Annotated in this window: 48 protein-coding genes, 1 tRNA gene and 1 pseudogene (1 of these 50 running past the window's edge); 25 read left to right on the top strand and 25 right to left on the bottom strand. The window is 70.2% G+C overall.

Going from position 1 to position 57,671, the window contains the following annotated elements; genetic code table 11:
* Positions 1 to 142: 142 nt before the first annotated feature.
* On the top strand, positions 143 to 793 hold the full coding sequence (locus ABZ845_RS26865) for a hypothetical protein (RefSeq protein WP_360984226.1): 651 nt from the start codon (positions 143 to 145) through the stop codon (positions 791 to 793).
* A 93-nt stretch (positions 794 to 886) separates the two neighbouring features.
* Positions 887 to 1,447 (top strand): GNAT family N-acetyltransferase, encoded by a 561-nt coding sequence (locus ABZ845_RS26870; protein WP_360984229.1) that lies wholly within the window; start codon positions 887 to 889, stop codon positions 1,445 to 1,447.
* Between the two features lie 37 nt (positions 1,448 to 1,484).
* On the opposite strand, the gene ABZ845_RS26875 is transcribed toward ABZ845_RS26870, so the two are convergent.
* The 3 genes from ABZ845_RS26875 to ABZ845_RS26885 form a co-directional block, all read right to left on the bottom strand.
* Entirely contained in the window at positions 1,485 to 1,964 is a 480-nt protein-coding gene (locus tag ABZ845_RS26875; protein WP_360984232.1) for an NUDIX hydrolase, read from the bottom strand.
* Between the two features lie 19 nt (positions 1,965 to 1,983).
* Positions 1,984 to 3,198, bottom strand: a complete 1,215-nt coding sequence (locus ABZ845_RS26880) for a helix-turn-helix transcriptional regulator (RefSeq protein WP_360984235.1) — start codon at positions 3,196 to 3,198, stop codon at positions 1,984 to 1,986.
* Positions 3,199 to 3,441: 243 nt separating this feature from the next.
* Positions 3,442 to 3,807, bottom strand: a complete 366-nt coding sequence (locus ABZ845_RS26885) for a winged helix-turn-helix domain-containing protein (protein WP_360984238.1) — start codon at positions 3,805 to 3,807, stop codon at positions 3,442 to 3,444.
* A gap of 1,158 nt (positions 3,808 to 4,965) precedes the next feature.
* Between ABZ845_RS26885 and ABZ845_RS26890 the strand changes: the two genes are divergently transcribed.
* The 14 genes from ABZ845_RS26890 (at position 4,966) to ABZ845_RS26955 (ending at position 16,780) form a co-directional block, all read left to right on the top strand.
* Positions 4,966 to 5,226 (top strand): DUF6284 family protein, encoded by a 261-nt coding sequence (locus ABZ845_RS26890; RefSeq protein WP_360984241.1) that lies wholly within the window; start codon positions 4,966 to 4,968, stop codon positions 5,224 to 5,226.
* Positions 5,223 to 5,513: a hypothetical protein gene (locus ABZ845_RS26895; RefSeq protein WP_360984244.1), complete on the top strand. Its 291-nt coding sequence runs from the start codon at positions 5,223 to 5,225 to the stop codon at positions 5,511 to 5,513. The genes ABZ845_RS26890 and ABZ845_RS26895 overlap by 4 nt, the downstream gene beginning before the upstream one ends.
* The gene (locus tag ABZ845_RS26900; RefSeq protein WP_360984247.1) at positions 5,510 to 6,397 is read left to right on the top strand and encodes a DUF2637 domain-containing protein; all 888 of its coding nucleotides are present in this window, start codon (positions 5,510 to 5,512) and stop codon (positions 6,395 to 6,397) included. Before ABZ845_RS26895 ends, ABZ845_RS26900 begins: the two co-directional genes overlap by 4 nt.
* Positions 6,397 to 6,732, top strand: a complete 336-nt coding sequence (locus tag ABZ845_RS26905) for an RRQRL motif-containing zinc-binding protein (RefSeq protein ID WP_360984250.1) — start codon at positions 6,397 to 6,399, stop codon at positions 6,730 to 6,732. The genes ABZ845_RS26900 and ABZ845_RS26905 overlap by 1 nt, the downstream gene beginning before the upstream one ends.
* Before the next feature lie 76 nt (positions 6,733 to 6,808).
* On the top strand, positions 6,809 to 8,428 hold the full coding sequence (locus tag ABZ845_RS26910; RefSeq protein WP_360984253.1) for a hypothetical protein: 1,620 nt from the start codon (positions 6,809 to 6,811) through the stop codon (positions 8,426 to 8,428).
* A gap of 2 nt (positions 8,429 to 8,430) precedes the next feature.
* A complete protein-coding gene (locus ABZ845_RS26915) occupies positions 8,431 to 10,524 on the top strand; it encodes a hypothetical protein (protein WP_360984256.1) in 2,094 nt (697 codons plus the stop codon).
* Between the two features lie 223 nt (positions 10,525 to 10,747).
* Positions 10,748 to 10,939 carry a hypothetical protein gene (locus ABZ845_RS26920; RefSeq protein ID WP_360984259.1) on the top strand — a complete coding sequence of 64 codons (192 nt, stop codon included), beginning with the start codon at positions 10,748 to 10,750 and terminating at the stop codon, positions 10,937 to 10,939.
* 23 nt (positions 10,940 to 10,962) lie between these two features.
* Positions 10,963 to 11,466: a hypothetical protein gene (locus tag ABZ845_RS26925; protein ID WP_360984262.1), complete on the top strand. Its 504-nt coding sequence runs from the start codon at positions 10,963 to 10,965 to the stop codon at positions 11,464 to 11,466.
* A gap of 12 nt (positions 11,467 to 11,478) precedes the next feature.
* Positions 11,479 to 11,934 (top strand): hypothetical protein, encoded by a 456-nt coding sequence (locus tag ABZ845_RS26930; protein ID WP_360984265.1) that lies wholly within the window; start codon positions 11,479 to 11,481, stop codon positions 11,932 to 11,934.
* Positions 11,935 to 11,952: 18 nt separating this feature from the next.
* Complete coding sequence (locus ABZ845_RS26935) at positions 11,953 to 12,183, top strand: hypothetical protein (protein ID WP_360984268.1); 231 nt, start codon at positions 11,953 to 11,955, stop codon at positions 12,181 to 12,183.
* Between the two features lie 90 nt (positions 12,184 to 12,273).
* Positions 12,274 to 13,152 (top strand): bifunctional DNA primase/polymerase, encoded by an 879-nt coding sequence (locus tag ABZ845_RS26940; protein WP_360984271.1) that lies wholly within the window; start codon positions 12,274 to 12,276, stop codon positions 13,150 to 13,152.
* A 3-nt stretch (positions 13,153 to 13,155) separates the two neighbouring features.
* Positions 13,156 to 14,631, top strand: coding sequence for an ATP-binding protein (locus tag ABZ845_RS26945; protein ID WP_360984274.1), 1,476 nt, complete (start codon positions 13,156 to 13,158; stop codon positions 14,629 to 14,631).
* Positions 14,632 to 15,115: 484 nt separating this feature from the next.
* Positions 15,116 to 15,319 (top strand): helix-turn-helix domain-containing protein, encoded by a 204-nt coding sequence (locus tag ABZ845_RS26950; RefSeq protein WP_360984277.1) that lies wholly within the window; start codon positions 15,116 to 15,118, stop codon positions 15,317 to 15,319.
* A gap of 63 nt (positions 15,320 to 15,382) precedes the next feature.
* Complete coding sequence (locus ABZ845_RS26955) at positions 15,383 to 16,780, top strand: tyrosine-type recombinase/integrase (RefSeq protein WP_360984280.1); 1,398 nt, start codon at positions 15,383 to 15,385, stop codon at positions 16,778 to 16,780.
* Positions 16,781 to 16,828: 48 nt separating this feature from the next.
* Here the strand turns inward: ABZ845_RS26955 and ABZ845_RS26960 are convergent.
* The 10 genes from ABZ845_RS26960 to bldG all read right to left on the bottom strand — a co-directional run bounded on the left by ABZ845_RS26960 (position 16,829) and on the right by bldG (position 33,240).
* Positions 16,829 to 16,902, bottom strand: a tRNA-Thr gene (locus tag ABZ845_RS26960).
* A 97-nt stretch (positions 16,903 to 16,999) separates the two neighbouring features.
* Positions 17,000 to 18,598, bottom strand: a complete 1,599-nt coding sequence (locus tag ABZ845_RS26965) for an alpha/beta hydrolase (protein WP_360984283.1) — start codon at positions 18,596 to 18,598, stop codon at positions 17,000 to 17,002.
* A gap of 138 nt (positions 18,599 to 18,736) precedes the next feature.
* Positions 18,737 to 19,942: a DNA polymerase III subunit delta' gene (locus ABZ845_RS26970; RefSeq protein ID WP_360984286.1), complete on the bottom strand. Its 1,206-nt coding sequence runs from the start codon at positions 19,940 to 19,942 to the stop codon at positions 18,737 to 18,739.
* Positions 19,943 to 20,091: 149 nt separating this feature from the next.
* Positions 20,092 to 23,376 carry a dTMP kinase gene (gene tmk, locus ABZ845_RS26975; protein WP_360984289.1) on the bottom strand — a complete coding sequence of 1,095 codons (3,285 nt, stop codon included), beginning with the start codon at positions 23,374 to 23,376 and terminating at the stop codon, positions 20,092 to 20,094.
* 246 nt (positions 23,377 to 23,622) lie between these two features.
* The gene (topA, locus tag ABZ845_RS26980; RefSeq protein WP_360984292.1) at positions 23,623 to 26,484 is read right to left on the bottom strand and encodes a type I DNA topoisomerase; all 2,862 of its coding nucleotides are present in this window, start codon (positions 26,482 to 26,484) and stop codon (positions 23,623 to 23,625) included.
* 611 nt (positions 26,485 to 27,095) lie between these two features.
* Positions 27,096 to 28,640 (bottom strand): class I SAM-dependent methyltransferase, encoded by a 1,545-nt coding sequence (locus ABZ845_RS26985; RefSeq protein WP_360984295.1) that lies wholly within the window; start codon positions 28,638 to 28,640, stop codon positions 27,096 to 27,098.
* Between the two features lie 38 nt (positions 28,641 to 28,678).
* A complete protein-coding gene (locus ABZ845_RS26990) occupies positions 28,679 to 29,308 on the bottom strand; it encodes a small secreted protein (protein WP_360984297.1) in 630 nt (209 codons plus the stop codon).
* A 219-nt stretch (positions 29,309 to 29,527) separates the two neighbouring features.
* Positions 29,528 to 31,930 carry a sodium-translocating pyrophosphatase gene (locus ABZ845_RS26995; protein ID WP_360984300.1) on the bottom strand — a complete coding sequence of 801 codons (2,403 nt, stop codon included), beginning with the start codon at positions 31,928 to 31,930 and terminating at the stop codon, positions 29,528 to 29,530.
* A 423-nt stretch (positions 31,931 to 32,353) separates the two neighbouring features.
* Positions 32,354 to 32,794, bottom strand: a complete 441-nt coding sequence (locus ABZ845_RS27000; RefSeq protein WP_360984303.1) for an ATP-binding protein — start codon at positions 32,792 to 32,794, stop codon at positions 32,354 to 32,356.
* 104 nt (positions 32,795 to 32,898) lie between these two features.
* A complete protein-coding gene (bldG, locus tag ABZ845_RS27005) occupies positions 32,899 to 33,240 on the bottom strand; it encodes an anti-sigma factor antagonist BldG (protein ID WP_010986038.1) in 342 nt (113 codons plus the stop codon).
* Positions 33,241 to 33,319: 79 nt separating this feature from the next.
* Between bldG and ABZ845_RS27010 the strand changes: the two genes are divergently transcribed.
* Complete coding sequence (locus ABZ845_RS27010; RefSeq protein ID WP_360984306.1) at positions 33,320 to 35,941, top strand: DEAD/DEAH box helicase; 2,622 nt, start codon at positions 33,320 to 33,322, stop codon at positions 35,939 to 35,941.
* Positions 35,942 to 35,968: 27 nt separating this feature from the next.
* Here ABZ845_RS27010 and ABZ845_RS27015 read toward each other — a convergent pair.
* The 7 genes and pseudogenes from ABZ845_RS27015 to ssd all read right to left on the bottom strand — a co-directional run.
* A pseudogene (locus ABZ845_RS27015) lies at positions 35,969 to 36,316 on the bottom strand (Rv3654c family TadE-like protein); the annotation flags it as partial.
* Positions 36,313 to 36,642 (bottom strand): TadE family type IV pilus minor pilin, encoded by a 330-nt coding sequence (locus ABZ845_RS27020; protein WP_360984309.1) that lies wholly within the window; start codon positions 36,640 to 36,642, stop codon positions 36,313 to 36,315. The pseudogene ABZ845_RS27015 and the gene ABZ845_RS27020, both read right to left, overlap by 4 nt.
* 151 nt (positions 36,643 to 36,793) lie before the next feature.
* Positions 36,794 to 37,018 carry a DUF4244 domain-containing protein gene (locus tag ABZ845_RS27025; RefSeq protein ID WP_360984312.1) on the bottom strand — a complete coding sequence of 75 codons (225 nt, stop codon included), beginning with the start codon at positions 37,016 to 37,018 and terminating at the stop codon, positions 36,794 to 36,796.
* A 156-nt stretch (positions 37,019 to 37,174) separates the two neighbouring features.
* Positions 37,175 to 38,083 (bottom strand): type II secretion system F family protein, encoded by a 909-nt coding sequence (locus ABZ845_RS27030; RefSeq protein ID WP_360984315.1) that lies wholly within the window; start codon positions 38,081 to 38,083, stop codon positions 37,175 to 37,177.
* On the bottom strand, positions 38,080 to 38,949 hold the full coding sequence (locus ABZ845_RS27035; RefSeq protein ID WP_360984318.1) for a type II secretion system F family protein: 870 nt from the start codon (positions 38,947 to 38,949) through the stop codon (positions 38,080 to 38,082). The genes ABZ845_RS27030 and ABZ845_RS27035 overlap by 4 nt, the downstream gene beginning before the upstream one ends.
* A complete protein-coding gene (locus tag ABZ845_RS27040; RefSeq protein WP_360984321.1) occupies positions 38,949 to 40,112 on the bottom strand; it encodes a TadA family conjugal transfer-associated ATPase in 1,164 nt (387 codons plus the stop codon). The genes ABZ845_RS27035 and ABZ845_RS27040 overlap by 1 nt, the downstream gene beginning before the upstream one ends.
* 111 nt (positions 40,113 to 40,223) lie before the next feature.
* The gene (ssd, locus tag ABZ845_RS27045) at positions 40,224 to 41,315 is read right to left on the bottom strand and encodes a septum site-determining protein Ssd (RefSeq protein WP_360984324.1); all 1,092 of its coding nucleotides are present in this window, start codon (positions 41,313 to 41,315) and stop codon (positions 40,224 to 40,226) included.
* Positions 41,316 to 41,895: 580 nt separating this feature from the next.
* Between ssd and ABZ845_RS27050 the strand changes: the two genes are divergently transcribed.
* Positions 41,896 to 42,720, top strand: coding sequence for an HAD family hydrolase (locus ABZ845_RS27050; RefSeq protein ID WP_360984327.1), 825 nt, complete (start codon positions 41,896 to 41,898; stop codon positions 42,718 to 42,720).
* 400 nt (positions 42,721 to 43,120) lie between these two features.
* Here the strand turns inward: ABZ845_RS27050 and ABZ845_RS27055 are convergent, their stop codons facing one another.
* Positions 43,121 to 43,945 (bottom strand): oxidoreductase, encoded by an 825-nt coding sequence (locus ABZ845_RS27055; protein WP_360984330.1) that lies wholly within the window; start codon positions 43,943 to 43,945, stop codon positions 43,121 to 43,123.
* Between the two features lie 101 nt (positions 43,946 to 44,046).
* On the opposite strand from ABZ845_RS27055, the gene ABZ845_RS27060 reads away from it, so the two are divergent.
* On the top strand, positions 44,047 to 45,027 hold the full coding sequence (locus ABZ845_RS27060; protein ID WP_360984333.1) for an ATP-binding protein: 981 nt from the start codon (positions 44,047 to 44,049) through the stop codon (positions 45,025 to 45,027).
* Between the two features lie 29 nt (positions 45,028 to 45,056).
* Here the strand turns inward: ABZ845_RS27060 and ABZ845_RS27065 are convergent, their stop codons facing one another.
* Positions 45,057 to 46,346 carry a hypothetical protein gene (locus ABZ845_RS27065; RefSeq protein ID WP_360984337.1) on the bottom strand — a complete coding sequence of 430 codons (1,290 nt, stop codon included), beginning with the start codon at positions 46,344 to 46,346 and terminating at the stop codon, positions 45,057 to 45,059.
* 338 nt (positions 46,347 to 46,684) lie between these two features.
* Between ABZ845_RS27065 and ABZ845_RS27070 the strand changes: the two genes are divergently transcribed.
* The 6 genes from ABZ845_RS27070 (at position 46,685) to ABZ845_RS27095 (ending at position 54,898) form a co-directional block, all read left to right on the top strand.
* Entirely contained in the window at positions 46,685 to 49,066 is a 2,382-nt protein-coding gene (locus ABZ845_RS27070; RefSeq protein ID WP_360984340.1) for a SulP family inorganic anion transporter, read from the top strand.
* Between the two features lie 156 nt (positions 49,067 to 49,222).
* Positions 49,223 to 51,220 (top strand): acetate--CoA ligase, encoded by a 1,998-nt coding sequence (gene acs, locus ABZ845_RS27075; protein ID WP_360984343.1) that lies wholly within the window; start codon positions 49,223 to 49,225, stop codon positions 51,218 to 51,220.
* Positions 51,221 to 51,447: 227 nt separating this feature from the next.
* Complete coding sequence (gene nhaA, locus ABZ845_RS27080; protein ID WP_360984346.1) at positions 51,448 to 52,923, top strand: Na+/H+ antiporter NhaA; 1,476 nt, start codon at positions 51,448 to 51,450, stop codon at positions 52,921 to 52,923.
* Positions 52,924 to 53,016: 93 nt separating this feature from the next.
* Positions 53,017 to 53,496 (top strand): phage holin family protein, encoded by a 480-nt coding sequence (locus tag ABZ845_RS27085; protein ID WP_360984349.1) that lies wholly within the window; start codon positions 53,017 to 53,019, stop codon positions 53,494 to 53,496.
* Positions 53,493 to 54,431, top strand: coding sequence for an alpha/beta hydrolase (locus ABZ845_RS27090; protein ID WP_360984352.1), 939 nt, complete (start codon positions 53,493 to 53,495; stop codon positions 54,429 to 54,431). The genes ABZ845_RS27085 and ABZ845_RS27090 overlap by 4 nt, the downstream gene beginning before the upstream one ends.
* Before the next feature lie 287 nt (positions 54,432 to 54,718).
* A complete protein-coding gene (locus ABZ845_RS27095) occupies positions 54,719 to 54,898 on the top strand; it encodes a hypothetical protein (RefSeq protein ID WP_360984355.1) in 180 nt (59 codons plus the stop codon).
* Between the two features lie 63 nt (positions 54,899 to 54,961).
* Here ABZ845_RS27095 and ABZ845_RS27100 read toward each other — a convergent pair whose 3' ends face one another.
* The 3 genes from ABZ845_RS27100 to nth form a co-directional block, all read right to left on the bottom strand.
* Positions 54,962 to 56,161 carry a MarP family serine protease gene (locus tag ABZ845_RS27100; RefSeq protein ID WP_360984358.1) on the bottom strand — a complete coding sequence of 400 codons (1,200 nt, stop codon included), beginning with the start codon at positions 56,159 to 56,161 and terminating at the stop codon, positions 54,962 to 54,964.
* Between the two features lie 120 nt (positions 56,162 to 56,281).
* The gene (locus ABZ845_RS27105; protein ID WP_360984361.1) at positions 56,282 to 56,968 is read right to left on the bottom strand and encodes a CoA pyrophosphatase; all 687 of its coding nucleotides are present in this window, start codon (positions 56,966 to 56,968) and stop codon (positions 56,282 to 56,284) included.
* Positions 56,969 to 57,131: 163 nt separating this feature from the next.
* A protein-coding gene (gene nth / locus ABZ845_RS27110) for an endonuclease III (protein ID WP_360984364.1) crosses the window boundary here: on the bottom strand, positions 57,132 to 57,671 show its 3' end. The gene runs 597 nt beyond the window's last position; the window shows 540 of its 1,137 coding nt (coding positions 598-1,137); its start codon lies off the right edge, out of view — the gene reads right to left on this strand; its stop codon occupies positions 57,132 to 57,134.

A 57,671-nucleotide genomic window follows, 5' to 3' on the forward strand; every position in this document is an offset into this window, starting at 1 on the left:
GCAACCGGATACTTCTTCTGCGAGGACACGGCACCCCTGCCCGGCCGAACGGAAACGACAAAGGGAGCTTGCCCGACCCCAACTCCACCAACCAGAACAATCCTTAGCCGCGACAATCTACTAGTGCTATGGAGTGGAGCGTATGACTGAGCGAACGATCTACCTCGATCCTGATCGACGCGACCCGCGCTCCCGGAGGGTCAGTATCCGGGCTCTACGTTGGTATGCCACGGTCACTCTCGACCGGGACGGATACGTCGATGCTCAGACTTCGCTAGGACACGACGTTGAGCTACCCGCCGCCTACTGCGTGGCCGTTGACGAAGTACGCGAAGCGGCGGTCGACCGCATCTGGTACGACGGCTACCCGGGCGAGTTTTGGTGGGGGAACGGCCCGCGCTGGGTCACCGTGCACGTCTCTTTCCCACACGTCGAGGAAACGGTCGAGGCATTGCGCGCAGCCGAGCTGGACCACGACTACAGCGGTCTCAAGGGACTCGCCGAACGACTGACGCTTCCCGTCGATGACTGGCTTGCTCCTGGAGAGCGAGAGTTGATTCGCGGCATCGACTTCGACTCGGCGCCCGGCGCGTTCCTAAGGTTTCTGCGAGGCAAGGCGAAGAAGTGCGGACTGCGTCTCAACGGGCGCGCGACCGCAGGGAGCGTATGGGTTCGCCCGACGTTGCCGCCCGTCGGAAAGTTGATGCGAGAGAAGTATCCCGAACGGTATCCCGGATGGGTGGATCGCTGGACCGGGTACGTAGAGCCGGACGATGCGCCGGACCGCCCCTAGGTGGGCGGGAGAGAGCAGAACCTCAGCTACGGTGCGACACCGGTCCAGTTCCGTTCTGCGGAGATGCCTGAAGGCGGCGACTGCCCATGCGGCATGAGGTTGCAGGAGCTTTCAGACGGCGGTAAGGAGCACACCGCGCATCACGCGGCGTGGGCATTCGGCATCCAGTCGCCCAAGAACCTGGACTGGTGGGCCGACGTGGCCGTCGTGACGACGCAGTTGCCCATCGCGTGGCGGCGACTCGCTTACCGGGTGGCACGAATGCCGCAGAAGGAGGGCCACTACGACTTCCGCTCGTGGTCCCACCTTGATGAGCCTGAGGTGACCCCGGACAACATGCGGGCGTACCTCTTGCAGGCGAACGGGTACGTGGTTGGCTACTTGGCTGCCCACGACGCTGGACAGCACCGGCGCTGGGATCTCATCGACGGGTCACAGTACGGCGACGAGGAGGACGACATCCTGCGCCCGCGCATCATCTTGATTTGGGTGGCGGATGTCTATCGGCGCCAGGGCCTTGGCGCCACGCTCGTGAGGGCACTCGCCGATGACTTCGGTTGCCAGGTTGCCGATGTGTCGTGGTCGACGCCAGTCAGTGACGCAGGTCGCCGTCTCGCACGCCGGGTCTCCCCCGGGGGCATCTGGGTCAGCTGATTCCCGGCGTGGGCTGTGCCGCAATTAGGAGTCTTGACTACTGCGGGACGACCTCTTGGCCATGCTCCAGATAGCTGACGCGTCGCTCGCTACGGGCAGCAGCCGCAGCCTTGATGCGCCGTGCCAATCGAGGGATGGTGAGCTCGTCCACAGCAGCGAGCGAGTGGTAGGCGTACGCACGGATCTCGGCAGCCTCCAACTGGATCGCCCCTTCAAGTTCGGGGCTCAAGGTGCCGCCATCGAAGATGTAGAGGACCTTGTCCCCCTCTGTCGGGTTGGGTGCCCAGTCCACCGCAAGCAGGCGACCGATGGCCGGCGTAATGCCCAGCTCCTCTCGGACCTCGCGCGCGCACGCCTGGAGCGGGGATTCACCGGTCTCGACGTAGCCACCCGGGATGTCTCGGTAGTCCTTATACGTCGGCTCAAGCAGTAGGACCTGGCCGTGGTCATCGAAGAACAGCGCACCCGAGGCCATCCTCGGGTGCGCCATCTTTGCCTCATGCTCGTTCTCGCTCACGGGGCCGAGCCTACCCAGGTCAGACCACGCGGAGCCTGTCGGCCAAGTCGGCAACCGGCCGCGTTGGTCGTCCCCGGGTTCCGCGGACCCAGCCAAGCACGAGTTCTCGGCTCATGTAGTGGTGCCGGACCTGCTCGGGAGCGATCTGTTCAGCCTCCAACACCATGGCAAGCGCGTCATCTGTACGGTTCCAAGCACTGAGAGCGCGAGCGACTTCTAGGTTGTGCCGGACCCTGCGCTCTACGGGGAGCCCTCTCGTGTCCACGGTCGGGCCAAGTTCCGCGGCAACCTGCATGTCGCCGAGTTCGCCGGCCGTTGCCACACGGTGGATGGCGACGTTAGTCGGGCCGAAGGCGGTCCACATGTGGTTCGCGTCGGAGCCGAGCCGAGCAGCCATCGTCTCGGCCTCACGCAGGAACGCTTGAGTGGTGGCTCGGTCCTCAGCCCGCGCCGCCGCCATAGAGCCGGTAAGGAACAGGGTGCCGTACACGGACAGGTATGCCGGGGTTGCGTGGTTCAGGCCGGATTCCAGGAACCCGGCTGCGTCATTCACGAGCTGGACGGCAGTCTCGAAGCGCCCGGTGGATAGCAGGCAGTGCGTGACGGACCGGAACAGCGATGCTGTGATCACGTGGTCGCCGCTCTGCTGCGCGGCGGCAAGTCCTCGGTCCGCTGCGATCCACGCGAGTTCGTTCTCTCCGATCTTGCCTAGCACCATCGCGGCGCCCTGGTAGGTCAGAGCCAACAGCCCGTTTGCTTCCTCTCGTTCAGTTCCTGAGTAGGCCCGCACAGCAAGCAGCGCGTCCGCGAGCAGCAGCGGGATCTGCCGCGCGGAGAACCCGTAGCGCGACTCCTGGTAGGCATCCCATACTTCGCCCACGTCGGCTCGCAGGGTTGCGAGCGTGGGCGGCTGGCCATCGGCCAGCGTGCCGATGAGGGGGGTGAGGAGCCGGTAGTCCATCAGCGCTTCACGCAGAGCGGGGACCGTGTCGCGGCCGCTCTCCTTCGACCACTCCATGAGGGTCGGCTCTCCGATGAGGTCTCCGATGGAGACGTCCAGGGCGTGGGCGAGCGCCCGGATTACCGAGAGACGATCGAGCTCGATGCGGTTGTTCTCGGCTTTGCCCAGCCAGTCGGCGGTACGGCCGACCAGCCCGGCAAGGACTTCTTGAGACAGGCCGCGGCGGTGGCGGTACCAAGCAACGCGTTCGCCGGTCGTCAGGTGCTGCGTCATTCCTCGCATGACTTCAGCCTCGCCTCCGTTCGCGAAGAGACCCCGGAAGGATTTTCCGGGGCCGAGCTGCGGGTGCGCCATAGCTTCGTGAACGTCCGATGCGAGACGTCCTGTGGTGCCGACGGGGAGGTACGACCGTGGCTTTGAGTATCCGTGAGCGACGCCAGGTGGTGGCAGCTCTTGAACAGATCACTGCCGAGATGGGTGAACTCGAACGACGGGTTAAGCGAGTTGCGGAGCCGATCAATCCGACCCCCTTGTTTGCTCAACCTGTTGGAGGCGCTCATCGAGGCAGGCCAAGTGGGCTTGGATCATCTCGATCTGTCGCATGATCGCGGTGAACTCCGCGCTGGGTTCGTCCGGCGCTTGCCCCTCCGGCTGAGCGCGCACGAAGTAGCCGCGAGTCGAATCCGGGCGGACCATGCCTCGCTGGACGAGTAGCTGTAGCGCCTTGGTCGCAGTGCCGGGGGCTACACCGAAGCGCTCCGCGATCGAGCGTACGGCCGGCAGTTTCGTCCCGGGCGCGTAGTCACCCGCTTCGATGTCTCGTTGGAGATCATCCGCGATCTTCTCGTTCACGCGCCGTGAGGCGTCTGAAGTGGGCGTCATGGCATCGATGCTAACCGGATTCCTCCCAATTCAATCGGCACGACCAACACAACCCATTGTACTGCTTGTGTCAGTCGTGCTAGAACAATCTCAGCGGTACCCGCACCAGCCGGAAGACCTGGGGAGGCGACGTTGTCGCATGCCGACGGGCTGGGAGCGGATCTTCCTTGAGAACTGAAGAGTGATCGTGCGGGGCTGACGCGGGAGCGGCGGTCGCGGTAGGTGCCTAGGGCGAGGGTCCAGGGGCAAACCGCTGTGATGGACGTGGCTCTCCCCCTACGCGCCTGGCAGGCGCCACCCGGTTCCGGGTGTGGGGAGGTACAGCAGGGCCCCAACGCACGTGGCGGCAACAGTGAGACCGCCCCCGTGACGACCGGGTGATGTCGTGGGCGGCACGCCAACCTGTACCGATTCGTACAGGCCGCCTGCTGGCGTCAGAGCAGTGACGATGACGCACCCGACTTTCCCGGCTCGGGACCGGCTCCGTGGCAACGGTGCGCCGGTGAAGCCGTGTCCCTGCGATCAGCGGGAGGTCGGCATGGGCCGACGACATACCTGGGTGCTGCCGAGACGGACCGGCCGGCGGCGCCATGACTTCCCGGTCCACTCACTGGCTTCGCAGTGCCTCGCACTGCGACCGGCTGCCTCTTCCGCCCGTACGGACCGCCTTGCGCGGCCGGACGGGCGGAAGCGCGGGGAGTCGGAGTCGCCGACTTCAACGGCGAGCGGTCCTCCGGGTTGCCCCCCGGAGGACCGCGTACAGGCACCTGCTGAGGAGGCACCTGTGGTCATCAGTCTGACAGAGGCGGAGTGGGCGGAGCTGGCCCGGAAGGCGGCTGAGGCGAACAAGCGCAGCGAGAACAACGCCCGTGCCCGGGGCGGCCGGTGATGGCCTGCGCCGAGCACGACAAGGCGAAACCGCCGCTTCCCGTACGCCCGCCCCGACCCCATCCGCACGCGGCCTTGACGGGCCGCTGAGTTCAACCGCCCCGATGGTCGTAGGCCGGGTTCGACTCCCAGTCGGGGCGCTCCGGTCGCCGCTGCGCGGCCGTGCCGCACATGACTGGCGGCTGATCACCCCGCAACGGCAAGCGCCCCCGGTGTTGGAGCACCGGGGGCGCGGTTGGGGCCGTTCCAGAGCGAAGGAGAACACGACCCATGAGGCACATCGTTGCACTTCAGGCGGTTGTTACCGCCGCCAGTTCCGACCGTGAGCCCACGGCCGCGGAGCTGGACGCCATCGAGCGGGAGCTCCCGCTCATTTCCGCTGAGGTGGAGTTGCTAGACGCGGAGATCACCGTGCTGGACCGCGCGCCGTCGGAGATGGACACGCGGCGTATCCGCCGGGCGCGGCGCAAGGTGCTGGCTGCCCGGCGCGCGCTGACCAACCAGGCCACGGCAATGGGGGCCAGCGCATGACTGGGCGAACCGATCTCCAGCGCGCCGACTCCTGGCCTGAGCCGGTCGTGGCGTTGCTGCGCGCGGTCCATGACGCGCTGGACATCCCTCTGCCGAGCCTGGCTGACGAGGACGAACGCGCCTACGCGAAACTCCTCGCCCGCAGGGCCACGGACGCGAGGGTCATCCTCGCCTGCGTCCTACGCAAGGGGCATGAAGCGGACGGGGCGACAGCGTCGCTGCGGTCCTGGACGACTGATCAGCCGGTCACCTACACCCCGTGGCCTGATGACGGGGGTGCCCCGTGAACCGCAAGGGAAGGATCCTGCTTGTCCTCGCGCTGGTCGCGGTCGTCGCGATGGCTTTCCGGGTCTCCTGGAACGCCCTGAGGGACGTGGCCAAAGCGATCGGGGCGGATGCCACCGCCGCTTTGCTGTACCCGTTCGTGGTGGACGGCCTGATGGCACTCGCCCTGGTGGCGACACTCGTCCTGACCAATAGGGACGACAAGCGGTTCGCGCTGAGGGTGCTGGCCGCCTACACCCTCGCCTCGCTGGTCCTGAACTACGTGCACGGGCTCGTTCCTGCTCTCCACAACGCCCCCGCCGGCCCTGTGCGGCTGGCGGAGTGGAACGTGGGGAACTGGGCGCTGGTCCTGCTGGCTTCCTCCCTGCCGGTCGGTTCCATCTACTTCGGCTCCGACCTGGTAGCCAAGGTGCTCCACCAACCCGTACCCGCCGCCGAGGTGCCGGTGTGCGGAACGGACGTACAGGAATCCGCACCCGCCCCGCACACCTCCGCACGCCGCGAACAGACCCTCGCCGATGCGGTCGCCGGTCCTCCCGCCACCGCACCCGCGCTTGAGTCGTCGGTGCTGGTCACATCCCATACGGATACTGTGCGGGAGGCTGAGCCGCACACCCCGCACACCGCCCGCACACCGGACGCTGAGAGTGCCGCTGAGGCACTGCGGCAGGCCCAGTTCGAGGAGGCGGAGCTCGAGCGGATGCGGCAGACCGCACGGCGTGCGTACGCCGAGTCCGCACAGGCGGGCCGTCCGCTCAGTGCGCGTGCGCTGGGCGAGGCATTCGGCATGAGCGAGTCCTGGGGCCGCAAGCAGATCCTCGCCGTCCGCGACGAGGAGGAGCCGCCCCGGCCCGTCCTGCGGGCCGTCGACACCACCGCCGTGTGATGGCGACTATCCCCGTCTACCGATGGCGGCTCGCCCCGGACGGTCTGGCCACCCGCCGACAACTCCGTGCCCGCGGGCTGCGGCCCGGCGGTCAGGACGTCGTGGCTCAGATCGAGCGACCCCGGCGCCGCGGCCCGCTGGTCACTTACCTCTACTCGATCGACCGGGCCAAGCCTGTACGGCCGATGACGCCTGCGAAGTGGGCGGCTTTGGCCAAGGCGAATGCTGCCCGGCGCAGGTGCGCTGAGTGCGGTCGGGATGCCGGATACGTCATCCCGACCTTGCTCGGTATGTGCGCGTCCTGCGCCTACGCCGAGGAACAGCGCGCTGCATAAGCCCTGTTGGCAGGCCCGGCCAGCACCTTCCACAGCATCCGGCCGGGCCCTACTCCCCTGAAGGAGTGCTCTCAGCATGACGGAACTCAGCACTGAGCCGGTAGCCGTCCAGGCTGCCGTGACCGAACCGCCCCCGCCGCCCGAGCCGCAGACCAGTGCGGCCACGGACGTGAAGGGGGTGGAGCATACGCCCGGCGGCTGGCCGATCGTCCCGCTTGCCATGACCGGGGCGAACACCACGGTGAGCACGATCGCTGCGGCGGGGCTGGCTGGCGGGCCGATCGCCGCTGCGGTGGCTGCGACTGGCATGGCCGTGCTCGGCACGGTCGCCTCTTACCGGAACCGCAACCCCCGACCGAAGCAGGTGGCTCGCCGTGCTGCTGCCCGCACCGCGGCGCGCAATCATGCCGCCCGCCACCGCTCCGGGGGCCTGACCGCGAGCGGCCGGAAGTCCGGCACGGGTGTCGTTCGTACGACTGGCGGATCGGGTCGGGTACCGGGTCAGAAGCGGCGTGGCTCCGGCAGTGGGCTGGACCGTGGCGGTGTTGGTCAGGACCGTTCTGGAGCGGGCAAGAACCGCGCTCCGGTCTCCCTGAACAAGCCCGCCCTCCCCAAGGGCGGCGGGGCTGCGGGCGCGCTGCGCAAGGCGGGGCAGGTCAAGGCCCTGCGCAGCGCGCAGAAGCAGGCCGGGACATCCCGCGCGCAGAAGCGGGAGCAGACCACCGCCGCACGCAGGGCGGTGGCCGACGCCCGCCGCAACACCCCGAAGCCGAACAAGCCGCAGACCGGCACCAACAAGCCCACCGCAGGCAAGACGCGCTCACGCTCGGGTGGCCTGGCCGGTCGCCTCCTCGGGGGCGCCGGCCGGAAGGCTCGCGCGGTGAAGCAGGCCGCGATCGCCAAGCAGCGCGCCAAGCGTGACGCCAAGACTGGCGGCACCGTGGCGACGCAGCGGGCCGCGGTCCGCAAAGCCCCGGCCCGTAAGGCAGCCCGCAAGGCCCTGCGCCGCTCCGCGGCCCGCTTCCTCCGCCGTCGAGCACTGGCCGCGCTCCTGGCCCTGCCCATCGGCGTGCTCGGGTTCCTGTCGAGTCCGCTGGCACGGAGGTTGGGCCTTCCCGGGCTCGTGCATCCCGGCCGGCGCCTGTACCGGCGCCTGTCCGGCATAGCCCGTGACCAGCGTGCCGAGCGCGACGCCGCCATCCGTGAAGAGCAGGCGGCAGCGGAAGCCGCGGCGGACGAGGAGGCCCGGAAGGACGCAAGCGAGGGGCTCGGGGGCCGGGTGGACCGCCCGGCCGAGCGAGTCCCGGAGAACACCAACACCTCAAGCAGTGAAGGAGAGCACGTGTCCGGGTTCCAGTTCGAAGAGCACGCCGCCGAGATGGAGCAGGCCGCACAGTCCTACGACCCCGAGGACTGCATGGAGATCCTCGCCATGGTCGAGGGACTGCCCGAGGCGCTGACGTCGGTAGCCAACACCCTGCGCATCCTTGCCGAACGCTCGGACCAGGGCGGCGGCGACTTCGCGTTGGAGAAAGAAGTCGCGACCGGGTTCAACGAGATCTTCCAGGCCCTGATGTCTGCCGTGGAGACGGCCGAAGACCTCGGGCCCACCTTCCGCCAGGTCCATGAGAAGGACATCGCCCGTCACGAGGACCCGCGCAACGGTCCGGAAGCCGAGAAGGGATGGAACGTCTGAGCATGACTGCGACCACTGCCGTGAAGAAGAAGAGGCAGGCGGACAGTGGCCCGGTGCTGGACTGGAGTGCCGGTCACGGACCCGTGACCGGCGCCCTGTCCGCGACCACCGGAGCCCTCGCCGTCGCCACCACCGGCGCCGCCCTGTCCATGCCGCCCGTCTGGGCCATGGCCGTCGGCACAGCTGGCGCCCTGGGCCACACCGTGGCCGGGCTGAAGGTCCGCAACGCGGGCCGCACCCTCGCCTTCAAGGCCGCATCCTGGCTCGTCGCAGCAGGGTGGACCACCTGGGCCATCACCACCGGCCCCCTGTCCTGGGCCGCCTTCGGCTCCCTGGCTACCATCGGCGTCGGTATGGGTGCCGGCGCCCGCTCCGTCGCCCTGTACGAGGAAGCCCGCGAAGAGGAAGCCATCGCGGCCGAGCAACGGGCCATCGCCCGGGAGCTCTCCGCGGAGCGGCGGGCGATCGCCGCGGAGTGGGTGGAGCGCGTCCAGCGAATCTGCTCCATCAGCGTGAAGGTGCTGGCGGTCGAGATGTGGGAGACAGGTACCGGCTACTCCCTCGACTTGGAGCCGCAGGGCGGGATCACCTACGAGCGGATCGCCCAGTACTCCGTGCAACTGTCCGCGGACGCCAAGCTGCCGCACGGCTGCACCGCCACCGCCACCCCCGGCATCCACCAAGGGCGCGCCATCCTCGACGTCACCACCGTCAACGTCCTCCACGAGACGCTGGACTACCCCGAGGACTACAGCCCCCTGTCCCTGCACACGGGCATCCCGTGGGGCTACCGCACGAACGCCGAACAGATCCGCGTCTACCTGCGGGAACAGTGCGCGCTCGTGGTCGGACCGACCGGATCGGGCAAGACCAACATGGTCCACATGATCCTGGCCGGGTTCGCTCGCGCCGAGGACATGCTCACCTGGGTCATCGACCTCAACGCCGGGTCCGCCGGGCTGCCCTGGGTCCTCCCGGCTCTCAAGGGGGAACTCCAGCGGGAGGACGGCAAGCCCGTCCGGCCCGGTATCGACTGGCTCGCCGCCTCCTACGAGGAGGCTGTGCTCATGCTGGACGCCGCCTTGGCCATCGGCCTGCACCGCAAGAAGGCGTATCAGGACCTGCTCGCCAAGGCGAACACTGACCTGCTCCCGATCAGCGCCAAGATTCCCCAGATCATGCTGGTCATCGATGAAGGCGCGGAAATCCTCGTCAGCAGCGACCGGCAGATGAAGCAGCTCGCGAAGAAGATCCTGGAAGTCATCCGGATGTTGCGCGCCATGGGCATCCGCACCGTGCTCACGGCGCTCGGTGCCACCGGCAGCGTGCTGGGCAACCTCATGATCCGCCGCGAAGCCAAAGTCCGCGTCGCCCTCACCGGAGGTGAGACCGAGGGCATGGACCTGGGCAAGATGTTTCCCGGCCGTCGCGGCCTGCGCGTCGACCAAGCCCCCTACAAAGGCTCCGGATTCATGGGCACCCCCGAGTCCCCGGCGGGGCTGTTCAAGGGGTGGCGGATCAAGCCCAAGCAGATCCGGGAGATCACCGCCGCCACCAGCGACCGACACCCCCGCCTGGACGACATCTCCGCCAAAGCCGCAGGCCCTGCCTACGCCCGACGCTGGGACGCCGACCGTACCGCATGGATGCGTGACCTCACCGACACAGGCGTGGAGCCGTCAGCGTCGGCGGGGCAGGGGCAGGGGCTGAGGCTGTCCGCGCTGAGTGACCGTGAGGCGGCGCCGCGCTCGGAGGACGAGGAGATGCTGCGCCGCTTCCGTGCCGAGATCGACGCCGAGTTCGCCACCGCCTCCGACCCGCACACCGCCGAAGCTCCCACGCCGCCCGCGGCGGAGGGGCTGAACCTGTCCGCGCTGCGGGGCGAGCGGGAGCGCGGTCCTGGCTGGCTGTCCAAGGTGCTGGAGGCGATCAAGGCGACCGGAGCGGAGGGCATGAAGCCGTCTGCGGTCGCGGAACTCGTCGGCAAGGACCGCAAGACCGTCCGCGCTGCCCTGCAAGCAGCTGTCGACCGAGGCGAGTTGATCTACCGGGACAACGGGCCGCACTCGGTCTACGTCCACCCCGACCACGCCTGAACGGGCCTCACACAGGGCTACTGAGTACTGGGTAGTGGGGAACGCCCCACTACCCAGTAAGGCCGCTACTGGGGCACATAGGGCCTTTGAACAGGCATCCCCCACTGGGGACCCCACTACCCACTACCCAGTACGCCCCACTAGATCAGTCACGCACCGTCACCATGCGGGCGGCATCCACACCACCGGATGCCGCCCGCTCCCCGTCCCCGGGAGGCCACACGTGATCGTCACCCTGTCCGCCGTCGCCCTCTTCGGAGTGCTGACAGCCGTCCTCGTCCGCTCCCGCTCCGTCGGCCCGCTCGCCGCCATCACGGTGTTCCTCTTCGGATTCTTCACCGCCGACACCGGAGCCGCCACCGCGATACGCACCACCCTGCGGGCCCTCATCACCGCCGTCTCCACCATCGCCTGACCCACGAGAAAGGAGGAACCGCTGTGAGCGACACCGACACCCCGGCCGACTGGTGGCCCCGCATGAGCGATGCCGAAGCCAACGCCGAAGCCCGCCGGATCATCGACGCGGTATACCGACCGGCCCCGCCCCCGAAGCCCATACCGACGTCCTACCGGGACGACACCGAGCCCTCTCCGATCGGAGACGCGGCACCGGTCTGGCAGGACGACCGGCGCGTTGTTCCCGCCTGGGCCGCCGGGACTGCGGTCGCCTCGATCGGGATCGGCGCCGGCGCCACCGGGGTCGGGTGCGGGATCTGGCTCGTGCTGAAGGGGTTCGCCTCCATGAGTGTCACCGGCGTCGTCTGCATGGCCGTGCTCTTCTCCGGCATCGCCTTCGCCGCGCTCTCCATCGCCGCCGCCTTCTCCCGGGCCAGGCGCTCCGTTTCCAAGCACGTCTACACCGGGCCGGTCACCAAGCACACCCACGTGACCACCCACACCAAGGGCGCGTTCGCCCGCTCCCACACCCACCTGCACAACTAGCCAGGAGGCCACATGACCACCACCGTCGACCCCACGAAGATCGCCCGCGACGTCGCCGAGGCCGTCCGCGAGTTCAACCACCTCACCTTCCCCCGCCCCGACCAGACACTCGCCCAACGGCTCCCGCAGGCCATCGAGCAGATCGGAACCGCGCTGGACAAGCTCTCCGCCGTCGGGCACCTCGAATCCGCCGACGGAGAGGACCCGAGCAGGCATGTCGCCAACGTCCAGGAATTTCTGATCGTGGCCATGGAACAAGCGGGCCACCTCGCCGAAACCCTGGAGCTCTCCCACAGCGCCGTCAGCCCGCTCACCTACAGCGGCCCCGACAACGGCCCGGAGGAAGAGCCGTGCGGCGAGGGCATGTGCCAGTGCTCCTGCGTCGGCTACCTGCACCCCTGCGGCTGCGACTGCCCCCGCTGCCCCTACTGCCAGCAGCTCCCCGAGAACTGCGAATGCGAGGACTGACCGGAAGGAGAACGAACGGTGACAGCCAACCAAGCCCGGTGTCTGAGCGCACTGCTGATTGACGCCCACCACAACCTGTGCACGCAGATCACCACGGGCAGCGTGATGCACATCTACCACCGGCTCGGCATCGCACCCAAGCGAGCCACCGCCCGCGGCGACCTGAAGACACTCGCCCGGCTCGGGCTCCTGACCGAGCACGGGCTACGCCACAGCCGCTGCTACGCCCTGAGCCCGGCTCTCTACTAGCTACGCCAAGGGCGGCCCCCCATCTCTTCGCCAAGAACCGGGGCCGCCTTTGCTTCCACCCGTCCAACAGAACAGTGGAGGTCCCCCAGCATGACCCAAACCACCGGCATCCGGCGAGTACCACGCCCCAAGCCCGAATCCCTACGTCTCGCGCTCGCGCTCGCGGCGTCCGGACTGCCCGTACTTCCCCTACGCGCGGGTAAGCTCCCGTTCGGCAACTGCCCCGCCTGCACGGACAGTGCCTGCGGCGACAGGCCCCACATGAAGGCTGCGGGGCCGTGCCAGTGCCTCGCTCCCTGCCACGCGTGGGCCGCCGCCACTACCGACCCGCGCGTCCTCACCTCACCCGCGTGGGCTACGGCCTGGCGGCAGGCCGCAACCGTGGCCTACCACCCCGGTGGCGCCGGCCTTACCGTCGTCGACCTCGACAACCCGGACGCCGTCGCGTGGGCCCACCAGAACCTCCCGGCGACCAGGACCGTGGCGACGACACGCGGGGAGCACTGGATCTACCTCGGCACCATGACCTCCCCCAACGCCGTACGCCCCGGCGTGGACATCAAGTCCCTGATGTCCTACGCCCGCTGGCTCGGCCCCGGGAGCGGCACCATGGCGCCGCTCCCGGATGCCGTGCGCGCGCTCGCCGTGAAGGAGCCCACCGCCCCCCATCCGACATCGAGCCCCGCCACCGCTTCGGCGCCGGCCGAGAGCGGGCAGTGCCCCCACCGCTCGCCCGCCTACCTGGAACGGGGAATCGCCATGGCGGAGAAACGGATCGAGGAAGCCCCGGACAGCATCCACAAGACCGTGTACCGGATGTTCCTCGCGGTGTTGTCCGCGCACGGCCGGTGCGGCTGCCTCACCGACTCCCACGTCGCCCGGTTGTTCACCGCCGCCCAGGGCAAAGGCGAGACCGCCCGGCACTGCGCCGACGCGTGGGCCAACGCCCGCACCGCACTGGGGATGTGAGCCGTGTCCGAGGACGAGAAGACTCCGGCCCGGCAGATCATCACCGACTACGCGCAAGAGCACTTCCGGTACTTCCGCACCATCGACGGGACCGTGTACGCGCAGCGCAACGGGCACCCCGTGGCCCGCCCGATCCGCTCCCAGGGCACGACGGGAAGCCACCGTCAGGAACTCATCGTCGGCATGTACAGGGAAGGGGTGGGCGTGTTCAACGGCACGGCACTCAAGGAGGCGTTGGACTTGATCGAAGCACTCGCGCTGACCGAGGACGTACAGCCCACCCACATCCGCGTCGCCCCAGGCTTCGACGGAGCGACCTGGCTCGACCTGGGCCGCGACGACGGCAAGTCCATCCGCATCCACCCCACCGGCTGGGACATCCGCACCCCCGACCCGAAGGAAGTCTGCTGGCGGCGCACCCAGCTCACCGGCGAACTCCCCCTCCCCGCCCAGGACACCAACGGCAAAGGCATCGACCTCCTGCTCCGCCTGTGCAACTTCGCCAGCGCCGAAACCGAATGCCTGGCCATCGCCTGGCTCATCGGCTGCCTGGAGCCCTCCGTGCCCGTGCCCGCCCCGTTCCTCACCGGCCCCCAAGGAGCGGGCAAGTCCACCGGCGGCCGGATGCTCGTGCGGATCATCGAAGGAATGAGCGGGGACCTGCGCCGGGCGCCGAAGGACGAGGAGAACATGATCACGGCCGTCGCCGCCGGATGGGTCACCGCCCTGGACAACCTCTCCCACCTGCCCCCGGACCTGTCCGACCTCATGTGCTGCATCGTGACCGGCGCCGAGAGCATCAAACGCGCGCTGTTCACCGACGGCGACGTCGTCCGCTCCCGCTACCGGCGCCCCATGCTCCTGACCGGCATCGACGTCGGCGTCATCCGCCCCGACCTCGCCGAACGCCTCCTCCCGCTCCGCCTCGTGCGACCCCGGGTACGGCGGACCGAGGCGGAACTCTGGACGGAGTACGCGGAGATCCTTCCCGTCGTTCTCGGCTCCCTGCTGGACCTGACCGTCAAGGTGCGGGCCGCGCAGGCGGATACCCCCACCGACCTGCGGATGGCCGACTTCGCCCACCTGTGCGCCCAGCTCGACACGGCCACCGGGTTCGGCTCGCTGACCGCATACCGGGCCAGCCTCGATGACCTCAACGACGACGTCATCGAAGGAGACCTCCTCGCACAGACCGTTCTCAAGCACGCGGCCGAACTCGACACGGGTACAGAAGTCCGTATGACGTCCTCGGAGTGGCTGCACAGCCTCACCACCCTCTACAGCGGCGAGGAGTGCCGTCCCCTGCCCAGGGGCTGGCCCACCACCGGCAAGGTCCTCTCCGACCGCCTCAAGCGCCTTCAGCCGACCCTCGCCGCACGCGGCGTCCTTATCGACTGGGGACGCACCAGCGCCGCCCGCTACATCGAGATGACCCGCCCACCCATCCCGCCGCCGCACTGGCAGGACGCGGCGTTCTGACCCGCACCACCACGGCGCCACACCCGACAAGCAAGAGGAGCACCCCGCCCCCGCCCCGCGTGCTCCTCTTGCTGTTCCGGCGGCTTGCCGCCGCTGCACAAGAAGCGCCGCGAAGCGGCTCCTTCTTCACGTCCTGAGCAGCACCGCACCACCACAGACACCACCCTCTCTTTTCCTAAGAGAGGAGAACCTGCGTCACCCACGTCACCAGCCACCCGAAACCGGTCTCTGACCAGCGGTGACAGCGGTGACGCAGACGGCCAAACCCGCGTCATCTCGCGTCACCCGCGTCACGGGTGACAGAACCCCGCCCCGCCCTGTGACATGCCCCAAGCCGCCCGCGTCACCACATAACCGCAGCTCAGAACCGCAAATGACGTGCCTGACGCGATGACGCAGAAATCCGGACCTCGGACACACGCGTGCCAAGGTCCCGCGCCCAACTCCCCGAAGGCACGGACGAACTGCCCAGGAGGCACCCCGGATGAGCACCGCGATTGCTGCCCCCGTCGACCGCCTGCTGTACAAGCCCGAGGAGGCAGCCGAGGCGCTGTCTCTCGGACGCTCCACCGTTTACGAGCTGATGGCCGAAGGCGCCCTGAAGTACATCAAGTTGGGCCGCGCGCGCCGCATCCGGCGCGCCGACCTCGAAGCCTTCGTCGCAAACCTCGCCCCGCTGTCCAACTAACCAGAGCAAGCCCTGAGGCGCCCTGAGCGCTCTGCTCGGGGCGCCTCCCGCATGGAGGAGAACATGAGCCCCCGCAAACCCAACCTGGAGTCGTCCATCTACTTCGGCGTCGACGGCTGGTGGCACGGCCGGGTCACGATGGGCGTGAAGAGCGACGGCGGCCCTGACCGTCGGCACCGCCGAGCCAAGACTGAGACCGAAATCAAGCGCAAGGTCAAGGAGTTGGAGCGTCAGCGCGACCAGGGGCGAGCCCCGGCCGCAGGGCGTAAGCCGACGGTCGAGCAGTGGATGGAGACCTACCTCACCGACATTGCGAGCCTGAAGCTCAAGCCACGCTCCCTGGACGACTATTGGTCCAAGACTCGCAACGACATCGTCCCGGGCGTCGGCAAGCACCGCATCGACAAGCTGCAGCCGGAGCACCTGGAGCGGATGTACCGAGCGCTGCTCGATGCCGGGCACGCCCCCTCCCACGTGGTGAAGGTTCACCGCGTCCTGTCCCGCGCATTGAAGATTGCCCACCGCCGCCGCATCGTTGGCGAGAACGTCGCCACGCTCGTGGACCCGCCAAGCATCGACGAGACCGAGGCGAACCCCTTCACCAAGGAAGAGGCGAAAGCGTTCCTCGAAGCGGCGGCGAAGCGCCCCACCTTCATGCGGTGGATCGTGGGCGTGGGCATGGGGTTCCGGCAGGGCGAGACTCTCGGTCTGCGGTGGCCGTACGTCGACCTGGAGGCGGAGCTGTTCCACCCGGAATGGCAGCTCCAGCGCCTCACGTGGCGTCACGGCTGTGACGACCCGCGAGTCTGCGGCGCCCGTCTTCACCGATTCGAGCCGTGCCCGTCCGACTGCACCACGCACCGGAACTACAAGCGGGGCTGCCCGAAGCCGTGCCCCAGGACGTGCACCAGGCACGCGAGCGCCTGCCCACTACGCAAGGAGGGCGGACTCACCTTCACTCGTCCCAAGACCAAGAAGAGCCGGAACGCCGTCCCGATCCCGCCCGTCTTCGTCCCGTTCCTACGCGACCACAAGGCCCAGCAAGAGGAGATGAGGGCCGCCGCCGAGGAACTGTGGGAGGAACACCACGTGGTGTTCTCACGGCCGGACGGGCGTCCGCTCGACCCACGGCAGGACTACGAAGAGTTCAAGGAGCTCCTCGCAGAGGCCGGGATCGACGACCGACGCCTCTACGACGGGAGCCGCCACACGGCTGGCACGATCCTGAACGAGTTGGGCGTCGACATGCCCACGATCATGGAGATCTTGCGGCACACCCAGATCAGCCAGACCCGCCGCTACGTGAAGGGCAGATCACACCTGTCGAGGGACGCAATGCGGCGCATGGGCGAGTTCTTCGTGCCCGCTCCCCCAGACCCCGATGAGGGCCCCACTGAGACCAGAACTGAGACCGCCGACACCCGCGCGGCCCGCTCCCGCCGCCGTCGCCGCATCCACTGAACGAGAAAACCCCAGGTCGGAGCACCATCCGGCCTGGGGTTTTGGCTGAGCCGCCTTCGGGATTCGAACCCGAGACCTACGCATTACGAGTGCGTTGCTCTGGCCATCTGAGCTAAGGCGGCGCGCTGTCCGCACTATGGTGCGATCAGCAACGTCGGCAAGTCTACACAGTTTCCGAAGGTGCTCTGACCACACCGTTGGAGGGGCGGCTCGCGGGCTCTATGAGCAGCGCTTTTCCTTCGCCGGGGGTGTACCGAGCAGCAGGTAGGCGTCGATGGCCGAGTCGATGCACTTGCTGCCCCGGCCGTATGCCGTGTGGCCGTCGCCGTCGTAGGTGAGGAGCCGGCCCGAGGAGAGTTGCGAGGCCAGGGCCCGCGCCCAAGGATATGGCGTGGCCGGGTCGCGGGTCGTACCCACCACCACGATCGGAGCGGCACCCTTCGCCTCGATGCGGTGCGCATGACCGGTCGCCTTCACCGGCCAGTACGCGCAGCTCAGTGCGGACCAGGCCAGTCCCTCCCCGAACACCGGGGACAGTTTCTCGAACTCCGGGAGCGCCTTTCGGACCTCCTCCGGGGTCGAGAACGACGGAGGCAGGTCCAAGCAGTTCACGGCCGCGTTCGCGAACATCAGGTTCGCGTACTTGCCGCTGGCGTCCCGCTCGTAATAGCTGTCCGACAGGGCCAGCAGTCCGGCGCCGTCGCCCTTGCCCATGGCCTGGGTCAGCGCCTGCCTCAGTTGCGGCCAGGCCCCCTGGTCGTACATCGCGGCGATCACCCCGGTCGTGGCCAGGGCCTCACCGAGCTTGCGGCCCTTGGGGTCGCCGGTCGGCAGGGGGGACGCGTCGAGCTTCGTGAAGAACGCCTTGAGGTTGTCGCCCACCTTCGCGGGAGGGGTGCCGGGGCCGCCGAGCGGGCAGCCCGCCTGCCGGACACAATTCCTGGCGAAGGACTGGAACGCCGTCTCGAAGCCCGCCGTCTGCCCCTCGTTGAGCCGGAGCGAGGACAGGGACGGGTCCATCGCGCCGTCCAGCACCAGACGGCCGACCCGCTGCGGGAAGAGGTCCGCGTAGGTCGCGCCGAGGAACGTCCCGTACGACGCTCCCACATAGGTGAGCTTCTGGTCGCCCAGCGCCGCCCGAAGGATGTCCATGTCACGGGCGGCCTCGACCGTGGAGACATGGCGCAGCAGATCGCCCGAGTGCTGCCCGCAACCCTCGGCGAAGTGCCGGTACGCGTCGGCCAGCTGGTCCGTCTCCTTCTGGTCGTCGGGGGTGACATCCGTCTGTGTGAACGCATCCATCTGGGGGCCGCTCAGGCATTCGACCGGTTCACTTCGGGCCACACCGCGCGGGTCGACGGCGACCATGTCGTAGCGGGCGCGCACCTGTGCCGGGTAGCCGGCGCCCGCGTACCGCTCCAGGTAGTCGACCGCCGAGCCACCCGGCCCGCCCGGGTTCACCATCAGCGAGCCAAGCCGCTTGCCCGGACCCATGGCCTTCTTACGGGCCACGGCCAGCGTGACGTCGCCCGCGCCCGGATCGGCGTAGTCGCGCGGCGCCTTCATCGTGGCGCACTCGAAGCCCGTGGCCTGGCAGGCGTGCCAGGCCAGCTTCTGCGCGTAGTAGGCGGCCGGCACGGCCCGCCCTGCGGGCCCTGGCAGCGCCATCGCCGCCGGCGTCGCCGGGTTCCCCGCCGAGCAGGCCGAGACGAGGAGCGCGGCGGCGGCCATCAACGCGCCGCCCGTTCGCGTCGGGGACCGATGGCGGAACGGGGAGGACAGAGAGCGGGACTGCCCGGAGATGCGCCTGATGTGCATCTCGTGAGCGTAACGCTGAGCGACGTCTCCATCACGAAAGGTGGCACAGGCGCCTCGTACGAGTGACAGCGTCAATCCGCCGCACGCTGTATTCGCCGACCGGAGGCGGCACGGTCACCAGGTCGCACCGGCGCCCGCTCACCCCGCCCGCAGTGCCATCGTCATGGCTTCCACCGCCAGCAAGGGAGCCACATTGCGGTCCAGGGCGTCCCGGCACGCCGCGATCGCCTCGATACGGCGCAGGGTGGACTCGGGCGTGCTGCCGCGAGACAGGCGCTCGAGGGCGTCCTCGGCGTCCGTGTTGGCGAGCGCCACGCGGGAACCGAGCTGGAGCGCGAGGACATCGCGGTAGAAGCCCGTGAGATCGGTGAGCGCCTGGTCCAGGCTGTCGCGCTGCGTGCGCGTTCTGCGGCGCTTCTGCTTGTCCTCCAGCTCCTTCATCACGCCCGCGGTGCCTCGGGGCATCCGGCCGCCCTGCGCCGCGCCGAGCGCCGTCTTCAGCTCCTCGGTCTCCTTGGCGTCGATCTCCTCCGCGACCTGTCTGGAGTCCTCCGTGGCCGCGTCGACCAGTTCCTGAGCGGCCCTGAGGCAGCCGCCGATGTCGTCGACCCGGAGCGGGAGCTTCAGTACGGCGGCGCGGCGGGCGCGGGCACGCTCGTCCGTCGCCAGCCGCCGGGCCCGGTCGACATGGCCCTGGGTGGCGCGGGCGACGGCTGCCGCGGTCTCCGGCTCGATGCCGTCGCGCCGCACCAGCATGTCGGCGACCGCCTCCACGGAGGGTGTGCGCAGATTCAGGTGGCGGCAGCGGGAGCGGATCGTCGGCAGGACATCCTCGAGGGAGGGGGCGCACAGCAGCCAGACCGTACGGGGAGCGGGCTCCTCGACCGCCTTCAGGACCGCGTTGGCCGACTTCTCGTTCAGCCGCTCGGCGTCCTCGACCAGGATCACCTGCCAGCGGCCGTTCGCCGGAGACGTGAACGACTTGCGGACCGTGTCGCGCATGTCGTCGGCGAGGATCTGCGTACCGACGGCGGCGACCGTGGTCACGTCCGCGTGTGTGCCCACCAGAGCGGTGTGGCAGCCGTCGCAGAATCCGCAGCCGGGGGCGCCGCCGAGCGCACGGTCGGGGCTGACGCACTGGAGCGCCGCGGCGAACGCCCGCGCGGTCTGCGTACGCCCCGCGCCGGGCGGGCCCGTGAACAGCCAGGCATGCGTCATCTTCGACGCCTCGGGCGGCGCGGCGTCGGCGGCAGCCGCGGTGACCAGGGCGTCGGCGTCACGGGCAGCCGCGTCGAGCTGCTCGCTCACCTTCTCCTGGCCCACCAGGTCGTCCCACACGGTCACGGGACACCCGCCCTTCTGTCGTACATCGCCTTGCCGCCCTGCCGCGATCCATTGTGCGGGTCACCACTGACAACGGGCGGGGGCAGGGGCGGGCCGCGCAGGCATGCGTGCCCCGCCCCCGCCCCACGCGGTCCGCGGAAGGTCCGCGCTCAGCGGCGTCGGCGGCGGCTGCGGTCGTCTTCCCAGCCCTCGTCCCAGCCCTCTTCGTCGCGCGAACCGAGCAGTTCGTCCGCCAGGGTCGGGAGATCGTCCAGCGGGGTCTCCTCCGCCCAGTCCGGACGCGGCCGACGCTGCGGGCGCCCCTGGGCGTCGATCTGCGGCAGCTCACGCGTACGGTCCTGGCCTCCGTCGGGCCGCGCCGCCGGCCGCTCGTCGCGGAAGAAGCCCGGCGGCACCCGGCCCGCCGGATCACCGGCACCCGCGTCCCGTACCGGCGGCAGCACCGCGGTCTCGTCCGCGGCACCCGGCGTCACCGGCGGCAGCACCGCCGTCTCGTCCGCGGCACCGGGCACGGCCCGCCGCAGCACGGCCGTCTCGTCGGCCGCGCCCTGGGGCTCGGGCGGCTTCGGCAGCGTCGCCGTGGTCTCCCCGTCGGTCTCCTCCGCCCGTACGGGCGGCAGGACGGCGGTCTCGTCCGTCGCCGCGCCGGCAGCGCCCGTAGGGGGTACGAGCGGCGTGGGGACGGTGATCTCGTTGTCCGGCGGGGGAGCGGACGCAGAGGTGGGCGAGGAGGCGGACGAGGACGGTTCTTCCGTGCCTCCCGAAGGGGGCGCGGAGGCAGCCTCGGACTCGCCCTGCCCGGTGGCGGCCGATGCGGACCGGGCGGCCGACGCCGCCGCCTCAGCCGCGCTACGGCGTGCGTTCTCGGCCCGCAGCAGCGCCTCCTCGGCCTTCCGCTGCTTCTCCAGACGGAGCGCCTCGGCCTCTGCCCGCAGCCGGGTCTCCTCCTCGGCCTGCTTGCGCCGGCGTTCCTCGTCGGCCCTGCGCCGGGCCTCCTCCTCGGCCCGCGCCTGCTCCTCGGCCAGCAGCCGCGCGCGCTCCTCCTCGGCGCGTCGATGGGCTTCCTCGGCCCGCTGCCGGGCCTCCTCCGCCTGCCGCTCGGCCTCGCGGCGCTGCGCCTCCTCCAGCTCGCGCCGCTTGCGCTCCTCCTCCTCGGCACGCAGCTTGGCGAGCTGCTCCTGCCGCTCACGCTCCAGCCGTTCCTCCTCGGCCTTGCGCGCCGCTTCCTCCTCGGCCTTGCGCCGGGCCTCTTCCTCGGCCTTCCTGCGCGCCTCCTCCTGGGCCTTCACCTCGGCCTCGGACAGCGGCAGCACCTGGTCGAGCCGGTGCCGGATCACGGTGGTGACCGCCTCCGGCTCCTGCCCCGCGTCGACGACCAGATAGCGCCCGGGGTCGGCGGCGGCCAGGGTGAGGAAGCCGGACCGCACGCGCGCGTGGAACTCGGCAGGCTCCGACTCCAGCCGGTCGGGTGCCTCCGTGAACCGCTCACGCGCGGTCTCCGGCGCCACGTCCAGCAGAACCGTCAGATGAGGTACGAGGCCGTTGGTGGCCCACCGGTTGATGCGGGCGATCTCGGTCGGGGACAGATCACGGCCCGCCCCCTGGTAGGCGACGGAGGAGTCGATGTACCGGTCCGAGACCACGACCGCGCCGCGTTCCAGGGCCGGGCGCACGACCGTGTCCACGTGCTCCGCGCGGTCCGCCGCGTACAGCAGGGCCTCGGCTCGGTGCGACAGACCGGCGCTGGAGACATCGAGCAGGATCGACCGCAGCCGTTTGCCGACCGGGGTGGCGCCCGGCTCACGGGTCAGCACGACCTCGTGCCCCTTGCCCCGGATCCATTCGGCGAGTGCCTCGGCCTGGGTGGACTTCCCGGCGCCGTCACCGCCCTCGAGCGCGATGAAGAATCCGTTCGTCGTGGGCTCCGGCAGCGGGTCGTCGCCGCCGCGCAGCGCGTCGCGCAGATCGTGCCGCAGCGGCACCCCGGACCGGTCGTCGACCTTGGCGAGGACCAGCGCGGCCACGGGCAGCAGCAGAGCGCCCACCAGCATCAGCGTGAAAGCGGCGCCTCCGTGCGCGAACACGAACCGGCCGTTCTCCAGCCGGTGCGGTCCGATGCCGCCGGCCACCACCGGTGCCACCAGCGCGCCCAGCGCGACGACGACCTTGACGACCGCGTGCAGGTGCTCGGTCGTCCGCAGCCGCCGGTGATCCTCGGTCTCCTGGTCGAGCAGGGTGTGCCCGGTGTTGGCGGCGACGCCGGCTCCGATGCCCGCGAGCGTCATGATCAGCAGCACGCTGGTGACGTCCGGGACCAGCCCCGCGGCCAGCAGCGCGACCCCGGTGAAGGCGATCGCCAGCGCGAGCAGCCGGCGCCGAGACAGCGACGGCAGCATGCGTGGCGCCGTACGGATGCCGGCCACGACACCGCCGGTCAGCGCCAGGACGAACAGGCCGTACAGCACCGGGCCGCCGCCCAGATCCTTGGCCTGGAGCACCGAGACGGCGACAGCCCCCGAGACCGCCCCTGCCACGGCCGCGCAGGCGAGCACCAGCAGCGGGATGGCTCCTGTGCGGCCCTTGTCGGAGCCCGGCCCCGTCCTGGGACGGCGCAGGCCCTCAAGCGGCGATCGCGCGCGGGGAGTGCGGGTCGCGGGAAGTTCGAGTGCGGTGACCACCGACAGGGAGGCCGCGAAGAGTCCGGCCGCGACGTAGGAGGCGAGGGCCACCTGGTGCTGGTCGAACCAGGCGATGCCCGTTCCCAGCAGGTTGTTCACCAGCGATACGGCGACCAGCCCGGCCGCGGCCAGCGGCACCGCCGCGAATCCCGTACGCAGTGACAGGCGCCGGAGCGCGTCCATATGGTCCGGAAGCGGCCGGACCGTCGCGCCCTCCAGGGGCGGAGCGGGCAGCAGCGCGGGCGCCGCGCTCTCTCGGCACACCGACCAGAAGCGCTCGGCGACACCGGTCACGAAGGCGGTGACCAGCAGGAAGGCGAGTGCGTCGGCCGGGACCCAGTCGACCCACAAGGGAGCGATGATCAGCAGAGCCGCACGCAGGCCGTCCGCGGCGGTCATGGTCCAGCGGCGGTCGAGCGGCCCCTCCTGGGACGTCAGCGCGCCCAGCGGGCCGAGCAGGACGGCCCCGAAGAGCAGGGTGGCGAGGATCCTCGCCCCGAAGACGGCGGCGACGGCCAAGGCCACGCCACGGTAGCCACCGCCGAAGGAACCCTCCGCGATGGCCGCTTGGAGGGTCAGCGCCACCAGGACGAGGAGGGCGAGGAAGTCGCCCGTACTCCCTACGAGCTGGGCGCTCCACAGCCTCTTCAGCTGCGGCTCGCGCAGCAGGGCGCGGACGGCTCGTTCGCGGGAATCCGCGACCAGGGCTTCGTCGGGGGCCGGGGTGTGGGCCGTTGGCTGCTCGGCTCGCGTCATGCGTTCAGCCTATCGGCAGCCGCCGACAGCCCGCGGCAAGCGCCCGAACATGCACACGCCCCGACACCGAACTGATGTCGGGGCGTGGACTTCGTACGGCGTTCGCGAGGCATTCGCGAACCAGGCGAGAAGGACGCCGCACCGGTCACCGAGGCGGCACGGAATCCTCGCACCCCGGACACGGAACCCTCACGAGAGCCCCGCGCCACGGGCTTCGGGTGCCGCCCGACGCCGCCCGAGTGCGGCTCAGTCCTCGCCCGCGTCCGCCGACGACGCCGTCTTCGCGGCGGCGGCCTTCTTCGCCGCTGCCGCCGTCGTCGCCTTCTTCGCCGTCGTGGTCTTCTTCGCCGCGGTCTTCTTGGCGGCGGTCTTCTTGGCGGCGGTCTTCTTCGCCGCCGTCTTCTTGGCCGGTGCCTTCTTGGCGGTGGTCTTCTTCGCCGCCGTCTTCTTGGCGGGCCCCTTGGCACGCTTCTCCGCGAGCAGCTCGAAGCCACGCTCCGGGGTGATCGCCTCGACGCTGTCGCCGGAGCGCAGGGTCGCGTTGGTCTCGCCGTCGGTGACGTACGGCCCGAAGCGCCCGTCCTTGACGACGACCGGCTTCCCGCTGACCGGGTCCTCGCCCAGCTCCTTCAGCGGCGGCTTGGCGGCGGCACGGCCACGCTGCTTGGGCTGGGCGTAGATCGCCAGCGCCTCCTCCAGCGTGATCGTGAAGAGCTGGTCCTCGGACTGCAGCGAACGCGAGTCGGTGCCCTTCTTCAAATACGGGCCGTAGCGGCCGTTCTGCGCGGTGATCTCCACGCCCTCCGCGTCCGCGCCGACGACACGAGGCAGCGACATCAGCTTCAGCGCGTCCTCGAGGGTCACCGTGTCCAGGGACATCGACTTGAACAGCGAGGCCGTACGCGGCTTGATCGCGTTCTTGCCGGTCTTCGGAGTGCCTTCGGGGAGGATCTCCGTCACGTACGGCCCGTAGCGGCCGGCCTTGGCGACGATCGGCCGCTCCGTCTCCGGGTCGGTGCCCAGCGCTCGCTCGCCGCTCGGCTGGGCGAGCAGCTCCTCGGCCAGCTCGATCGTCAGCTCGTCCGGCGCCAGGTCGGTCGGGATGTCGGCGCGCTGGTGCTGCTCGGTGTCCTTCTCGCCGCGCTCGATGTACGGGCCGAAGCGTCCGACCCGCAGCACGATGTCCTTGCCCACGGGGAACGAGGACACCTCGCGCGCGTCGATCGCGCCCAGATCGGTCACCAGTTCCTTGAGGCCACCGAGGTGGTCCCCGTCGCCGTTCCCGGCGTCCGCGGCACCGCCCTCACCCGCGCCTTCGCCGAAGTAGAACCGCTTCAGCCACGGCACCGCCCTGGCCTCGCCGCGCGCGATGCGGTCGAGGTCGTCCTCCATCCTGGCGGTGAAGTCGTAGTCGACGAGCCGGCCGAAGTGCTTCTCCAGGAGGTTGACCACGGCGAAGGACAGGAAGGACGGCACGAGCGCCGTGCCCTTCTTGAAGACGTAGCCGCGGTCGAGGATCGTGCCGATGATCGACGCGTACGTCGAAGGACGGCCGATCTCGCGCTCTTCGAGCTCCTTGACCAGCGAGGCCTCGGTGTAGCGGGCCGGCGCCTTGGTCGAGTGGCCGTCGGCGGTGATCTGCTCGGCGGTCAGCGGGTCACCCTCGGCGACCTGGGGCAGCCGGCGCTCGCGGTCGTCGAGCTCGGCGTTCGGGTCGTCGGCGCCCTCGACGTACGCCTTCAGGAAGCCGTGGAAGGTGATGGTCTTGCCGGACGCGCTGAACTCGGCGTCGCGTCCGTCGGCGGCCGTGCCGCCGATCTTGACCGTGACGGAGTTACCGGTCGCGTCCTTCATCTGGGACGCGACGGTCCGCATCCAGATCAGCTCGTACAGCTTGAACTGGTCGCCGGTCAGTCCGGTCTCGGCGGGCGTGCGGAAACGATCACCCGAGGGCCGGATCGCCTCGTGCGCCTCCTGCGCGTTCTTGACCTTCCCCGCGTAGGTGCGCGGCTGCTCGGGCAGGTAGTTCGCGCCGTACAGCTGGGTGACCTGGGCGCGGGCGGCGGAGATCGCCGTGTCCGACAGGGTCGTGGAGTCCGTACGCATGTACGTGATGAAGCCGTTCTCGTACAGCTTCTGCGCGATCTGCATGGTGGCCTTGGCGCCGAAGCCGAGCTTGCGGCTGGCCTCCTGCTGCAGCGTCGTCGTACGGAAGGGCGCGTACGGCGAGCGCCGGTAGGGCTTGGACTCGACCGAGCGCACCGAGAACCGGGTGTCCGCCAGGGCGGCGGCGAGCGCGCGGGCGTTCTGCTCGTCGAGGTGGAGCGTGTTCGCGCTCTTCAGCTGTCCGAGGGAGTCGAAGTCGCGGCCCTGCGCGACGCGCTTGCCGTCGACGGTCGTAAGCCGCGCCACCAGGAACGACGGGTCGGAGAGGTCGCCGGAGCGGCCGGTGCCGAAGGTGCCGGTCAGGTCCCAGTACTCGGCGGAGCGGAACGCGATGCGCTCGCGCTCCCGCTCCACGACGAGCCGGGTCGCCACCGACTGGACACGGCCCGCCGACAGGCGCGGCATGACCTTCTTCCACAGGACGGGCGAGACCTCGTAGCCGTAGAGGCGGTCGAGGATCCGGCGGGTCTCCTGGGCGTCGACCAGCTTCTGGTTCAGCTCGCGGGGATTGCGTACGGCCTGCTGGATCGCGTCCTTGGTGATCTCGTGGAACACCATCCGCTTGACCGGGACCTTCGGCTTCAGCACCTCCTGGAGGTGCCACGCGATGGCTTCGCCCTCGCGGTCCTCATCGGTGGCGAGGAAGAGTTCATCGGACTCGCGAAGCAGGTCCTTGAGCTTCTTGACCTGCGCCTTCTTGTCGGCGTTGACGACGTAGATCGGCTGGAAGTCATGCTCGACGTCCACGCCGAGGCGCCGCACCTCGCCGGTGTACTTCTCGGGCACCTCCGCGGCACCGTTCGGAAGGTCGCGGATGTGCCCGACGCTCGCCTCGACGGTGTAGCCGGGGCCGAGGTAGCCCTTGATCGTCTTCGCCTTGGCAGGCGACTCGACGATGACGAGTCGGCGACCGCCCTCTGCGGTCTCGCTGGTCGGGGACAACTTCGCTCTTCTTTCCGGTCGGGCTGGGGCCTCCCCAGGGCCTTCGTCCCGGGGTCAGGTCATAGTGACGCTGCGGAGTGTGACGGTACATCCCGCCCCCGTGTCAAACGGGAAAAGCCCGCAACGGCCACTCGAACGGTAACCCGACTACCGGCATTCCTGCCGCCCGGAGTGACGAGCAGCCCTTCCGGGTCTATCCGGAGGGTGATCCCCCGGTTACTGGAGATCAGGCCGCGTCACGGCCTGAACCGTGCTGTCAGAAGCGGACGAAGTACCGCGTTCCCGCCACGGGGGCGGTCACGCCGGGAAGGCCCACGAGGGTGACGGATGCGACGCGGTTCACACCCGCCACGAGGGGCTCGCGAGCGTCCGGCCGGGGCACCGCCTCCACCGGGCCCGTCCGGTGGAGCGGCGGACGAGGTCACCGTATGAGGGACGGCCACGCGAGGTGACGCGTGAGGCACGGGCCACGTCCGGCGACCGTACAGGAATGGGCACGTAGGGTGACCGCCGGAGGTGGTCACGCGAAGTGACCATGTTGGCCGGTTTCCCGCCCCGATGGCCGACGCGCCGTCGCCACGGCCCGCCCTGCGAGCGAACCTGGGCCCGCGTCACACGCCCCGCTGCCTCGCGGGCTCCAGGAAGCCCTGCTCGACCAGCAACCGGATCTGGGCCGGCGTCCGGTCGCGCAGCAACACGGGATCCTCGCCGACAAGTTGGGCGATGGCGTCGAGGATCCGCCCCGCGCTCAGCGTGCCGTCGCAGACACCCGCGAAGCCCGCACCGACCGTGTCCACCTTGGTGGCCCGTCGCATTCCGCGGTTCTGGCGCAGTACGACATGCTCCGGGTCCTCGGCACCGGGCAGCCCCACCTGCTCCTGGACGACCTCGGCGGCGAGCTTGAAGTGCCCGGCGAGCAGGGCCGCGTCGTCGTGCGCCCGCAGGTAGTCGACGCGGTCGAAGTGGGCGCGCACCGTGTCCCCGAGCGGCTGTTCGACCGGATGCGGCCACTCCTCGACCGTGACGGACGGCTCGGCGGCGTCCGTCCTGCGCAGCGCGATCCAGCCGAAGCCGACCGCCCGCACCTTGCGCGCCTCGAACTCGTCGAGCCATGCGTCGTACCGCGCCTGGTAGTCGGCCGGGCCTCCGTGATGATCGCCCGCGTCCCGCAGCCACAACTCGGCGTACTGGGTCACGTCCTGGACCTCGCGCTGCACGATCCAGGCGTCACAGCCGTGCGGCACCCACGAGCGCAGCCGGTCCTGCCAGTCCTCCCCTTCCACGTGCTGCCAGTTGGCGAGGAACTGCGCGAACCCGCCCTCGTTCAGCCGCTCCCCCGACTGCTGCACGAGCGTGCGGCACAGATCGTCCCCGCCCATTCCGCCGTCGCGGTAGGTGAGCCGCGCTCCGGGCGAGATCACGAAGGGCGGGTTGGAGACGATCAGGTCGTATGTCTCGTCGTCCCGGACCGGCTCGAAGAGCGAGCCCTGGCGCAGGTCGGCGGCCGGGGCCCCGGACAGGGCCAGGGTGAGCGCGGCGATGTGCAGGGCGCGCGGGTTGACGTCCGTCGCGGTCACGCGGGTGGCGTGCCGGGCGGCGTGCAGTGCCTGGATTCCGGAGCCGGTCCCGAGGTCGAGGGCGGAGGCGACGGGGGTGCGTACGGTGATCCCGGCGAGCGTCGTGGAGGCGCCACCGACCCCGAGGACGACCTCCGCGTCCGTCTGGCGGCCACGGCCTCCGATGCCGCCGGCACCGCCGACCGCGCAGCCCAGGTCGGAGACGATGAACCAGTCCTCGCCGTCCGGTCCCCCGTACGGCCGTACGTCCACGGTCGCGGCGACCTCGTCCCCGCCCGTGCGCAGCAGCCAGCCGACCTCCACGCACGCGTCGACGGGCAGGACGGTCTCCACGCGCGCGTGGAGCACGGGCTGTTGCAGCAGGAAGAGCCGTACGAGCGTCTCCAGCGGCGTGTCGCCGCGTGTCGCCCGGAGCGCGGGCACGGTCTCGCTCCGCGCGAGCGCCGCGTACGCAGGCGCCCCGAGCAGGTCGAGGAGCCCGTCCGCGGTGAAGGACGCCGCGAGCAGGGCGTCCCGCAACCGCGCGGTGACGTCGGTACGGTCGGTGGAGGGCAGCGAGGCCGCACTGGAGTTACTCACGCCCCCATTGTGGCGCGGGCAGGCGTTCGACGCGCCGATCAGCCGGCCGTGGAGGCGGACGCGGACGGAGCCGCGGAGGAAGCCGTGGGGGGCGCGGCCTTGCAGCTCTGCTGCTGCTGCATCGCCTTGCCGACGTCACCCGCCTCGAGTTGCTTCAGCACGTCGCTCGCACGCGTGCTCAGATCGGAGAGCTGGGTCGCGAAGCCCTTGAGGTCCTGGGCGAACTTCGCCTGGTCCTTGGTGCTGAGCTCCCCCATCTTCTTCTTCAGGTCGATGTAGGACGCGGACAGGCCGTTGAACCCCGCGACCACGTTCTTCTGCTGCGTCGCGCCACCCTCGACCTGGGGCGCTCCCGCCTTCTCGACGGCCGCGCCGACCGATTTATATGCATCCGAGATGTCCTGGAATGCCTGTGTGTCGGTCTTCTGGACCTGCTCCGGCGGGCTGCTGTCCGAGGTCTCCTTCTGGATCGCCGCGGTGGCAGCCGCGATCTTCGTGGCCTGCGGCTGCACGGCGTCACAGACCTGCTTGACCCAGGGGCCCAGCTTGTCCTCGGCAGAGGTGGTGGCGCCCTTGCTGCTGGTGCATCCCGACAGTGCCAGTACCAGTACCGCACCGCCCGACAGCGTGGCTCCGAACTTCTTGTTCACCGGATCGGTCCCTTCCATGGCTCTCTCGGCCCCGGAACATACACGTCGGCCAGGCGACATCCGAGTGCCAAATACACCCTTTAGGGGCCTTAATAGCTATTTACGCCAGGGGAGACAAGGCTCACGAAGAAGGATGTGCGCACGGAAAGGGCGGGCGCGCGGCGCTCTGCGAGCTGCCGCGCGCCCGCCCTGTGATCCGTGCCCGAACCGGAGGATCAGCGGGTGCCGTGGAACCGGCTACGAAACCACCGCCGGATCGGCCGACTTGGACATCCGCTCGGCGTTGTCTTCGTCGTCCACGGCGATGCCGCGCCGCTTGGACACGTACACCGAGAACACGATCACGGCGATCGAGAGCACGGCGATCAGGATCCGTACGCCGAGGCTCTTGTCGCTGCCGTACGAGAACTTGACCACCGCGGGCGCGATGAGCAGCGACACCAGGTTCATCACCTTCAGCAGCGGGTTGATCGCCGGTCCGGCGGTGTCCTTGAAGGGGTCACCGACCGTGTCGCCGATCACCGTCGCGGCATGCGCATCGCTGCCCTTGCCGCCGTGGTGGCCGTCCTCCACGAGCTTCTTGGCGTTGTCCCAGGCGCCGCCCGAGTTGGCGAGGAAGACCGCCATCAGCGTGCCGGTGCCGATCGCGCCCGCGAGGTAGGCGCCGAGCGCACCGACCCCGAACGTGAATCCCAGGGCGATGGGCGCCAAGACGGCGAGCAGGCCGGGTGTGGCCAGCTCCCTCAGGGCGTCCTTGGTGCAGATGTCGACGACCTTCCCGTACTCCGGCGTCTCCGTGTAGTTCATGATCCCGGGCTTCTCACGGAACTGCCGCCGCACCTCGAAGACCACCGCTCCCGCCGACCGCGACACGGCGTTGATCGCCAGCCCCGAGAAGAGGAAGACGACCGCCGCGCCCACGATGAGGCCGACCAGGTTGTTGGGCTGCGAGATGTCCATGACCAGGCTCATCGGTCCGCCGTCGCCGACCTTCTGGCCGACGTCCTGCGCGGCGGTGGTGATCGCGTCACGGTACGAGCCGAACAGCGCCGAGGCCGCGAGAACGGCCGTGGCGATGGCGATGCCCTTGGTGATGGCCTTGGTGGTGTTGCCCACCGCGTCCAGATCGGTGAGCACCTGCGCGCCCGCGCCCTCGACGTCACCGGACATCTCGGCGATGCCCTGCGCGTTGTCGGAGACGGGACCGAAGGTGTCCATGGCGACGATCACGCCGACCGTGGTGAGCAGGCCCGTACCGGCCAGCGCCACCGCGAACAGCGCGAGCATGATCGATGTGCCGCCGAGCAGGAACGCCCCGTACACGGCGAGCCCGATCAGCAGCGCGGTATAGACGGCCGATTCCAGACCTACGGAGATGCCGGCGAGCACCACGGTGGCGGGGCCCGTCAGCGAGGTCTTGCCGATGTCCCGCACCGGGCGCCGGGTCGTCTCGGTGAAGTAGCCGGTCAGCTGCTGGATCAGGGCGGCGAGCACGATGCCGATCGCCACCGCGACAAGCGCGAGGATCCTCGGGTCCCCGCTCTTGGCGCGGATGGCCGCGTCGGAGATGCCCTTGAGGTCGGCGTACGTCGACGGCAGATAGGCGTAGACGGCCGCGGCCACCAGGGCCAGCGAGATCACCGCGGAGATGAAGAAGCCCCGGTTGATCGCGGACATACCGCTGCGGTCGGCGCGGCGCGGCGCCACCGCGAAGATGCCGATCATCGCGGTCACGACCCCGATCGCCGGCACGATCAGCGGAAACGCCAGACCCGAGTTGCCGAACGCGGCCTTGCCGAGGATCAGCGCGGCCACCAGCGTCACGGCGTACGACTCGAAGAGGTCGGCCGCCATGCCCGCGCAGTCGCCGACGTTGTCGCCCACGTTGTCGGCGATGGTCGCGGCATTGCGCGGGTCGTCCTCCGGAATGCCCTGCTCGACCTTGCCGACCAGGTCGGCGCCGACGTCGGCGGCCTTGGTGAAGATGCCGCCTCCGACACGCATGAACATGGCGATCAACGCCGCGCCCAGGCCGAAGCCCTCCAGGACCTTCGGCGCGTTCGCCGCGTACACCAGCACCACACAGGAGGCGCCCAGCAGACCGAGCCCCACCGTGAACATGCCGACGACGCCGCCTGTGCGGAACGCGATCTTCATTGCCTTGTGCGAAACAGTGGTGAGGTCCTTTTCCGCCTCACCCTTCGCCGGGGTGGCCTCGCGTGCCGCCGCGGCAACCCGCACATTGCTCCGTACGGCGAGCCACATGCCGATATATCCGGTGGCCGCCGAGAACGCGGCGCCGATCAGGAAGAACACCGATCGTCCGGCGCGCTGACTCCAGTCGTCCGCGGGCAGCAGCATGAGCAGGAAGAACACGACCACGGCGAATACGCCGAGCGTCCGCAACTGCCGGGCCAGATAGGCGTTCGCGCCTTCCTGGACCGCCGCCGCGATCTTCTTCATGCTGTCGGTTCCCTCGCCCGCCGCGAGCACCTGGCGCACCAGAACCCCGGCGACCACGAGGGCCGCCAGGGCGACAACGCCGATGACCACAACGATCAGGCGGTTGCTGTCGGTCAGTACTGCGGCTGCGAGGGATGTGGGGTGATCAAACTGTTGAGGGGTAGAAAGCCCCGCCATTCGTCCTCCTTGACGCTTGGGCTGAGCTCAAGATGTGGACGGATTCTAGGGATCTGAACCTGATCAAAACAGTGCGCGGTAAACGGAATTAGCCTTCACATGCTCTTCAGCTAAAGATCGCACCCACGCCACAGAACCCGAAAGTGGTAATGCCTCAAAACCATTGACTGGATTGGCTCTTGATCAAATTATCGCGCAATTGATCGTGAAGCAATTCACGAATCCGGCGCAAGCACGCGGGGCCCCAGGGAGATACGCAGGTGGGGACGCACGGACGCAGGGAGGTAATCGGTGGGGACGCCTGGAGCGCGGAGCACGCACGGAGCACGGAGCACGCACGGAGCACGGACGCAAAAGGGTAGGGCCCTGCACGAGGCAGGGCCCTACGAGGCCTTGAGGCCCAAGGGTGGGGCTACGAGGAGATCAGGCCGGGAGCGTGGCGGGCGGCATGGTCGGCCAGCTCATCCTGATCTGCCCGCCGGACTGTCCGGCGGTGACCTCGACGTCGTCGACGAGACCGCTGATGACCGCGAGACCCATTTCGTCCTCCTCGGCCTCCGCGTCCGTCTCGCCGGCGCCTGTGGTGCCCGGCGCTCTCTCACCGGGCACCGCGTGCGGCGCCTCGTCGCCGACCTCGATGGAGAACTGCTTCTCCTCCTCGGTCAGCAGCACCCGCACCGGCGCCGAGATGCCGTTGCTCTGGTGCAGTCCGACGGCCCGGGTGCATGCCTCGCCGACGGCGAGCCTGACCTCGTCGAGTACGGCCTCCTCCACTCCAGCCCGGCGCGCCACCGCTGCCGCCACCAGTCGGGCGGTCCTGACGTGTTCGGGCAGCGCGCTGAAGAGGAGTTCAACGGTGGCCATGCATCCCCCTCGGAACTTCGGGCGTGCGGTCAGGGGGCCGGGCCGCGAAGGCCCAGTCCCCCCTGTTACTTCTGCCGTCCGGGCCCTGGGGCCCGGGACCGGGGTCAGTCGGTGGCCGCTACCGCTTCCTCGACCGAGGTGTGGATCGGGAACACCTTGGTGAGGCCGGTGATGCGGAAGATCTTGAGAATGCGCTCCTGGTTGCACACCAGGCGCAGGGAGCCCTCATGGGCCCGAACACGCTTCAAGCCGCCCACCAGCACGCCGAGCCCGGTGGAGTCGAGGAAGTCGACGCCCTCCATGTCGACGACGAGGTGGAAATTCCCGTCGTTGACCAGCTCGACCAGCTGCTCACGCAGCTTGGGCGCGGTATATACGTCGATTTCGCCACCGACCTCGACGACCGTACGATCGCCGACGGTACGGGTCGACAGGGACAGGTCCACGGATCCTCCAGCACCTTGCTATCGAGCGGTCGCCCCTCAGGACATCTCGGCAGAGCCCCAGGACGGTTCGCCAGCCGCGATGGCATTCAATCACTTACCGGCAGGCGTACACGACGCCTTCTGCCCATTGTCCGTCACACCGGTGACACACTCGGTGCCAATGGCCAAGAATCACCGATCCGACCGACCCCGGACGAGCCCCGTGTCCCGCCTCTCGCCGGGCACGGTGCTGGACCGGCTCGCCTCGGGACCGAGCCGGGCTGCGCGCATCACTCATACGGAGCACTTGCCCCCGCGGGAGGGCCGCCATGCCGTCTGGCCCGACCGGATCCGCGCCGAGGTCATCGCCGCCGTGCAAACCGCGGGCATCGAGCACCCCTGGGCCCACCAGGCGCTGGCCGCCGAGCACGCTCTGGACGGCGACTCGGTGGTCGTGGCCACGGGCACGGCGTCGGGCAAGTCGCTCGCCTACCTCGTGCCGGTGCTCTCGCGCCTGCTGGACGGCGCCCAGGCCCCGAACGGACGCGGTGCGACCGCCCTCTACCTCGCCCCGACGAAGGCCCTCGCAGCGGATCAGTGCCGGTCCGTGAAGGAACTTTCACAGCCCCTGGGTACGGCGATCCGCCCCGCGGTGTACGACGGCGACACACCGCCGGAAGAACGCGAATGGGTGCGTCAGTACGCCAACTACGTCCTCACCAACCCCGATATGCTGCACCGCGGCATACTGCCCTCACATCCCCGCTGGTCCTCCTTCCTGCGTGCCCTGAAGTACGTGGTCATCGACGAGTGCCACACCTACCGGGGCGTCTTCGGCTCCCATGTCGCCCAGGTCCTGCGCCGGCTGCGCCGCCTCTGTGCCCGGTACGGCGCCTCACCCGTCTTCTTGCTGGCGTCCGCGACCGCCGCCGAGCCCTCGGTGGCGGCACGCCGCCTCACCGGCCTTCCTGTCGTCGAGGTCGCCGACGACGCTTCCCCGCGCGGCGAGCTGGTCTTCGCCCTCTGGGAGCCCCCGCTCACCGAACTGCGCGGTGAGAAGGGCGCACCCGTCCGGCGTACGGCCACCGCGGAGACCGCCGATCTGCTGACCGACCTGACCGTGCAGGGCGTCCGCTCGGTCGCCTTCGTCCGCTCCCGCCGCGGCGCCGAACTGATCTCGGTCATCGCTCAGGAGCGCCTGGCCGAGGTCGACCGCTCCCTGGCCCGGCGTGTCGCCGCCTACCGCGGCGGCTATCTCCCCGAGGAACGCCGTGCCCTGGAGCGGGCCCTCCACTCCGGGGAACTCCTCGGCCTCGCCGCCACCACCGCCCTCGAACTCGGCGTGGACGTGTCGGGGCTGGATGCCGTGCTCATCGCCGGCTATCCGGGTACACGGGCGTCCCTGTGGCAGCAGGCGGGCCGCGCCGGCCGCTCCGGGCAGGGTGCCCTCGCCGTGCTGGTGGCCCGGGACGACCCGCTGGACACGTTCCTCGTCCATCACCCCGAGGCGCTCTTCGACCGGCCGGTGGAGTCCACCGTCCTCGATCCGGACAACCCCTACGTCCTGGCCCCGCACCTGTGCGCGGCGGCTGCCGAGCTGCCGCTGACCGACGAGGACCTGGAGCTGTTCGGACCCGCGTGCGCGGAGCTGCTTCCGCAGCTGGAGGCCGCGAAACTGCTGCGCCGCCGGACGAAGGCATGGCACTGGACACGCCGGGAACGGGCCGCCGACCTCACGGACATCCGAGGGGAGGGCGGGCGCCCCGTCCAGGTCGTCGAGTCCGGCACCGGGCGGCTGCTGGGCACGGTCGACGCGGGCGCCGCGCACACGTCGGTTCACGAGGGCGCCGTCCATCTGCACCAGGGCCGTACGTACCTGGTGCGGACGCTCGACCTGGAGGACTCCGTCGCCCTCGTCGAGGAGGCGAACCCGCCCTATGCGACGGTCGCCCGGGACACGACGTCCGTCTCCGTCCTGGAGACGGACGTCGAGGTCCCCTGGGGTGAGGGCCGGCTGTGCTACGGCTCCGTCGAGGTCACCAACCAGGTCGTCTCCTTCCTGCGCCGGCGTCTGATCACCGGTGAGGTGATGGGTGAGACGAAGCTGGACCTTCCTCCTCGGACTCTGCGCACTCGAGCGGTGTGGTGGACGGTCACCGAGGACCAGCTCGATCAGGCCCGGATCGGCCCGGAGATCCTCGGTGGCGCTCTGCACGCCGCCGAGCACGCCTCCATCGGCATGCTGCCGCTCTTCGCCACTTGCGACCGCTGGGACATCGGTGGCGTCTCCGTACCGCTCCACCCGGACACCCTGCTTCCCACGGTCTTCGTGTACGACGGCCATCCGGGTGGCGCGGGCTTCGCGGAGCGGGCCTTCCACACCGCTCGTGCCTGGCTCGCCGCCACCCGTGAGGCCATCGCGTCCTGCGAGTGCGAGACGGGCTGCCCGTCCTGCATCCAGTCCCCCAAGTGCGGCAACGGCAACGATCCGCTGCACAAGAGGGGGGCCGTGCGGCTGCTCACGGTGCTGCTGCGAGGGGCGCCCAGCGCGCCGGAGCGCACGGCACGGGACCAAAGAGGGATGGACGGGACCGACAAGACTGACAGTGCTGACAGGGCTGATGGGGCTGATGGGCCGGACGGGGCAGTGGCCGGGGAAGGGCCGGCCAAGGGTGCGGAGGCCCCGGGTGGGGCGCGGAGTACGAGCCCGGGACCCGGGTGAGGGCATCGCGAGGCTCTCCGGCGCCGTCGGCTCGGCCGGGCCCGCTCTCGCCCTGACCTCCGCGGCGAACAGTCCCGAACCGGACGCCGCCGTGACATCGGACACCTCGCCCACGACGGCGCACCGCACCAGCCGGCTGCCCTGCGCCGCGGCGACGCGTTCCGCCTCGTGGCACGCCTCCTCCTGTGGCTCCGCCCAGTGGTCGGCGGCCGCGAGCGCCGCCAGGTCCGCCGCGGCGGCGGCCCGGTGGCGTGCCAGCACGGCCTCGCCCTGGGCCAGCAGAGCCCCGAACACGATGCAGAGGGCACCGATGGCACAGACGACCCAGATCGTCGCCGAACCCCGGTCGTCGGCCGGTGCCTGACTTCGCGTCATCGGTTCGCCCCCACCGTGTCCTCCGCCAACGCCGCCGCCTCGTGGCGCAGTTCCAGAGGCAGCGCGTCCGGACCCGGCGGATGGGCGACGACCAGCACACGCACCAGATCGCCCTGCCGGCTCACCACCACCCTCGCCCCGTGCGGCGCCGCCTGCCGAGCCACGTCCCGGACCACGTTCGCGGGCTCCTGCCGGGCCGCCGCCCGGGCTCCCGCCCTGGCCGCGTCCACGCACTGGATCTGCGCGGACACGGCCAGCAGGGCCCAGACGAGTGCCATGGCGAAGAGCACCAGTGCGGGAAGGGCGACCGCGGTCTCCGCCGTCACGAATCCTCGGTCCCAGCCGGCGTCCCGACGGGGTTCCCGGTCGAGGCCCCGACGGGGTTCCCGGCCTAGGCCCCGACGGGGTTCCCGGCCTAGGCCCCGGCCGAAGCCCTCGTCGGTGAACGGCTTTTCCTCCCCTCGTCCCGCCGCACCGTCACATGCGGACATCGAGCGCCCGCTTCACGATGTTCTGCAGCTCCGTAGTGACTTCACCGCTCGTCAGCACCTTGTAGAGGACCGCCGCGAAGGCCACCGCGGCGATGATCCCCACCGCGTACTCGGACGTGACCATGCCCCTGTCTCCGCGCAACGCCGCCCGTACACGGCGCGCCAACGCACGTCCCCAGACCCTTGCTCGTACTGCTGCCGCCTTGTTCATGTCTGCCCCCGTGAGGTTTTCGATCCGTCTGTGCGGTTCGGCCTGTTCACGCCGTCCGCACCGTGCGCCTTTGCGCGCCCTCTTGCGCGCCGCCTCTGCGCTCCGTGCACTCCGTGCGCTCTGTTCACCGCGTTCGCGTCGCCCGTCCATGCGCTGTCATTCACCACCTCCTCCCAGCAGCCCGCCCGCGAGCCCGATCACCACGGGAAGCACACCGATCGCGATGAACGCCGGAAGGAAGCACAGCCCCACCGGCACGGTGACCATCACTCCCGCACGGCGCGCCCGCGCCGTGGCCGCCCGGCTCCACTCGTCACGGGCCTCTGCCGCGAGGCGTCCGACCCGTGCGGCCGCGGGAACACCGGAGTCGCCCGCCCGTTCAAGGAGCCGCGCCAACGCCGCGGCACCGGGGAGCGCGGCGAGCCGCTGCCAGGCATCGGCCGCTTCCGCCCCGAGCCGTATCTCGGCGGCGCCCCGTGCCAGACGCTCCCCGACCGGCCCCTGAAGGGCCTCACCCACCGCCTGGGCGGCCGACACCGGGCTCGCGCCCGCCGCGATGCAGGCCGCCAGCAGATCCGCGGCCAGCGGTAGCTGCCGGGCCGCCACGTCAGGGTCGTACTCCTCGATGAGCCGACCGCGTACCTGCCGGTCCCGCCATCGTGCGACACCGACCCCGATGATCAGTCCGGCCGCCGCCCCGCCCCACCCGCCGATCAGCACCCAACCGGCGCACAGGGCTCCTCCGGCCGGAAGCCACGCACGCAGGGCGTCCCGGACCCCGGCGCCCTGCCATCCCACGCCCCGCGCCCCGGCCCTCCACGCCCGGGACGCCCGGGCCCGCGGCTCTCCGTACGGCAGGACCCCCGGCTGCCGGGGCATCCGAAGACCCCGCTCCCGGGGCGCACGGCCGCTCTCCGCGCCTGGTGCACCACCACGCACCAGTACCGTCTCCAGCCGGCGCCGTACTCTCCGCTCACGCCGCGCGACGGCGAGCATCCATCCCGACCACCACAGGGCCGGCACTCCACACAACATCCCCAGCCTGTGGACAACTTCCGCACTCATGCCGCCTCCGCTCCCCGCACGATTCGCAGGGCCCACCACAGACCGGCCCCCTCCAGCACGCCCCCGATCGCGAGGCAGGCGAGTCCCGGACCGGTGTGCAGCAGTACCCGCAGCGGATGGGCGCCAAGAGCGGTGCCCAGCACAAGCCCGAGAACCGGCAGCCCCGCGAGCAGGACAGCGGTGGACCGGGAGCCGGCCAACTGAGCGCGCAAGTCGGCCCGCTGGTCACGCTCGGCACGCAGGGCCGCCTCCAGCCGTTCGAGACCGGCCGCAAGACCGGCACCTCGGTCCACGGCCACCCGCCAGCACGCGGCGAGCCCCGACAGCCCCTCGGCGCCCGGCTGTCGCGCCGCGTCCACGAGCGCGCCGGGCACGTCCCCGCCGAACCGCGCCGCCGCCAGCACCGCCGCCTGTGCCTGGCCGAGTCCCGCCGAGTCGCGTGCCGCCCGCAGCAACGCCTCGCCCGGTTGGCGTCCCGCGCGCACCTCTCCGGCGAGCGCTCCGCAGAGTGCGATCACCGCGGCGCCACGCGTGTCCCGTGACCGCCGCTCTTCCCGGGCCAGCCGTACGCGGCGCAGCACGGGAACGCCCGCGATCCCGACCGGCAGAGGCAGCAAGGACGCTGCGAGCAGCGCGATCAGCACGCCCACTGCGACCGGCGACCAGACGGGCCACCACTCGGCAGACAACCGGCGCATCCGTGCGAGGACTCGCCCCCAGGCCGACGGCCCCATGCGCGCCGCCTTGCCACCGCCCGCGAACAGCAGCCGGGCACGGCGCACCCCCGCGTTCGAGCCGCTCATCATCCAGGCCGCGGCACCGGCGCAGGCCAGTCCCACGCCGAACGGCATCCGGCCGATCCCCATCACGGCACCTCACCCCCGTCTCGCGTGTCGTCGCCCGCCCGAAGCAGCTCCCTCAGCCGCTCCCAGCCCCGCTCCCGTGCGAACGCCTCCGGGCCCCAGCGCAGGGCGGGCACGGTCATCACGAGCCCCGAGGCGTCCCGCTCCAGCACATGCACCTCCGCGATCCGCCGCCGTCCCGTCCGGTCGCGCACCAGATGCAGGACGACCGACAGCGCGGCGGCCAACTGGCTGTGCAGCGCGGCCCGGTCCAGGCCCGCCGCCGTACCGAGGGCCTCCAGCCGGGCGGGCACCTGGGCCGCCGCGTTCGCGTGGAGGGTTCCGCAGCCGCCTTCGTGGCCCGTGTTCAGCGCCGCCAGCAGGGACACCACCTCAGGACCGCGTACCTCGCCGACCACAAGCCGGTCGGGTCTCATCCGCAGCGCCTGCCGCACCAGGTCCTGAAGTTCTACGAGGCCCACGCCCTCCTGGTTCGCGGGCCGCCCCTCGAGGCGCACGACGTGCGGATGGTCGGGCCGCAGCTCCGCCGAGTCCTCCGCCAGCACGATCCGCTCCGCCGGGCCCACCACGCCCAGCAGAGCGCTCAGGAGCGTGGTCTTGCCCGTACCGGTCCCGCCGCTGATCACAAAGGAGAGCCGGGAGGCGATCACGGCGCGCAGCACACGGTCCCCGCCCGGCGGCACGGTTCCCGCGGCCACCAGCTCGTCCAGGGTGAACGCCCGCGGACGTACCACTCGCAGGGACAGGCAGGTGCATCCGACCGCGACCGGAGGCAGCACCGCGTGCAAGCGGGTGCCGTCCGGCAGCCGGGCATCGACCCATGGCCTGGCGTCGTCGAGCCGCCGTCCGGCCACGGCCGCCAGCCGCTGCGCGAGGCGCCGCACGGCTGCCGCGTCCGGGAAGGACACCGCCGTCAGTTCCAGGCCACCGCCCCGGTCCACCCACACCCGGTCGTGCGCCGACACCAGGACGTCCGTGACGGACGGGTCGGCGAGCAGCGGCTCCAGGGGGCCGCTGCCTACCAGCTCCGAACGCAACTGCCGTGCCGCACCGAGCACTTCCGCGTCGCCGAGCACCCTTCCCTGTTCCCGAAGCGCCTGTGCCACGCGCGCGGGTGTCGGTTCGGCCCCGCTCTCGGCCAGCCATTCGCGCACTCCGTCCAGCAATCGCGTCCGCCCGCCGGAACCTGCCGTGCGCCTCGTTTCCCCGCCCGCACCCGGCCGCGTTGCAGGCCCGGCGTCCGTCCTCGTCGCCGCGCTCCAGTCGCTGCTCATCCGTCAGTCACCCGCCTCGTCGAACGCCCGCCCCCAGAAGGCCGAGCAGAACCGGGCGAGCGGCCCCCGCGCCGCTCCTCCGGGCGGAACGGAACCGTCAGGCGGCGCCGTCTCCGAGGGCACCTCGCCGACCAGCGGCAGGCCCATCAGGTGCGCCACCTCCCGGTCGTCGAGTCCATGGACGAACGGCCCCCGTACCGCGACCCGGAGATCTCCGAGGACCATGCCGACGGCCGACGCGACTCTCCGCGCGGCGGCTACGGCGCGCAGTTCGGCGGGCACCACCAGGACACCGACGTCCACCTGCGCCAGGACCTCGACCACGCCCTCGTCCACGCGGCGCGGTAGGTCGACGACGACCGCGCCACCGCGCCGCCGGCCCGCGGCGAGGACCGCACGGACCGCCTGGGGCGGGATGGCCACGGTGTCTCCGCGGTCCCAGCTGAGCACCCGCAGCGCGTGCAGCTCGGGCAGGGACTCCTCCAGCGCGCCGCCGCCGACCCGGCCCCGGGAGGCGGCGAACGCCGGCCAGCGCAGCCCTTTCGTGGTCTCCCCGCCGAGCAGTACGTCGAGTCCGCCGCCCAGCGGATCCGCGTCCACGAGGAGGGTGCGCCTGCCCTCCCGCGCGGAGGTGACGGCCAGGGCACAGGCGAGCGTGGACGCGCCGGCCCCGCCCCGGCCGCCGATCACGCCCACGGTGAGCGCGGGCCGTCCGACCCCTTCGGCGACGTCGGCGATGCGGTCGATGAGCCACTGTTCGCCGTCCGGCAGCAGCAGGACATGGTCGGCGCCGATCTCCACCGCACGCCGCCAGACGCCGGGGTCGTCCTGATCTCGCCCGACCAGCACCACTCCGCGTCTGCGCGCGGCCGACCGCACGCGCCGCGCCGCGTCGTCGCCGACGAGGACGAGCGGCGCCGCCTCCCAGCCGCCCCGGTGCCCGGGCACCCCGGGATGGACCTCCGGCCTGGCGCCCGCCGCCGCACACAGGCGCAGCAGGTCGTCGAGGAGTTCGGCGTCCTCTGTGACGATCAGCGGTCCGGTCCGCCGCCCCTCGGCGACGGCCGGCCCGTCGTATGTGATGGCTCCCGCCACGATCTCCAGCCCCCTTCGCTGCTTCTTCCACGCGGCCCGCCGGGCCCGTTGCGGCCCCGCTGTTCCCGCTCGTGTGAAGAACCGGCAACCGGTCTCCATATGAACGGCCGATACGAACCGGCCATACGCGTCCGACAAACGGAACGTGACGCGAACTCGCCGTCGGCGGGCCGCGCTGGAATCACGGTGCAGCGAACCGGGAAATCATGTGGATCTTGGTCGATAACTGTGGACATCGCGGCGCTTGTGAATATCGCCATCGCCCAAACGAGCGAGCCCCGGAAGGCTTCCACAGAGCAGCGCTTCAACTACACAGCGTGGCGATCGTGGGCATGACGAAGAGGCGTTCTCGACGCGGCTGCGCGCCTCGAGAACGCCTGAAAGTTGAGGAAAAACCCACCCGGACATGCGACGACCCCCGCCGGGGGGGAGAGCGGGGGTCGTCCCCACGGCCGACTCGGGGGGGGAGGAGTCGGACCGGGTTAGCACGGTCGCGAACGATCCGTGACTTCCATGGTGTACCCGAGAGCCCTCTCAGGCAAACCCACGCGCCACACCTTACGCCGAATGGTGGGCGCCTATGCTCAGCCTCGTGGAAAACCACTCCTTGCCTCGCACAGCGGCCTTCTTTGACCTGGACAAGACGGTCATTGCGAAGTCGAGCACGCTCACCTTCAGCAAGTCCTTCTACCAAGGAGGACTGATCAACCGCAGGACCGCGTTGCGTACCGCGTATGTCCAGTTCGTGTTCCTGGCGGGCGGCGCGGATCACGACCAGATGGAGCGGATGCGCAAACAGCTGTCCGCGATGTGCCGCGGCTGGAACGTCGAGCAGGTCAAGGAGCTCGTCGCCGAGACGCTTCACGACCTGATCGACCCGATCATCTACGACGAGGCCGCGTCGCTCATCGAGGAGCATCACACCGCCGGGCGCGACGTGGTGATCGTGTCCACGTCGGGCGCCGAGGTGGTCGAGCCGATCGGTGAACTCCTCGGCGCGGACCGCGTGGTCGCCACGCGGATGGTCGTGGGCGACGACGGCTGCTTCACGGGCGAAGTGGAGTACTACGCGTACGGGCCGACGAAGGCCGAGGCGATCAGGGAGCTCGCCGACTCGGAGGGGTACGACCTCGCGCGCTGCTACGCCTACAGCGACTCGGCGACCGATCTGCCCATGCTGGAGGCCGTCGGCCATCCGCACGCCGTGAATCCGGACCGCACACTGCGCCGCGAGGCGCTTTCGCGCGGCTGGCCGATTCTGGACTTCCACCGTCCGGTCCGACTGAAGCAGCGGCTCCCGGTGCCGCCCCGGCCTGCTCTTCTCGCGATGGCCGCCATAGGTGCCGCCGCCGCGACGGCGGGGCTCGTCTGGTACGCGAGCAGGCGTCGCGTGTCGGCCGTGTGACTCCCGCCTAGGGCGAGGGAGACCGGGCGGGGAAGGCGCACTCGCGTCCGATTCACGCGCCTTTGAACATAAAAGTAAAGAACCGCATCCGGGGGTTCCGCTCAGCCCGGGCCTGGAGTAGAACGGAATCAAGGCCCGCGAGACCAAAGGAATCATCCGGAAGGATCACCTTTAATACACGCAATTGGCCCCACGGACCGTGCATGAACATCGGGCACCCACGCGACGTCGACCCGTCGATTACGGGCCAGCCGCACCAGGTGACGGGCAAGAGTTCCCGGCCTGATGGGCAACATCTCGAGGACGCTTGGTAACCCGGCGAGCATGCCAGCGGCGGTACGACTACTCGTACCGCCGCAACCATGCGCAGGCCCTCGCCCCGAGGGCCTTCCTCCGCGGACTACGCCGCCCCGCGCTGCAGCGCCTCGCAGACCGCGGTCGACTCCCGGGCCCCCAGTTCGACGGCTTTCCCGCAGTGGGCGATCCACGCCGCCATGCCCTCCGGGGTGCCCGACACGTAACCCTCGAGTGCGGCCAGATAGGCCGCACGGCCCAGTTCGGCGTGCCCGACCTCCGCGGGGCAGACCGCCTTCGGATCGAGACCGCTGGCCACGAGAACGATGCGCTCGGCCGCACGCGCGACGAGGCCGTTGTGCGAGCCGAAGGGACGCAGGGCGAGCAGTTCGCCGTGCACGACGGCCGCGGTCACCAAGGCGGGAGCCGAACCCCCCGCGACGATCAGCTGGGAGAGCCCTTCCAGGCGGCCGGATACGTCGGCGGCATTCGGGAGCGGCAGTTCGACGAGCGGCTCGTCGACCGGCTCACCCTCCTGCCGCGGGCGCCCCACCGAGGGGCTGGAGTCCGCGGCGGCCACCAGATGGAGCCGGGCCAGAACCCTCAGCGGCGACTGCCGCCAGATGGAGAGCAGCTGCCCCGCCTCGGCACTCAGCCGCAGAGCCGCCCCGACCGCGCGGGCCTCGTCGTCACCGCTGAAGTCCGTACGCCGGCGCACCTCCTCCAGGGCCCAGTCGGCGCCGGACAGGGCCGCCGAACCGCGTGAGGCACGCAGCGCCGCCTCGGAGGTGATCTCGTTGCTGCGGCGGCGCATGATCCGGTGCCCGTAGACCCGGTCCACGGCCTTGCGCACGGACTCCACTGACTCGGCCACGCCGGGCAGCGTGCCCAGGACGGCGAGCGGATCGGCGGTCGCACCTGTCGTACTCATGAGTACGACACTACGCACCCGCGCGCCTCCTCCTTCGAAGGAGTGGTCTTCTTCACGCAGCTCTGCCACTCGCAGCGACGATAAGACTACTCTTGGTGAACATGAAAATTGCTTTCGTCGGGAAGGGCGGCAGCGGCAAGACGACCCTGTCCTCCTTGTTCATCCGCCACCTCGCCGCCACCGGTGCGCCCGTCGTCGCCATCGACGCCGATATCAACCAGCACCTCGGAGCCGCGTTGGGGCTCGAGGAAGCCGAGGCCGAGGCGCTGCCGGCCATGGGCGAGCGGCTGCCGCTGATCAAGGACTATCTGCGCGGCAGCAACCCGCGGATCGCCTCCGCCGAGACGATGATCAAGACCACTCCGCCGGGTGAGGGCTCACGGCTGCTGCGGGTACGGGAGCACAACCCGGTCTACGACGCCTGCGCGCGCACCGTGGAACTCGACGGCGGCACCGTCCGTTTGATGGTCACCGGCCCCTTCACGGACGCGGACCTGGGGGTCGCCTGCTACCACTCCAAGACGGGAGCGGTGGAGCTGTGCCTGAATCATCTGGTCGACGGCCGCGACGAGTACGTGGTGGTCGACATGACCGCGGGTTCGGACTCGTTCGCCTCCGGCATGTTCACCCGCTTCGACATCACGTTCCTCGTCGCCGAGCCGACCCGGAAGGGGGTCTCCGTGTACCGGCAGTACAAGGAGTACGCCCGCGACTTCGGGGTCATGCTGAAGGTGGTCGGCAACAAGGTGCAGGGGCAGGACGACCTCGACTACCTCCGCACCGAGGTCGGCGACGATCTGCTCGTGACGGTCGGGCACTCGGATTGGGTCCGCTCCATGGAGAAGGGCCGTCCGCCGCGGTTCGAAGTCCTGGAGAACGCCAACCGTCACTCCCTGCGCGCCCTTCAGTCCGCCGCCGACGCCACGTACGAACTGCGCGACTGGGAGCGCTACACACGACAGATGGTGCACTTCCACGTGAAGAACGCCACCAGTTGGGGCAATGCGCGCACAGGAGCCGATCTGGCGGCGCAGGTCGACCCGGGATTCGTCCTTGGCGAGGGCATGGCCGCCGCCGTGTGACTTCCTCCGCGCCGATCCGCAAGAAATCCCTATCGTCTGACCGGCGGCGCTCCCGGAGGGCGCTTCGGGACCGGGACCGGGCCGCCGAGGAAGGATCTCCAGCCCTGAGCCGGGGCCTGGCCGACCTTGAGGGTGCGCAGCCTGTCCAGGACGTCGGGGTTCTGTGTGTCCAGCCAGTCGGCGAGCTGGTGGAAGGAGACGCAGCGCACCTCGGGCAGGGTGCAGACCCGCTCGATCACCTCCTGGACGGCACGCATATAAGTGCCGCCGTTCCAGGACTCGAAGTGGTTGCCGATCACCAGCGGTGCCCGGTTTCCGTCGTACGCCCGCTGGAAGCCCTGGAGCAGTCCGTCGCGCAGCTGGTCGCCCCACTCCGCGAACTTGTCGGGGTCACCCTGGGTCTGGGTGCCGGACTGGCCGGTCATGAAGGCGTAGTCCATGGACACCTGCTCCTCGTCGTGTCCGGGAAAGGGCACGAGCTGCATCGACAGGTCCCACAGGCCGTCCGTCTTGCTCGGCCAGATCTGCTCGTCGACACCTGAGCTGTCATAGCGGAAGCCCAGATCCTGGGCCGCCCGGAGAAAGGTCTGCCGCCCCTGGAGGCAGGGCGTGCGCCCGCCGATGAGCTCCTTGTCGTAGTCGAAGGGCAGTGAGGGTTCCTCTTTGAGGCCGGAGTTGGTCTTCCAGGACTTCACGAAGGACTTCGCCTGGGCGATCTCCCCCTTCCACTCGGCGGCCGACCATTGGCCGACACCGCCTTCGCCGGCGCCGTCCCCGTCGGCGCCGCTCTCGCCGGTGCAGAAGTGGCCGTTGAAGTGGGTCCCGATCTCGTTGCCCTCCAGCCACGCGAGGCGCAGTTGCTCGGCCGTGCTCCTGATGCCCGACTCGTCGTTGAAGCCGATGTCCGAACTGCCCGGCGAGTGCCGCGGCGGCCTGTACAGCTCGCGCTTGGTCTCGGGCAGCAGGTACAGGCCGCTGAGGAAATAGGTCATCGTCGCGTTGTTGGCCTTGGCGACCTTACGGAAGTGGGAGAAGAGTCTGTGACCGTCCTCGTCGGCACCGTCCCAGGAGAAGACCACGAACTGAGGGGGCCGTCGACCGGGCTTCAGCCGGTCGGGTCTGGGCAGATGGGGCTGGGCGCCGGTGTAGGAGGTGGAACCGTCGCCGATCAGACTGACCGCCCTCCCCGGAGCGGGAGCGCCTGACGGCTTCCTCATGCCGGGCTCGGAGCGGGTCGCACCGATCCAGCAACCGGCCAGTGCGGTGGCGCAGGCCGCGGCCAGTGCCACGCGGCCTGCGCCGCTGTAGGTGGCGGCCATCTCGGCCCACCTTCTTCCTTCGGTCGGGGCCAGGCTGAACAGGTGCTCTGCGGGACCGCGTGGCAAAGCCCGCGGCCCCGCCGCGGTCCGGCCAAGGTGGCACGGGACACCGACAGAATTTGTATGACAAGCCCATGAACACACTCATTCACCTCACTGAGTGATTTATTGCCCTATTTGCTCACGCGCCAGATACAGTTCCTTTACCCGGCATTACGATCCATTTACTGACTGTTGACATTTCGGCGCCGCACGCCGTGCCCCACGGCCGCGCCCGCCCCTGGCTCGGGCCGGGGACCACCAAATTCGCGACCGCCGCACCGGAGGAGACGGGAACCATGCCCGCCTGCGTCCCCACCCGCGCCGCCGATTCGACTCGGCCCGAGCGCGTCCACCAGCCCCACAGCCCCCCGCCGGCTCCGCCCCGCCGCTTCCGCGTCGCGGGTGCCGACCTGTCGGCTTCCATCGCGGTCTTCCTGATCGCCCTGCCCCTGTCCCTGGCCATCGCGCTGGCCACGGGCGCCCCGCTCCAGTCCGGACTCGTCGCCGCGGCGGTCGGCGGCATCGTGGCGGGCCGGTTCGGCGGCAGCCCGCTCCAGGTCAGTGGGCCGGCCGCGGGGCTCACCGTCGTGACCGCCGACCTCATCCACCGCTACGGATGGCGTACGACCTGTGCCATCACCGTCCTCGCGGGTCTCGCCCAACTGGGCCTCGGCTGCCTGCGCGTGGCGCGCTCGGCGCTGGCGGTCAGCCCCGCGATCGTGCACGGCATGCTCGCCGGAATCGGTGTCACCATCGCCGTCGCCCAGCTGCACATCGTGCTCGGCGGCACCCCGCAGAGCGAGGTGCTCGACAATCTCCGCGCGCTGCCTGCCCAGTTGGCGCATCTGAGACCGGCCGCCGTGTCGGTGAGCATGCTGACCCTGTGCCTGCTGCTCGTCTGGCCACGGATTCCCGGAAGGCTCGGCCACGCCATGCGCCGGGTCCCCGCCGCGCTGGTCGCCGTCGCCGGAGCCACCGGGTCGGCCGCGCTTGCCGGGCTCTCGCTGCCCAAGGTGAACCTGCCGTCCTGGCGCGGTCACGCGCTGGCCGGACTGCCCCAGGGTCCCGCGCTCGGCATCGCCGCCGCCGTCCTCACCACCACGCTGGTGTGCAGCGTGCAGTCGCTGCTCGGGGCCATCGCCGTGGACAAGCTGGCGGCCGGGCGCCATCCGCACCTCGGCCGTTCCGACCTGGATCGTGAGCTGCTCGGGCAGGGCGCCGCGAACATCGTCTCGGGAGCGCTCGGCGGGCTGCCGCTCGCCGGCGTCGCCGTCCGCAGTTCGGCGAATGTGCAATCCGGCGCGGTCAGCCGGAACTCCACGATGTTGCACGGCGTTTGGGTAGTAGTGGCCGCGCTGCTGATGGTCCCGGTGCTCGACCTGATCCCCCTCGCCTCGCTCGCCGCCCTGGTGATGGCCGTCGGCATCCAGATGGTGTCCCTGCACCACATCCGCACGGTCACCCGCCACCGAGAGGTGGCGGTGTACGCGGTCACCACACTCGGCGTCGTCTTCCTGGGCGTCCTCCACGGGGTCGCACTCGGCGTCGCCGCGGCTGTCGCCGTCGCCATGCACCGTCTCGCCCGCACCCGCATCACGCACGAGGAGAACAAGGGAGTCCATCATGTACGCGTAAGAGGCCAGTTGACCTTCCTGGCGGTGCCACGGCTCAGCCGGACCCTGCACCTGGTGCCCTCGGGAGCGGAGGCCGTGGTCGAACTCGACGGGTCGTTCATGGACCACGCCGCGTACGAGGCCCTCCAGGACTGGCAGCGCACCCATCTCGCACGAAGCGGCAGCGTGGCCCTCACCGGCAGGTCCGGTACGAGGATCACGATGCCCTCGCCGGAGTCCGCAGCGACACTGGTGGGGGACGATATGCCCACGGAGGCGCCCTTGTGCCGGTGCCGGCCCTGGACACCGTGGCGCAACCACCAGTGCGAGCGCCCGCCCGCAGGACCACCCGGCGCACACCCGGAGGGCCCCACCGACAGGCCGGAACACCGTGGGCGACTCGCACGGGGCATCAGCGCGTTCCAGCGGAACACCGCCCCACTGGTACGCGGCGAACTGGCGCGCCTGGCGCGGGAGGGGCAGCGACCGTCGCAGCTCTTCCTGACCTGTGCCGACTCCCGGCTCGTCACATCGATGATCACCTCCAGTGGTCCCGGCGACCTGTTCGTCGTCCGCAATGTCGGCAACCTCGTACCGCTGCCCGGCGCCGAGAGCGGGGACGACTCGGTGGCGGCGGCCATCCAGTACGCGGTGGACGTGCTGAAGGTGCGGTCCATCACGGTGTGCGGGCATTCCGGGTGCGGTGCGATGCAGGCCCTGCTCGGTTCCGGTACCGGCCCCGCACGGACCCCGCTGGAGCGGTGGCTGAGACACGGGATGCCCGGTCTTGAGCGGATGGCCGACGACGGGCGGGCCCGGCCCCGTATCGCCATGCGCGAACCGGCCGATGCGGTCGAGCAGTTGTGCCTGACGAATGTGGTCCAGCAGCTGGAGCATCTGCGGGCGCACGAGTCGGTGGCCCGGGCGCTCGCGGAAGGCGCGCTCGAACTGCACGGGATGTACTTCCACGTAGGGGAGGCACAGGCGTATCTGCTCGACACGTCCGAGGGGGATCCCGTCTTCGGGCAGGTGGGGGTGACCGGGGATCTGCCCAGCCCGGCATGACATCGTGATGGCGCCCGGCCCGAAGGGGCGGGCCGCGCGCCGCCCGTGGTGACCTCAGGAGACCCCGGCCGGCGCCGTCCGGCCGGAAACAGCCACAAAAGGTCTAAACCAATATACGGTCGACCCTTGTCATCAAGCCCCCCGGTCTGATGAGCTGTGGCACGGGACACAACGGACACCCCGGGAAAGGGAGATGTCGTGAGCAACGAAAGCCTGGCCAACCTGCTCAAGGAAGAGCGCAGGTTCGCGCCGCCGGCCGACCTGGCCGCGGGCGCCAACGTCACGGCGGAGGCGTACGAACAGGCCAAGGCTGACAGGCTCGGCTTCTGGGCGGAGCAGGCCCGGCGGCTGACCTGGGCCGTGGAGCCCACCGAGACCCTCGACTGGTCGAACCCGCCTTTCGCCAAGTGGTTCAAGGACGGCAAGCTCAACGTCGCCTACAACTGCGTCGACCGGCATGTCGAGGCGGGCCACGGCGACCGGGTCGCCATCCACTTCGAGGGCGAGGGCGGCGACAGCCGCGCCATCACCTACGCAGAGCTCAAGGACGAGGTCTCCAAGGCCGCCAACGCCCTGCTCGAGCTGGGGGTCCAGAAGGGCGACCGGGTCGCCGTCTACATGCCGATGATCCCCGAGACCGCCGTCGCGATGCTGGCCTGCGCCCGCATCGGCGCCGCGCACTCGGTCGTCTTCGGCGGCTTCTCGGCCGACGCCCTCGCCACCCGTATCCAGGACGCCGACGCCAAGGTCGTCATCACCGCCGACGGCGGCTACCGGCGCGGCAAGCCGTCGGCGCTCAAGCCGGCCGTCGACGACGCGATCGAGCGGGTGGACAACGTCGCGCACGTGCTCGTCGTACGCCGTACGGGCCAGGACGTCGCCTGGAAGCAGGGCCGTGACGTGTGGTGGCACGAGATCGTGGAGCGCCAGTCGGCCGAGCACGCGCCGGAGGCCTTCGACGCGGAGCACCCGCTGTTCATCCTGTACACGTCCGGGACGACCGGGAAGCCGAAGGGCATCCTGCACACCTCCGGCGGCTACCTCACGCAGGCGTCGTACACCCACCACGCCGTCTTCGACCTCAAGCCCGCAACCGACGTCTACTGGTGCACGGCGGACGTCGGCTGGGTCACCGGCCACTCCTACATCGTCTACGGACCGCTGGCCAACGGCGCGACCCAGGTCATGTACGAGGGCACGCCCGACACCCCGCACCAGGGCCGCTTCTGGGAGATCGTGCAGAAGTACGGGGTCACGATCCTCTACACCGCGCCGACGGCCATCCGCACGTTCATGAAGTGGGGCGACGACATCCCCGCCAAGTTCGACCTGAGCAGCCTGCGCGTTCTCGGGTCGGTCGGCGAGCCGATCAACCCCGAGGCGTGGATCTGGTACCGCAAGCACATCGGCGCCGAGCGCACACCGGTCGTGGACACCTGGTGGCAGACCGAGACCGGCGCGATGATGATCTCGCCGCTTCCGGGCGCCACGGAGACCAAGCCGGGCTCGGCCCAGCGTCCGCTGCCGGGCATCTGCGCGACCGTCGTCGACGACGAGGGCCACGAGGTGCCCAACGGTGGCGGCGGCTACCTCGTGCTCACCGAGCCGTGGCCGTCGATGCTGCGCACCATCTGGGGTGACGACCAGCGGTTCCTGGACACCTACTGGTCGCGGTTCGAGGGCAAGTACTTCGCCGGTGACGGTGCGAAGAAGGACGAGGACGGCGACATCTGGCTGCTCGGGCGCGTCGACGACGTGATGCTCGTGTCCGGGCACAACATCTCCACCACGGAGGTCGAGTCGGCGCTGGTGTCGCACCCGGCGGTCGCCGAGGCGGCGGTCGTGGGCGCAGCGGACGAGACCACGGGGCAGGCCATCGTGGCCTTCGTGATCCTTCGGGGCACGGCGTCGGAGGACGATAGCCTGGTCGGCGAACTGCGCGACCACGTCGGCGCGACCCTCGGCCCGATCGCCAAGCCCAAGCGGATCCTTCCCGTGGCGGAGTTGCCGAAGACGCGCTCCGGAAAGATCATGCGGCGCCTGCTGCGCGATGTCGCCGAGAACCGCCAGCTCGGGGACGTCACCACGCTGACGGACTCCACGGTGATGGACCTAATCCAGGCGAAGCTGCCCGCAGCGGCAAGCGAGGACTGAGCAGTCCTCCAGCCCTCCTAGCACGGGGTGCCCGGCTCCAGGCCGGGCACCCCGCTTTCATGACCAGCGACTTCATGCCCAGCGACAGAAAACCCTCGATCGCAATGATCAGGTAAAATGGTCAGCTCAAGGTGTGCCGGGAAGTCTGGTCGGCAAGCCGTTCGCGGGGTCCCACGAGATCTCGTGACGGCCGTCAGCCTGTCGTACCCGACCCGGAGGTCTCCGCCGTGGCCGCGCACCGCCCCCGCACCCGCACTCGCACTCGCACCCGCACGTTCCTCGGACGCCTCTCCCTGCCCGAGCGGACCATCGTCGCGAACGCGCTGCGCACCGAGACCGTCGGCGGTGTGCTGCTCCTGCTCGCCGCGGTCGCGGCGCTGCTGTGGGCGAACATCCCCGCGCTGTCCGACAGCTACCGCACCGCCGGCCAGTACCACCTCGGACCGGCCGCCCTCGGCCTCGACCTCTCCGTCCAGCACTGGGCCGCCGACGGCCTCCTTGCGGTCTTCTTCTTCGTCGCCGGAATCGAACTCAAGCGCGAACTGGTTGCGGGCGAGCTGCGGGACCCCCGCAACGCCGTACTCCCCGTCATCGCCGCGCTCTGCGGCATGGCAGTACCCGCCACCGTCTACGCCCTCACCAACGCCGCAGGCAAGGGCTCCTTCGCCGGCTGGGCGGTTCCCACGGCCACCGACATCGCCTTCGCCCTCGCGGTCCTCGCGGTCATCGGCGCCTCCCTGCCCTCCGCCCTGCGCGCCTTCCTGCTTACGCTGGCCGTCGTCGACGATCTGTTCGCGATCCTGATCATCGCCGTCTTCTTCACCGCCGATCTGAACTTCGCGGCCCTCGGCGGCGCCTTCGCCGGTCTCGCCGTGTTCTGGGTGCTGCTGCGCAAGGGCGTTCGCGGCTGGTACGTGTACGTTCCGCTCGCGCTGGTCATCTGGGGGCTGATGTACAACAGCGGGGTCCACGCCACCATCGCGGGCGTGGCCATGGGCCTGATGCTGCGCTGCCACCGCCGCGGAGGCGAGGAGCACTCCCCCGGCGAGCACATCCAGCATGTCGTGCGGCCACTGTCGGCAGGGCTGGCGGTACCGCTGTTCGCCCTGTTCAGCGCGGGCGTCGCGATCTCGGGCGGAGCGCTCGGGGACGTGTTCACCAAGCCGGAGACGCTCGGCGTCGTGCTCGGCCTGGTCATCGGCAAGGCGACCGGCATCTTCGGGGGCACGTGGCTGACGGTCCGCTTCACCCGGGCCTCGCTGAGCGAGGGCCTCGCCTGGGCGGACGTGTTCGCCGTCGCGACGCTGGCCGGAATCGGCTTCACCGTTTCCCTGCTCATCGGCGAACTCGCCTTCAAGGGCGACGCCGTACTCACCGACGAGGTCAAGGCCGCCGTGCTCGCCGGGTCTCTGATCGCGGCAGCGTGCGCCACCGCGCTGCTGAAGGTACGCAACGCCAGATACCGTGCCCTGTGCGCGGACGAGGAGCGCGACGAGGATCTGGACGGTGTCCCGGACGTCTACGTGCAGGACAGCCCGGCGTACCGCCTGGGCATGGCTGAGATGCTGGAACGCAGGGCTGCCGAGCACCGCCGGCTCGCCGCACCGAAGGCCGCGAGAGGCGGGGTCCGGGGCGGGGCCGGGTCCGGTGCGGTTGCCGAAGTGCCGGGCGGGGCAAGCGAGGAGAACGACCGTCCGGCATGATCTGACACATCCGCAAAACTCCGCAACGTCCGCGGAGCACGCAGGCACAGGCACTTACGCAGAGACATGTACGCAGAAAGCAGGGAGACCGCGATGAGCGCACCCGACGGCAGCCCGGTCGGCGCCGAACGCAGCATCGGCCAGCTGTTCGCCTCGGCGACGACCGACTTGTCCGCGCTGGTGCACGACGAGATCGCGCTGGCGAAGGCCCAGCTCAAGCAGGACGTCAAGCGCGGGGCGACGAGCGGCGGTGCGTTCACGGCCGCGGGTGCCGTCCTGCTGTTCTCCCTGCCCATGCTGAACTTCGCGCTCGCGTACGGAATCCGGACGTGGACCGGATGGAACATGGCCATCTGCTTCGTGCTGTCCTTCGCGGCCAATGTGCTGGCCGCCGGTCTGCTCGCGCTGACCGGTGTGGCCTTCGCCAAGAAGGCCAAGAAGAGCAAGGGTCCACAGAAGGTCGCGGCCTCGATGAAGGAGACCGCGGGCGTGCTCCAGCACGCCAAACCGCACCCGCGCCCCGCCGCCCCGGCCGACACGGCGGTCGAGGCTGTGGCACGCTCGACCTCATGACAGACCCCGCCACTCCCTCGGCTCAACCCGCCTCGGTCGTACGGATCGACGGACCCTGGACGCACCGGGACGTCGCGGCCAACGGCGCGCGCTTCCACATCGCGGAACTGGGTGACGGGCCCCTGGTGCTGCTGCTGCACGGCTTCCCGCAGTTCTGGTGGACGTGGCGGCACCAGCTGGTGGCCCTCGCCGACGCGGGCTTCAGGGCCGTGGCGATGGATCTGCGCGGGGTCGGCGGCAGCGACCGCACCCCTCGCGGTTACGACCCGGCCAATCTGGCGCTCGACATCACCGGAGTCGTACGGTCCCTCGGCGAACCCGACGCCGCGCTCGTCGGTCACGACCTGGGCGGGTATCTCGCCTGGACGGCGGCGGCGATGCGCCCCAAGCTGGTCCGCCGGCTCGTGGTCACCTCGATGCCGCACCCCAGGCGCTGGCGTTCGGCGATGCTCGGCGATGTGCGGCAGACCGCCGCGGGCTCCTACATCTGGGGCTTCCAGCGGCCGTGGCTGCCCGAGCGGAAGCTCACCGCCGACGACGCCGCCCTGGTCGGACGGCTCATCCGGGACTGGTCCGGGCCGCGGCTGCCGGATGACGAGGCCGTGGAGACGTACCGTCGCGCCATGTGCATCCCGTCCACGGCGCACTGCTCGATCGAGCCGTACCGCTGGATGGTGCGCTCTCTGGCCCGGCCCGACGGCATCCAGTTCAACCGCCGTATGAAGCGGCCCGTCCGCGTGCCCACGCTGCATCTGCACGGCTCTCTGGATCCCGTGATGCGGACGCGGAGCGCGGCCGGATCGGGCGAGTACGTCGAGGCGCCGTACCGCTGGCGGCTGTTCGACGGGCTCGGGCACTTCCCGCACGAGGAGGACCCCATGGCGTTCTCCTCCGAGCTCATCAACTGGCTCAAGGACCCCGAACCCGACCGCTGAGCGCCGAGAGTCGGCCGCTGAGCGCAATCCGCTCTCGGCCGCCGCGAGCGGTCGCCAAAGGCCATCGTCAGACGCCAGCCGTCAGCCGTCAGCCGTCAGCCGTCAGCCGTCAGCCGTCAGCCGTCAGCCGTCAGCCGCAAGGGTCGACTCCGTACAGTGACCTCACGGACGCGCTCGGCATCCGGACGGGAACGCTTGTTCCTCGAACAGCCACATGCCTGCCGCATAAGCCAATTGGGCGGTACGGGGGCGGTTATCGACCTTCGGGCGGGGGCAGACGTCGGGGTATGGGCTGGACGCACGACTACAGTGACGCAGCACGCAACCGCCGCTCGGCCGGCGTGCCGAGCTCCCACCGCAGGGGCGCCCCGCATCTGGCGGGGACGGACCCTCAGATGGGGATTCCGCATATCCTGCGCCGCCGGGCCCGCTGGGTCTCGGTACGTCTGCGTCACCAGCGCGGCTGACCCGCTGCCCACTTCACGGTCCCGGAGCGCGGGTGCCCCCGCCCTACAGGACCGTCACCGGGCTCACAGAGCGCACTTGTCGCTGTCCACCTGCTGGTTCGCCGTACGCCCCTTGTCGATGTCCTCCCGGACCTCGTCCGCGGTCAGGGCGTACCCCGTGTCGGCGTCGTCCAGGGACTTGGCGAAGACCACCCCGTAGACCCTGCCCTGGGGCGTGAGGAGCGGGCCGCCGGAGTTCCCCTGGCGTACGTTCGCGTACAGCGAGTACACATCGCGGCGAACCGTGCCCCGGTGGTAGATGTCCGGGCCGTTGGCCGTGATCTGGCCACGGACGCGCGCGGGCTGCACGTTGTAGGAGCCGTTCTGCGGGAAGCCCGCGACGATCGCGCTGGAGCCGCTGGCCGCGTCCGTGGACGTGAACCTGAGCGTCGGCGCGTCGAGGTCCGGTACGTCCAGTACGGCGATGTCGCGCCGCCAGTCGTAAAGGACGACCTTGGCGTCGTACTTCCTGCCCTCCCCGCCTATCTGAACGGTGGGCTCGTCGACACCGCCGACCACATGCGCGTTGGTCATCACACGGCGGTCACCGAAGACGAAACCAGTGCCTTCGAGGACCTTGCCGCAGCTCTGCGCGGTGCCCACCACCTTGACGATGGACCGCTGCGCACGGGTGGCGACCTGGCTCCCCGCCAGGGCCGGGTCGGGGGGCCGGACCTCGGTGATGGGCTCGTTCGCGAAGGGGCTGAAGACCTGCGGGAAGCCGTTCTGCGCGAGGACGGTGGAGAAGTCGGCGAACCAGGTGTCCGCCTGCGCGGGCAGGGCACGGGAGACGCCCAGGAGGACCTTGGAGCCCCGGACCTCCTTGCCGAGCGTGGGCAGCGTCGTGCCGGCGAGCGCCGAGCCGATCAGCCAGGCGACCAGCAGCATCGCCACCACGTTGACGAGGGCGCCGCCGGTCGCGTCCAGGGCGCGGGCCGGAGACCACGTGATGTGGCGGCGCAGCTTGTTCCCGAGGTGGGTGGTCAGTGCCTGCCCCACGGAGGCGCTGACGATCACCACGACGACGGCGACGACCGCGACGGTCGTGCTCACCTTGTGGTCGCCCGTCGCCCTGTCCCAGAGGAAGGGCAGCAGATAGACCGCGACGAGGCCCCCGCCCAGGAAGCCGATCACCGACAGGATGCCCACGACGAAGCCCTGGCGGTAGCCGACGATCGCGAACCAGACGGCGGCGACCAGCAACAGGATGTCCAGCACGTTCACTGCTCAGAGCCTCGCCTATTCACGTTCCGGTCGTCCTCGTCCGGCCGGGGGTCCGGCCCGTCGCGCAGCGGCAATGGGGTATGGCTTCCCCCGGGAAAACACAGCACGGGGGCAACCCTGTCATGCGCGCCAGTCGAGCGGGACCTGCTTGTCCCGGTCCCAGGGGCGCTCCCAGCCCGCGTAGTGCACCAGGCGGTCGATGACCCCGGCCGTGAAACCCCACACAAGGGCCGATTCGACCAGGAATGCCGGACCTCGGTGCCCGCTCGGGTGGACGGTGATGGCCCGGTTCGCCGGGTCCGTGAGATCCGCCACGGGGACCGTGAAGACCCGCGCCGTCTCGTTCGGATCGACGACGCCCACCGGGCTTTTCTCACGCCACCAGCCCAGGACGGGGGTCACGACGAAGCCGCTGACCGGGATGTAGAGCCTCGGGAGCACGCCGAAGAGCTGGACGCCGCCCGGGTCGAGTCCGGTCTCCTCCTCCGCCTCGCGCAGAGCGGCCCGCAGCGGGCCCTCGGTCCGGGGATCGCCGTCCTCCGGGTCCAGGGCGCCGCCGGGGAACGAGGGCTGGCCGGCATGCGAACGCAGCGAGCCGGCGCGCTCCATCAGCAGCAGTTCGGGCCCGCGCTCGCCCTCGCCGAACAGGATCAGAACGGCTGACTGCCTGCCCCCGCCGTCCTCTGGCGGCAGAAAGCGGCTGAGCTGGAGCGGCTCGACGGTCTCCACGGCCCGCACGACCGGGTCCAGCCAGCCCGGGAGGCCCTCCGTGCTCAGCCCCAGCCGCCCGCCGCCCGTGCCGCTCATGCGGTCCGTATCGCTCGCGTGTGTCATCGACACCCCCGTTCTGTCGACCCCAACGCCCACGGGGTCCCCGATCGTTCCGCACGTCCGTCGTGCGGTTGTGCCGCGCCGTGGACAGCGGCAAGGCGTGCCCCGCCCAGATGGTGCGCGGCCTCGCGCCGACGCCTCATCCGGCCCCCAGGGGCGGCGCCGGGATGCCGCCCGCGTCCAGATACGCCTGCGGGGGCTTGAGCCGCTGCCCCGGGAAGCCCCCCTTCTCGTACTTCAGGAGCTTCTTCGCCTTCTCGGGATCGGTCTCGCCCTCGCCGTACGCCGGGCACAGCGGAGCGATCGGGCAGGCACCGCAGGCCGGCTTACGAGCGTGGCAGATCCGGCGGCCGTGGAAGATCACATGATGCGAGAGCATCGTCCAGTCACTCTTCGGGAAGAGGGCGCCGACGGCCGCCTCGATCTTGTCGGGGTCGGTCTCGTCGGTCCACCGCCAGCGGCGCACCAGCCGCTGGAAGTGCGTGTCGACCGTGATGCCGGGGCGGCCGAAGGCGTTGCCCAGCACCACAAAGGCGGTCTTGCGGCCGACACCGGGCAGTGTGACCAGGTCCTCCACGGTGCCGGGCACCTCACCGTCGAACCGCTCGACCAGCGCCTTGGACAGCCCGATCACCGACTTGGTCTTGGCCCGGAAGAAACCGGTCGGACGCAGGATCTC

Origin of the sequence: Streptomyces sp. NPDC047022 (assembly GCF_040644155.1) — a bacterium.
Classification (GTDB): domain Bacteria; phylum Actinomycetota; class Actinomycetes; order Streptomycetales; family Streptomycetaceae; genus Streptomyces.

Excerpts from the sequence above, each read along its gene's own strand:
- ABZ845_RS26865 (WP_360984226.1), top strand. The coding sequence starts at position 143 with ATGACTGAGCGAACGATCTACCTCGATCCTGATCGACGCGACCCGCGC.
- ABZ845_RS26870 (WP_360984229.1), top strand. The coding sequence starts at position 887 with ATGAGGTTGCAGGAGCTTTCAGACGGCGGTAAGGAGCACACCGCGCAT.
- ABZ845_RS26880 (WP_360984235.1), bottom strand. The coding sequence starts at position 3,198 with ATGACGCAGCACCTGACGACCGGCGAACGCGTTGCTTGGTACCGCCAC.
- ABZ845_RS26885 (WP_360984238.1), bottom strand. The coding sequence starts at position 3,807 with ATGACGCCCACTTCAGACGCCTCACGGCGCGTGAACGAGAAGATCGCG.
- ABZ845_RS26890 (WP_360984241.1), top strand. The coding sequence starts at position 4,966 with ATGAGGCACATCGTTGCACTTCAGGCGGTTGTTACCGCCGCCAGTTCC.
- ABZ845_RS26895 (WP_360984244.1), top strand. The coding sequence starts at position 5,223 with ATGACTGGGCGAACCGATCTCCAGCGCGCCGACTCCTGGCCTGAGCCG.
- ABZ845_RS26905 (WP_360984250.1), top strand. The coding sequence starts at position 6,397 with ATGGCGACTATCCCCGTCTACCGATGGCGGCTCGCCCCGGACGGTCTG.
- ABZ845_RS26910 (WP_360984253.1), top strand. The coding sequence starts at position 6,809 with ATGACGGAACTCAGCACTGAGCCGGTAGCCGTCCAGGCTGCCGTGACC.
- ABZ845_RS26915 (WP_360984256.1), top strand. The coding sequence starts at position 8,431 with ATGACTGCGACCACTGCCGTGAAGAAGAAGAGGCAGGCGGACAGTGGC.
- ABZ845_RS26930 (WP_360984265.1), top strand. The coding sequence starts at position 11,479 with ATGACCACCACCGTCGACCCCACGAAGATCGCCCGCGACGTCGCCGAG.
- ABZ845_RS26940 (WP_360984271.1), top strand. The coding sequence starts at position 12,274 with ATGACCCAAACCACCGGCATCCGGCGAGTACCACGCCCCAAGCCCGAA.
- ABZ845_RS26950 (WP_360984277.1), top strand. The coding sequence starts at position 15,116 with ATGAGCACCGCGATTGCTGCCCCCGTCGACCGCCTGCTGTACAAGCCC.
- ABZ845_RS26955 (WP_360984280.1), top strand. The coding sequence starts at position 15,383 with ATGAGCCCCCGCAAACCCAACCTGGAGTCGTCCATCTACTTCGGCGTC.
- ABZ845_RS26965 (WP_360984283.1), bottom strand. The coding sequence starts at position 18,598 with ATGCACATCAGGCGCATCTCCGGGCAGTCCCGCTCTCTGTCCTCCCCG.
- tmk (WP_360984289.1), bottom strand. The coding sequence starts at position 23,376 with ATGACGCGAGCCGAGCAGCCAACGGCCCACACCCCGGCCCCCGACGAA.
- ABZ845_RS26990 (WP_360984297.1), bottom strand. The coding sequence starts at position 29,308 with ATGGAAGGGACCGATCCGGTGAACAAGAAGTTCGGAGCCACGCTGTCG.
- ABZ845_RS26995 (WP_360984300.1), bottom strand. The coding sequence starts at position 31,930 with ATGGCGGGGCTTTCTACCCCTCAACAGTTTGATCACCCCACATCCCTC.
- ABZ845_RS27000 (WP_360984303.1), bottom strand. The coding sequence starts at position 32,794 with ATGGCCACCGTTGAACTCCTCTTCAGCGCGCTGCCCGAACACGTCAGG.
- ABZ845_RS27010 (WP_360984306.1), top strand. The coding sequence starts at position 33,320 with ATGGCATTCAATCACTTACCGGCAGGCGTACACGACGCCTTCTGCCCA.
- ABZ845_RS27025 (WP_360984312.1), bottom strand. The coding sequence starts at position 37,018 with ATGAACAAGGCGGCAGCAGTACGAGCAAGGGTCTGGGGACGTGCGTTG.
- ABZ845_RS27030 (WP_360984315.1), bottom strand. The coding sequence starts at position 38,083 with ATGAGTGCGGAAGTTGTCCACAGGCTGGGGATGTTGTGTGGAGTGCCG.
- ABZ845_RS27035 (WP_360984318.1), bottom strand. The coding sequence starts at position 38,949 with ATGGGGATCGGCCGGATGCCGTTCGGCGTGGGACTGGCCTGCGCCGGT.
- ABZ845_RS27050 (WP_360984327.1), top strand. The coding sequence starts at position 41,896 with ATGCTCAGCCTCGTGGAAAACCACTCCTTGCCTCGCACAGCGGCCTTC.
- ABZ845_RS27055 (WP_360984330.1), bottom strand. The coding sequence starts at position 43,945 with ATGAGTACGACAGGTGCGACCGCCGATCCGCTCGCCGTCCTGGGCACG.
- ABZ845_RS27060 (WP_360984333.1), top strand. The coding sequence starts at position 44,047 with ATGAAAATTGCTTTCGTCGGGAAGGGCGGCAGCGGCAAGACGACCCTG.
- ABZ845_RS27065 (WP_360984337.1), bottom strand. The coding sequence starts at position 46,346 with ATGGCCGCCACCTACAGCGGCGCAGGCCGCGTGGCACTGGCCGCGGCC.
- ABZ845_RS27070 (WP_360984340.1), top strand. The coding sequence starts at position 46,685 with ATGCCCGCCTGCGTCCCCACCCGCGCCGCCGATTCGACTCGGCCCGAG.
- ABZ845_RS27085 (WP_360984349.1), top strand. The coding sequence starts at position 53,017 with ATGAGCGCACCCGACGGCAGCCCGGTCGGCGCCGAACGCAGCATCGGC.
- ABZ845_RS27090 (WP_360984352.1), top strand. The coding sequence starts at position 53,493 with ATGACAGACCCCGCCACTCCCTCGGCTCAACCCGCCTCGGTCGTACGG.
- ABZ845_RS27095 (WP_360984355.1), top strand. The coding sequence starts at position 54,719 with ATGGGCTGGACGCACGACTACAGTGACGCAGCACGCAACCGCCGCTCG.
- ABZ845_RS27105 (WP_360984361.1), bottom strand. The coding sequence starts at position 56,968 with ATGAGCGGCACGGGCGGCGGGCGGCTGGGGCTGAGCACGGAGGGCCTC.